We start from the raw sequence: 57,671 nt of genomic DNA on the forward strand, positions 1-57,671 counted from the left end.
CAAATGCTTGCATTTTTATGGAGCTCTACTTTGCCGATGACCTCAGCACTCTCTGCAACCCAGGCGCCCTCAGATAACCGAGGGGCAATTCCGTCAAGTTCAAATATAGCCATGACTCATTATAGGTATGAATCAGGCTATAGAGAAAGACTGCAACTCTACCAGTTTGGTTCGCGGTCTGGAGTAGAAGAAATACGGTGCACACTTAAGTCGGCACCCTCATACTCTTCTTCTTGAGACATTCGAATACCGAGCAATGCTTTCAAGGCGCCGTAGACTGCAAAACCGCCAATTAGCGCGATACCTACGCCAATAGTGCTACCAATAAGTTGTCCTAGAAAAGTAACACCGCCGATGCCACCTAGTGCTTTCGCCCCAAAAATACCTGCAGCTAAACCACCCCAAAGTCCACACAAGCCATGTAAGGGCCACACGCCGAGAACATCATCAATCTTCCAGCGGTTTTGTACTAAGGTAAACATGTAGACAAATAATGCGCCCGCTACTAAGCCAACAAACAGCGCTCCAACCGGATGCATTAAATCGGAACCAGCACAAACAGCAACTAAGCCAGCAAGAGGGCCGTTATATGTAAAGCCCGGATCATTCCGACCAACAACCCATGCAGCTAATGTGCCACCGACCATTGCCATTAAGGAATTCAAGGCAACCAAGCCACTAATCTTATCGATTGTCTGCGCGCTCATCACATTAAAACCAAACCAACCTACTGCGAGGATCCACGCTCCTAAGGCGAGGAATGGAATACTTGAAGGTGGATGCGCAGAAATTTGCCCTTCCTTGGTGTAACGACCACGACGCGCGCCCAACAGAATTACTGCAGGTAAAGCAATCCAGCCGCCAACCGCATGCACCACTACCGAACCAGCAAAGTCATGAAACTCTTCACCAGTCAAGCCTTTGATCCAAGCCTGAATACCGTAGTGTTGATTCCATGCAATCCCCTCGAAGAAGGGATAAACAAAACCCACCAAAATAAAAGTTGCAATCAATTGAGGATTAAATTTGGCGCGCTCGGCAATACCACCCGAAACAATCGCAGGAATAGCTGCGGCAAAAGTGAGTAAGAAGAAAAATTTTACTAACTCGTAACCATTTTTCTCGGCCAGCAATTCCGCCCCAGAGAAAAAGTTGACGCCATAAGCAATGCTGTAGCCAATGAAAAAATACGCAATAGTTGAAACTGCAAAGTCCACCAAGATCTTAACCAAGGCATTGACTTGGTTTTTCTTGCGAACAGTTCCCAGTTCTAGAAATGCAAAACCTGCATGCATCGCAAGAACCATAATGGCGCCCAGCAAAATAAATAAAGCATCACTACCTGTCTTCAAAATTTCCATGAAATTTCTCTCCCTTATTTTTTGCATCATTATGGGGAAACAATAATCCCAAATAAGTGCAGAATGCACCTACTTAGTGCATTAATTAGCCTAATTTATGGTTTATGATGAATTTTCATATACCCAAGGGAGAACCCATGAAAAAAGTCCTCATAGTTTTGGCTGCTTTAGCAGCATTTTCTGGCCTGGCCCAGGCCCAAGAAACCATCAAAGTGCTCAGCACCCAAGAATTGGCAAATACTTGCAAGATGCCTGCCAGCCCTGAATCTCGAAGCTTCTGTATTGGCTTTACTACTTCCGTATATGACACCTATTTAGCAACTCGTCACCCACAGCGTGCTAAGCCATTTATTTGCGTTAAGCAACCTGCTCCAGCACGCGATGAAGTGATTGGTGATTTTGTAAAGTTTGTGCAATCAAATCAACAAGTAGCCGATAAGCCAGCCGCAGGTGTGTTTTTAGGCTTTCTGGCTGCACGCTTTCCTTGCGCCAGAAAATAATTTAGATAACTTAGCGAACTCAAAATATATTTAAAGGATCAGTTGTTATGAAAAAAATTATTGCGATTACCGCAGCAACTCTCTCTATTGCAGGCTGCTCAAACATGAGCAATACTGAACAACGCACACTATCCGGCGCAGGCATTGGCGCAGCTGCTGGTGCGGTAGGCACAGCTATTTTCCACGGCAATCCAATTTGGGGGGCAGTTGGTGGGGCAGCTGTTGGCGCAGCTTCTGGCTATGTATACGATGCTTACAAAAAAGAGCAAGCATCTGAATACAATTCTGGCTATAACGCAGGCAAAAATAATCAGCCAGCTAAAGCGCCCAACTAAAACTAGCCTTACCTCAATAAATTATCCAGCTTGCATTAATTTACAAGCTGGGTTTTTATTTGGATTTGTCCTGCTAATGCCTTATGAATAGGGCATTTATTTGCAATCTCAATCAAACGATTCTTTTCTTCTACGCTAAGATTTCCAATCAACTGGATATCACGTGTAAATTTTTCAATATCATCGGCGCGTTCAATGTCGACAGTCACGATAGCATTCTCTAAGCTCATTGCTTTATGACCAGCATACATTTTTAAAGTCATACTTGTACAAGCTGCTAAAGCAGCGCCAAGGTACTCATGCGGACTGGGCCCAGTTCCACCACCTCCCTTGCTGACCTCTGCATCAGATAAAAAATGCAAATCGCCTGCACTCAGTTTTTGTTGGAGCGGGCCTTCGCCAAACCGTGACTCTACTTTTCTCATCGCTATCTCTCATTCATTCAATATGGTTGATTATTTACTTGCTCTCAAATTCATGCTGCCCTAAAAATCTCTAAAAGTAATAATGTCTTAATATACTGAATCACCTGCTACCATTCTGCTATGAACTTTACCCCCACAGAACTCGGCGCCAGCATTATTTTTGCTATTGCAGTTTTGCATACTTTTTGCACTGGTTATTTTGAGTCGCTAGCTAAAAAATCTCCCACCCATGCTGGCCTATGGCATCTGCTAGGCGAGGTCGAGATTGTCTTTGGCTTTTGGGCTGCCATTCTAATTGTCTTCATGTGCTTCATTGATGATTTGAGCACTGCAAGGGCCTTTTTAGAAAGGCGCAACTTTACAGAACCCTTATTTGTATTTGCGATCATGATTGTGGCTGGCAGTAAGCCGATTCTGTTTGTTTCAACTGAAATCTTGCACCTGCTTGCAAAGGGGCTGCAGTTTGTCTTGCGCATAAGAAGCGCCCCCGCTCTTTATTTTTTAACACTTGCAATGACACCGTTACTGGGCTCTCTGATTACTGAACCCGCTGCCATGACGTTGGCGGCATTTTTATTGCAGGACTTAGTGTATCGACACCAGTGCTCCAAGGGGCTACTCTTCGGGACCTTGGGCGTACTCTTTGTCAATATTTCAATTGGTGGCACCTTAACCAATTTTGCTGCCCCACCAGTACTGATGGTTGCTTCAACCTGGGACTGGAGCTCAGCATTCATGTTTGCTAACTTCGGCATTGAATCGTGTATTGCCATTTTTGTGAATGCGCTCGGCGCTACATTGCTCTTTAATCGCCAACTCATTGAGCCAAACGGCTCGACGAAGCAAAGTAAAATCCCATTCGCAGTGATCGTAATGCACTTATTATTTTTATTGGGTGTTGTGGTGTTTGCCCATGATCCTGTTATCTTTATGTGGCTGCTGCTCTTCTTTATTGGTTACACCACCGCTTATCCAAAACATCAAAATCCACTCATCCTGAAAGAAGCTTTGCTAGTTGGCTTCTTCTTAGCTGGATTGGTCGTTTTAGGTGCACTGCAGGGATGGTGGTTGCAACCCATTCTTGAAATGATGAGTCCTACAGCAGTCTTTTATGGCAGCCTTGCTCTGACGGCAATTACCGATAATGCCGCGCTGACATATTTGGGATCATTGGTCACAGGTACTTCTTTAGAATTTAAGCTAGCATTAGTGGGTGGAGCCGTTGCTGGTGGAGGGTTAACTGTTATTGCTAATGCGCCCAACCCCGCAGGAATTGCCATCCTGAGGCAACACTTTCCAAATGGTGCTGTATCGGCGTTCTATCTACTGATAGCGGCACTTCCACCCACTCTAGTAGCAATTCTGGCTTATCGACTGATATAAACAGTAAAATCTGAGCTTCGCCCCCCAGTTATAAACCTGAGAACGGCCTATGAAAAAGCTCTATATCAAAACCTTTGGCTGTCAAATGAACGAGTATGACTCGGGCAAGATGGCAGACCTCCTTCATGCTGATGAAGGCATGATCATGACTGACACCCCGGAAGATGCGGATGTTGTTCTTCTTAACACTTGCTCCATTCGAGAAAAAGCGGAAGATAAAGTCTTCTCCGATCTAGGACGCTTGCGTGAACTGAAGAAAACTAAACCCAATTTATTGATTGGTGTTGGTGGTTGCGTGGCTAGCCAAGAAGGTCAGCAAATTGTGAGTCGCGCACCCTATGTTGATGTTGTCTTTGGGCCACAAACATTGCACCGCCTATCAGACCTGATTGCACAGCGTCGCAAGACAGGCATCCCCCAAGTAGATATTTCTTTTCCTGAAATTGAAAAGTTTGATCACCTGCCTGCATCTCGTCAAACCCGTGGCTCTGCATATGTATCGATTATGGAAGGCTGCTCTAAATACTGTAGCTACTGTGTAGTTCCTTATACACGCGGTGAAGAGGTTTCAAGGCCATTTGAGGATGTTCTCACTGAGGTTGCAGGTCTCGCAAGTAAAGGTGTTAAAGAGATAGTCCTACTTGGTCAAAACGTGAATGCCTACCTTGGTAAAATGGACAGCACTGATGAGATCGCTGACTTTGCTTTACTCATTGAATACATCGCTGATATTCCTGGGGTTGAGCGTATTCGTTTTACTACAAGCCACCCTAAAGAATTTACCCAACGACTGATCGATGTATACGCCAAAGTACCTCAGCTAGTAAGTCACTTGCATTTGCCAGTTCAACATGGATCCGACTCAGTGCTGTCGGCCATGAAGCGGGGCTATACCGCACTTGAATACAAGAGCATTATTCGCAAAATGCGTGCTGTACGGCCTAATCTAACCTTGTCGAGCGATTTCATTGTGGGCTTTCCAGGTGAGACTGAGGCTGATTTTGAGAAGCTTCTCAAGATGGTTCAAGAACTTGAGTTTGATAATAGTTTCTGCTTCATTTTCAGCCCGCGTCCAGGAACACCAGCTGCAAATCTCAGCGATGACACTCCTTATGAGATCAAACTGAAGCGCTTGCAAACACTGTTAGCGCTAGTTGAACGTCAAGCAAATCAAATCAGCCAAAAAATGTTAGGTAGCACCGAAAGAGTGCTGATTGAGGGTTTAGCTAAGGATGGCGTCAACCTCCAAGGTCGCGCAGAGAATAATCGTGTTGTTCATTTCACAGTACCCGAGCAAGACATTGAAGCGCTAGTTGGGCAAATGGTTGATATTCGAATTACCGAAGTGCTGAACTACACCTTAAGAGGCGAATTAGTCGAAGCCCATGCACACTAAACTCACAATTGATATTCAGTACGCTAGTGCAGCGATTGAGGCTTCTGTCAGTAAGGCCGCCTCTGCTACCTTAATCAAAAAGTGGGTGAAGGCTGCAACAAGTTATGGCGGTTTATTGACACTGCGGTTTGTGAACGCTGGCGAAGGCAAGAAACTGAATTTGGCTTTTCGCAAAAAAGAGTATGCAACCAATGTTTTAACTTTCCCATATGAGCTCTCAAAAAACACTTTAGTGGCAGATATTATTTTCTGCTTACCCGTGATTCAAAAAGAGGCTAAAGAACAAAATAAAGTTATCAAAGCTCATTTGGCGCACTTAATCGTACACGGCTGTCTGCACGCCCAAGCTTACGATCATGAGGTGAAAAAGGAGGCCGAGAAAATGGAGGCCTTGGAGGTAAAAATCTTACATAAACTAGGCTTTACAAACCCCTACCTTGCCCAGTAATTCAATATCCTAAGCACATTTATTGATTTAACTTATTTCTACGCTATTCTTGCAACATGCCTGACCCCAACAAATCCCTTTTAAATCGCTTGGCTGATTTTTTAACGCCACAGCCAACGAGCCCCAACGAACGCCGCCAAGAATTAATTGCCACTTTGCGCGAAGCGCAAACCGAAGGATTAATCGATGCTGATGCCCTCTCGATGATTGAAGGCGTATTTCAGGTGGGTCAACTATGTGCAAGAGATATTTTGCTACCTCGCGCCCAAATTGACTGGATTGATATCAACCTTCCCCTTGCCGACTTAATCAAAACAGTCATTGAGGCTGCGCATTCTCGCTTTCCAGTATTTGAAGGTAGTCGCGACAACGTGATTGGTATCTTGCTAGCCAAGGACTTATTACGTCATGCCACAGAAAAAGATTTTCAAGTGCGTGACTGGCTCCGCCCAGCTGTCTTCATCCCGGAATCAAAACGCTTAAGTGTTTTATTGCGCGATTTCAAGGATAACCGCAACCATTTAGCTGTTGTAGTGGATGAATATAGCGGCATCGCAGGCATCATTACCATTGAAGATGTGCTGGAACAAATCGTTGGTGATATCGAGGATGAGCACGATATTGATGAAGAAGCTGACAACATTATCTCTCTAGATAATGGTGATATTCGAGTTAAAGGCATTACTGAACTCGAGCAATTAAATGAAACGCTGGGCACTGAATTTGCAGTAGAAGATATCGAAACTGTTGCTGGCCTGGTTGTTCAGCACTTAGGTCGCGTTCCCAAAATGGGGGAATGTATTGCAATTGATGGTATTGAGTTCGAAGTGCTACGCGCTGACCCACGGCAAGTTCATATTTTGCTTGCACGTCAAATACCTAAAGCAGCTGACTGAGAATTGCCTTGGTAGATCTGCATTCTAGCAAGACCATCCGGAGCGGCGATGCATTTGTACTCCTAACGCTTTTTATCCTAGGCGCATTCATAGCTGTAGCGGCCGAACTTTCTTATGGAGGTTGGGCTCAAATCCCGCTACTGAGTATTGTTTGGTGGCGACTTAGCCTACTAAAACATTGCCGTCTCAAAACTTATTTTTTCTCTAGCCTCGCATTTGGTCTTGGCTACTTTGTAATAGGCCTATGGTGGCTCTACATTAGCCTGCATGACGTAGGCGGCATCAATAGCCTGCTTTCCTGTATGGCAGTTTTTTTGCTGTCTGCGTATGTCTCCTTATATTTTTCGATCGCCTGTTTATCGATTCGACTGTTTAAGTCTTCTTCTATTTCAGGCCTATTGCTTGCCTCAAGCTGGGCAGTCACCGAATACCTTCGCGGAGAATTGTTCACAGGGTTTCCATGGATGGGATTTGCTGAAGCACAAGTCAATGGACCATTTGCAGCTATTGCCCCATTCTTTGGCGGACTAGCTTGCACTTTCCTAGCGGTATACGCCTCTTGGCAAATCCTTCAGCTCAAAAAACATCCAATGCTTTGCATCTCGACACTTACGGTAGTAGCACTCATTACTGCTTCTTCAGGCCTATGGACCTTTACCAAGCCAATCGGTGAGCCACTCAAGATTGAGCTGGTTCAAGGCAACTTTCCCCAAAGCATGTTCTTTAACCCTGAGGGCGTGCTAAAACAAATACATTTTTACAGCACCACCATGATGCAATCCCAAGCCGAGCTTGTTGTCGCCCCAGAGACGGCATTCTCTTGGCCCGAAAGTAATCTACCAATTGGACTAGTAGCAAATTTACAAAACTTTGCTACTACTGCTTATAGCAACTTACTCTTTGGAGTGATTGGTCGAGATCCAAATCCGCGTGATGGAAGAGAATTTTCCAATCGAGCTCTAGGTCTCTCACCATCTGCAGATTCTTATCGTTATGACAAGAATCATTTGGTTCCTTTTGGAGAATTCATTCCACCGGGGTTTCGTTGGTTTGTAAATGCCTTTAGTGTTCCACTAAGTGACTTTGCGAGAGGCGGGGATGAGCAAGAAAATCTGATCATTCACAGAAAAAAACAGGACCCAATTTATGCAGCGATCACTATTTGCTACGAAGATGTTTTTGGTGGTGAACTAGCTAGCCGTATTCGAAATAACTCCAAGCCAACCAATTTGCTAATCAATCTCACCAACCTTGCTTGGTTTGGCGATTCACAAGCGCCCACACAGCAATTACGGCTTTCTCAATTGCGCTCACTAGAAACCGGTCTACCTGCCTTACGGGCTACCAATACCGGGATTACAGCAGTCTTGGGACCCAATGGAAAAGTACTGCAAGCGCTGCCGGAATTCACTCAAGGAAGTCTCATTGCCCAGGTTCAGGCCTACGCAGGTAAAACGCCATACGTAATTTGGGGTAATTTCCCAATTTTGAGTATTTCTTGCCTTCTGTTGATCTGGGGTCTGATTCGTCACAGACGTTTTTAGTCATTTTTGACTCTACCCCCTACTAGCCATGTAAAATCAATGGCTTAGCCAGGTTAATCATGCTTACTTTTCAGCAAATCATTCTCAAACTTCAAGATTATTGGGACCAACAAGGTTGCGCCCTATTGCAACCTATCGACCTCGAGGTTGGCGCAGGTACTTCCCATACTGCGACCTTTCTGCGCGCTATCGGCCCAGAACCCTGGAAGGCGGCTTATGTTCAGCCATCCCGCCGACCGAAAGATGGTCGTTATGGTGAAAACCCAAACCGCCTACAACACTACTATCAATATCAAGTTGTTCTAAAGCCAGCCCCAGAAAATATACTCGAGCTCTATCTTGGATCATTAGCGGCATTGGGCCTAGACCTCAAAGAAAACGATGTGCGCTTTGTAGAGGATGATTGGGAGAACCCGACTTTAGGAGCCTGGGGCTTGGGCTGGGAAGTTTGGTTAAACGGCATGGAAGTCACTCAGTTCACTTATTTTCAACAAGTAGGCGGCCTAGATTGCAAACCAGTTCTTGGTGAAATTACTTACGGCATAGAACGCTTAGCAATGTACATTCAGAATTGCTCAAATGTGTATGACCTCGTTTGGGCAGATGGCATTTCTTATGGGGATGTCTATCACCAAAACGAGGTGGAGCAATCTTGCTATAACTTTGAACACTCAAATACTGACTTGCTGTTTGCAAACTTTGCAAACTATGAGAGTGAGGCAAAACGTTTGATGGAAGTACCGCTGGCCCTCCCCGCTTATGAAATGGTTCTCAAAGCAGCGCATACCTTTAACTTGCTTGATGCACGTGGCGCGATCTCCGTGACTGAACGTGCAGCTTATATTGGCCGTATTCGGAACCTTTCTCGCTCAGTAGCCCAAGCTTATTTTGAGTCTCGTGAAAAACTAGGCTTTCCAATGTGTCATCGTCAAGCAATTCACTTATGAGCACAAATACTTGGCTTTCTCAGCCTGCTACTTTATTGATTGAAGTATTTACTGAGGAATTGCCTCCAAAATCACTACGTCGCTTAGGTGAAGCTTTCAGTGATGGAATTTTTGCTGCATTAAAAGTTGCTGGCCTAGCCAGCGAATCATCGAAAGTAATCAGCTTTGCGACGCCGCGTCGCCTAGCAGTTCAAGTAAGTAATGTTCTTGATCAAGCACCAGACTATCCAATACGTGAAAAACTATTGCCGACCAGTATTGCATTTGATGCTCAAGGAAAAGCGACGCCGCCTTTACTTAAAAAATTAGCCTCGCTTGGTTATGCCGATGTTGACATTGGCACACTTGAGAAGGCGGGCGAAGGTAAAAACGAGGCTCTCTACCTAAATGTCATTGCTAAAGGTGCATCGCTAGAACAAACTGCACAAACTGCACTTGAGCAAACACTCAATAAATTGCCTATCGCTAAAATGATGCACTATCAAGTGCTTCAGAGAGATGGTCAATTAGCAGACGTTGAATTTGCCCGTCCAGCCCATCGGATTATTGCTTTACATGGTAATCAGACCCTCAATATCAGCAGCTTAGGTATTAATGCCGGCAACCAGACTGAGGGGCATCGTTTCTTGGCTCCAGGCCCTCTGACCATATCCAGTGCAGACCAATATGAAAATGATCTACAAACCAAAGCCAAGGTAATTCCAAGCTTTCATCAGCGCAGAGCCCAAATTGAGGCAGCACTCTTAAAAGCCGCTGGCACTGACTTGGTTTTAATGCCTGATAGCCTGCTAGATGAAGTGACCGCTTTAGTTGAATGGCCAGCTATCCACGAATGCCACTTTGATCAAGAATTTTTAGAGGTTCCCCAAGAATGCTTGATTTTGACAATGCAAACCAATCAAAAGTACTTTGCGTTGACAGACAAACAAGGCAGGTTGCGCAATCGCTTTTTGATTGTTTCTAATATTGAAACGGCCAAGCCAGAGGCCATCATCTCCGGTAATGAGCGGGTTGTCCGTCCTCGACTTTCAGATGCCCGCTTCTTCTTCCAGCAAGATCAAAAGCGCCCCCTAGCTTCACGCGTTGCTGATCTTGGCAAGGTGGTTTACCACAATCAATTGGGTAGTCAGCTTGAGCGCACTAAGCGCGTTCAAAGCCTCGCATCTAATATTGCAAAAAAACTCAATGCGGATGAAAAGCTGGCAAGTCGTGCAGCAGAAATTGCAAAGACTGACTTACTAAGCGATATGGTTGGCGAGTTCCCTGAGTTACAAGGCATCATGGGAAGATACTACGCAACGCACGATGGAGAAAATTCTGAAGTAGCTGCAGCATGCAGTGAACACTATATGCCACGCTTTGCGGGTGACACATTGCCCCAGACCCAGACCGGCACAATCTTGGCTATTGCTGACAAGCTTGAAACCCTTGTGGGCATTTGGGGCGTTGGGCTTGCGCCTACGGGCGATAAAGATCCCTATGCATTACGTCGCCATGCCTTAGGCATCTGTCGTTTGCTCTTAGAAAAGAATCTCTCTCTAAGCTTGCCTGCGTTAATTGAATTGGCTCGAGCACAGTTCCTGCAAAAAGATGTACAGGAGAAAGCAAATGCCGCAGCGATCTATGAATTCATTATTGATCGCTTACGCGCTTATCTACGCGACCAGTCAGTTTCTGGAAAACCATTCACTAGCGCTGAAATCGATGCCGTTCTCAGCCAAGAGCCAGCACAGATTAATGATTTAATCGAACGCTTAACTGCTTTGCGCGAATTTAACGCTCTTCCTGAAGCAGCTCAGCTAGCTGCCGCAAATAAACGCATTAGCAATATTCTAAAAAAGACAACGACTGATATTCCGGCAAAATGTTCTAGCAAGTTATTGCAAATTCCGGCTGAAGCCACCCTCAATAAGACCTTAGAGGAAATCACCCCTGCGCTAAATGAAGCCTATAAACAAAGACAGTATGTTGATCTCTTGAAGGCACTTGTTGCCTTAAGCGCACCGATTGACCAGTTCTTTGCTGATGTAATGGTGATGGATCCAAACCCCGAGTTACGCGATAACCGCCTTGCTCTCCTGCAACAACTTCACCAGAAAATGAATCTCGTTGCCGACCTCGGCAAATTAGCATGAGCATCAGCTCTTCTAAACTCATCATTCTCGATCGTGATGGCGTGATCAACGAAGATCGTGATGATTATGTGAAATCTGTTGATGAATGGGTTCCGCTACCGGGCAGCTTGGAAGCAATAGCGCTACTGAATCAAGCGGGCTACCAAATTGCAATTGCAACCAATCAATCAGGCTTATCTAGGGGATATTTTTCAATCAATGATTTGCATGCTATGCATAACAAGATGGATAAGCTGCTTCAACCCCTGGGTGGTCATATTGATAGCATCTTTTTTTGTCCACACCTTGATTCTCATGGCTGTGATTGCCGTAAGCCTGCGCCCGGACTCATGAAAGAAATTGCTTTGCGTTATAAAAAATCTGGAAATACACAAGCCCTCTTGGGTGTACCCATCGTCGGCGACTCCTTACGCGATCTAGAGGCTGGAATTGCCCTCGGGGCCACGCCCCATCTAGTTTTGACTGGTAAAGGTCAAAAGACTTTTGATAAGGGTAATTTACCGGAAGGCACACAAATTCACAGAGATTTGATGGCGTTTGCAAACTCGCTTCTAGTGGACAAGATCTAAGGAAAACATGATTTATCTTCGCTCCACCCTATTTACCTTATTTCTGTTGATCTTTACTCCAATTTGGTCAGTGCTCTGCATGCTGGCATTCCCTTTTCTCACCCCAGAAAACCGTTATAGTTTTATCGGCCTTTGGAACAAAGTGGTTATTTGGCTTGTATGGCACCTGTGCGGTATTCGTTATGAAATTCGCGGCATGAAACATATGCATGCAGTGCTTGATCAACCTGTCATCATTCTGAGTAAGCATCAATCTGCCTATGAAACGATTGCTTATATTGCACTCCTTCCAAAACAGCTCTGCTTTGTCTTTAAACGTGAGCTACTGTGGATTCCTTTTTTTGGCTGGGCTTTAGCCTTGCTGAAAATGATTCATATTAATCGAGCGAATAAGCAAACAGCTGCACTCTCAGTCGCTAGCCAGGGTCGTAAACGCCTTAGCGAAGGCAAATGGATCATGCTATTCCCGGAAGGCACCAGAACTCCACGGGGCTCAACTAAGCCCTATCGTAAAGGCGGAGCCCGTCTCGCAAGCGCTACGGGTGCATTGGTCATTCCAATTGCTCATAACGCAGGCAATTTCTGGCCTAAGAACAGCTTTTTAAAGCAGCCTGGCACTGTGATTTTTTCGATTGGGCCAGCCATTCTTTCTGAAGGTAAATCAGGGGAAGATCTACAGCAAGAAGTAGAAGGCTGGATCGAATCTGAGATGCGCGTGATTGATCCAGGCGCCTATAAATAAAAAGTGTTAAGCAGCTAAAACTTTAGCCCACTCAATATAGCGATCAACTGATATATCTTGAGCCCGCGCCTTAAGTTCAAGTTCAGTCAAATTTAGCCTCTCTGCAAAAACTTGTAAGTTGGTGCGTAACATTTTTCTTCTTTGGGAGAAGGCAGCTGCCACCAGCTGCTCTAGGGCGCGCCACTGAGCATTACTCAGGCTGAAGTTCTTGCGTGGAATCATGCGCACTACAGCAGAGTTCACCTTTGGCTGTGGATCAAAAGCCTCGGGAGGCACTTCAAGCACAAGCTCCATATCGTAACGCGCTTGAAGCATTACTGATAATCTACTGAAATCAGTGCTTCCTGCTTTTGCCACCATTCGCTCAACGACTTCAGCTTGCAGCATAAATATCTGCTCATCAATTTCTGTAGCCGCCGCAACAAGATGGAATAGGAGTGGCGAAGAAATGTTATAAGGTAAATTGCCCACCACTTTACAAAAACCTTTTTTGCCAGAGCGGTCTCGAGCCCATTCTAAGAAATCGAATTTAAGGGCATCACCCTCAATGACTTTCAAGTTCTCAAGGTTTTGCTGATTCCAATAAGCAACCAAATCACGATCAATTTCGAGCAGGTCAAGTTGATCAAGATTTCTGAGTAAAGGTCTGGTTAAAGCACCAAGACCTGGTCCAATCTCGATGACATGCATATCAGGGCCGGGATTAATTAAGGCTATGATGGAATAAATAATCCCATCGTCCTGCAAAAAATTTTGGCCAAAACGTTTACGTGCGCGATGCATTACTTAGCTTGAGTTCTTGTATTTAAAGCAAGCTCATAAGCCAAACGCAAGGCTTCCAACATGCTGCCAGAATCAGCAATTCCTTTTCCGGCAATATCCAAAGCAGTGCCATGATCAACCGAGGTGCGAATAATTGGCAAACCTAAAGTGACGTTCACGCCACCACCAAATGTCACAAATTTGAATGGCGCTAATCCTTGATCGTGATACATGGCTATAAATGCATCAACCTCCTCAAGCGAATGGGCATCAAACATAGTATCCCCGGGATATGGCCCAGAAACTGCTATCCCCTGCTGTTTAGCTGACTCAATCGCAGGCGCAATCACCTCAATCTCTTCGCCCCCCAAATACCCAGCCTCTCCAGCATGGGGATTAAGGCCAGCAACACGTATTCTCGGCCTAGTTATGCCGAATTTTTCTTTTAGGTCTTGGTTTACTATCTGAATCGTTTCAAGCAAGAGTTCATAACTTAAGTAGGCTGAAACATCTTTCAATGGCATGTGTGTACTTGCCAAAGCAACCCTTAAATCCTTCCGAGATTTAATACCTAAGAAACCAAGTGGCAAGGGGGCACATAGCATCATGACAACATGGTTTCTGCTGCAACGTTGTGCTAAATATTCTGTATGGCCAGTAAAAGGAATGCCCGCAATATTCATTACACTCTTTTGAACGGGCGCAGTAACCATTCCATCAAAATCCCCACGAATACAAGCGTCGGTTGCTTGATCTAAAAGATTAAAGACATATTGAGCATTTGCTGGATTAAGTACCCCCGGCAAGGCAGGCGATACAAGCGGGACTGAATCTATTTTCAAGCGATCGAATAAATTTGCTGTTTTACCTGAAGAATCTTTAAATAAGCTGGCATCGCCCAATAAGGTAATCTGCGAATGAGCTTGTTCGCCCAAAAAATCTTTTGCGGCAGCAAGAGAAACTTCAGGCCCCACACCGGCTGGATCGCCAGTGGTGATTACTAATTTAACGAGGTGCGGCGCTGGCTGCATCATCCACATTCAAGATTTTGACTGTTGCAGTATCTCGTAGCTCACGCAGCCAATCCTGATAGGCTTGTTCAAATTTTCTTTCGCGGATAGCTGCACGAGCAAACTCGCGCTGCTTTTCTACCGTCAGTTGCGCTTCACGACGCTCAAGCACCTGAATTAAGTGCCAACCAAATTCAGATTTAACTGGATTGCTCACTTCTCCAATTTGGAGTCGATTCATTGCCTGCTCAAATTCAGGCACCAAATCACCAGGCCCCATCCAGCCTAGATTCCCACCATTTGGGGCTGACCCGTCTTCAGAGAATTTTTTAGCTAAGTCACCAAAATCTGCTGTCTTAGCGCGCACTTGATCGCGATATCCCTGTAAACGTCTCTCAGCGTCTTGATCAGTCAGACCCGGTCTATTTTTCAACAAAATATGGCGCGCCATTGTCTGTGTAATGGGAATATTTTGAGGCGCTGTTGACGCAGGCTCTTGCGTTGTAGACTGCTGCTGTGCGGGAGCCGCACTGATTGCGCGACGATCCAATACTTTTAGAACGTGATATCCCGCAGGGCTCTTAACAACAGCGTTAGCAACTTGGCCGCTACCAGTATTTCGGATAGCCTCATAGAATAATTGTGGCAGGCGATCTGGAGTGCGATACCCCAATTCTTGAAATTTAATTTTGGGGTTTTCTTTTGCAGCAGCAGCGCCGAGTTGTAAAAAATCCGCATCACCTCTTGCATCACGTAACAGAGCTTCTGCTTGCTTCTTTGCCTCAGCCTGTGACCCAGCTCCAGCATCCGCTGGAATAAAAATCTGCGCAACAGCAATCTCTTCAGGTCCACCCTTCACTGGAGGAGCAGAACGTTGGGCGTCACCAGCCATAGCACGCATGCGATCAGAAATGAAATTGTCTATTTCCGCATCAGAAATCTTGATTTTCGTCTCTACAGAACGCTCGCGAAAGCGACTAACAACAATGTCATCTCGCAAGGTCTCTTTGTAGCGCTCAAATGACATTCCAGTGGTAATTACTTTTGCTTTGAACTCAGCGTAACTTAATTTATTTTTAGCAGCAATATCCCCAATAATTTTGTCCAACTCTTTATTGGTTACCACCATGCCTTCTTGCTCGGCATTTTGTAATTGAATTTTTTCAATAATTAAACGATCTAAAATTAGTTTTCGTAAGTTAGCGCCCTCTGGTAGTTTGACCCCCTGCTTTTGAAGGGTCGTAATTCGGTCATCAATTTCTTTGCGGGTTACATAACCCGTGTTCACCACTGCAGCGACGCCATCGATATTCCGAATCTTGCTATCTGCTGTAATGCCGCCTTTGGAAGGGTCTTGAGAACTTGCAATGCCTGCAAAAGAAGTTGCCCCCAAAACAAGGGCAGTAGTTAGGATCTGTTTCAGGCGATTCCTACGAAGCATCATTGATAGTTCTCATATATTGAAGGTGGAATAATCTTTGAAGTCGGCATATATCCAGGCACATTTAACTTCATGATATCAACTGGGTTGCTACCAGCGCTAGCAAAACCCCTAAATTCTATTTGGAAGAGTACTTGAGTGGTAGTAATCACTGAGGTATTTAGCATCTGAGAGTACGCACCGCGGAAGGTCCAGCAATCTCGTGTCCACTCCAAACCAACCAGAGTATTCAAGGTTCTAGTAGTCAACGCATCGTAGCCCCAGCGCCCCAATACCGATACTTCTCGGGTCAGAGGCCATTGACCAGAGATATTGTACTGATCGGTTGTGGTCGCAGAGGGGACATAGGCCTGATTATTTTGTAAGGATGCCTCAACCGGAGGTGACCAGACGTTACGCCAGCCAAAATTGAGGCTTCGGCCGGGGGTGGGACGCCAACTGCCGCCTACAGTTGTCTGAACAAAGCGATTGAGCTGTGTGTTGTACTGACCAAACACATCAGCACTGAAATTTCCAAGTAAACGGACAGAACCAGAGCCCAAAGTATCAGAATAGGTCGTAGGGTTTACGACGTTGCCATTTAAACCAACTTTTTGGCCGGTGAATTGCTGTTGTTGTGCCAGCGTTATATTAGCTCGCTCAGCACCAGTATTTGCCTCAATCATCCTACTAGTCATACCTATCGTTGCTGCATTTCTATCGGCAATACGGTCATTACCAATGTATGTGTTTTCAGCAAAGATTTGGGATACGCCGAAGCCCGCATCCGCCGTATCGAAAATTGGGGTCTGAGCCTGACTTTGATATGGCGTATACACATAAAAAGCTCTTGGCTCCATAGTAAGCAACATATCACGCCCAAAGAAACCTTTGAGCTCAGCCGCATCTCGTTCGAATGCCAAACCAGAATCCAAACTAAATGTTGGAATAGTGAAACCCTGCGCTGGTAATGCGCCAACATTATTAAATGGAGTGGCGTTGTAGTTATTGGATTGAAAACTCACCTTAGGGGTGATGTAATAACCAGGTGTCACCTGCGGAAGAGACATGGCACCCTTGACTACTGTTCTATCCGCTTGGCTATATACGCCAGGGGCAGTAGCGGCTAGATGCCCTTGAATGTTGTATGCAAATCGCGTGAAATCTGTAGAAAATGAAGTAGCAGGGCCTGTGGGTAAGGTGACATATTTGCCGCTCGCATCTGAGGCTGTTGGAGTCAAGCGATTGTTATAGGCTGCAGTAATATTCGGCAAAACGTTATAAGGCGCCTGCACTGTGACAGCAGGATCAGGCTGAAGGGTTTGAAACGTTAACGCTCTTGCTGATACATTCCAATTACTTAAACTTCCCGTAAGGCCCTTGGTAGTTCCAACTTCTTGTCGAAACTGATTGGTTACCGCTCCTGCAATACTTTGCGAGAATTGTGTCGGATATAGATTATCTGAAACCCTAGCAACGTTTGCATATCCTGACCATGCGCCGGGCAAAGGAGCGCCACCAGGCCCAACTCCGCCACTGAAAATTTGACGCTGCTGCCAATCGTACTTCCATCGATCCGTTCCAGTCTGTTTATCGTACGGCAGAAACTCGCCCATCACTGTTCCAGAATCTTTACTGTCTAAAAAACGGTATTGGGCTCCCAACATCGTGCCACGATGATTCATATAACGAGGTAACAACAACAAGTCACGATTAGGCGCAATATTCACATAATATGGCTGCGTAATATCTAGACCATTGTTTGAGTTGTACCCTGCAACTGGAGCTAAAAGGCCTGTGCGGCGCTGGCCGCCCGTTGGCGCAGTGAAATAAGGAACATAAGCAATCGGCACATCAAAGAATCGCATAACGCCATGCGTACCGGCCATCTCCTTCTGCTCGTTATCAATTTCTAAAGTGCTCGCCGTAAAATACCAATCCATGTTTTCCGGAGTGCAAGTGGTGTAGGTTGCCTTATCAAAGACAAAAACATCTGGGCTCTCAACTGTTAATTTTTTTGCCTTGCCGCTTCCGCGACTATCTCGCAGATCATAAGTGGGAGTCTCCATCGCGCCTTCACGCGCATCAACTTTAAATTGCCCTTTAGGGCCCTTGAAAGTAACGTTCCCTTTTGAGAGCTCAGCATTACCAAGCAAATCTGCAATATCAGTATCTGGGTTGTAAGTGATTTCATCGGCCTTGAGGACTGCGCCATTACGACGAATTTGCGCGCGACCTTTTAAATGCATATCACGCTCTACAACGCCATCGATTGAATCACTAGATGTAAAGGTCAGCGCTTTACCATCCTCAATTGGCTTACCTACACGCAGCTGATCATCCAACTTTAAAATAGTGACATTGCCACGATCTGGTAACAAAACAGTATTGGTGTTGGACTGTGAAAGTGGGGGCAATGGAGCGGGTGCCTGCGCCTGAATTGGGAGCGCGAATTGAAGCAATATCACCCCCATGATTACGCGCGGGGTTATAGCCAAAAAAAGAGGGGCGCAAAGGCCGGCGCGACGGCGATAATGACTCATGGATCCAGACCAGCCTTATTATACGAATCGACCATGACTGACTCTCGCTTAAACACCCTCCGCAGTTGGCTAAAAGCCCTGCAGCCTAGCTGGCAATTAGATCTCCACACCTTGACCCCGGCCTCAGCAGATGCCAGCTTTAGACGCTATTTCCGTATTGAGTCCAAAAACCCCGATTTTGGGACCCTGATTGTGATGGATGCGCCGCCCCAATATGAGCCTTTAGATGCTTTTATCAAAGTCGATTTATTGCTGTCTGATGCAGGTCTAAACGTTCCAAAAATACTCGAAAAAAATATTGTCGAGGGCTTTCTTTTATTAAATGATTTGGGTACTAAAACCTATCTTGCAGAGCTAACTCCCGAAAGCGCAGATCATCTGTACCAAGATGCAACTCATGCCTTAGTGCAGATGCAATTGGCGAGTAAACCTAATGTACTACCAAGCTACGATGAAGTGTTACTAAAACGCGAGTTAGATTTATTTCCTGAATGGTATTTGAAGAAACATCTCCATATTCAATTAAACGCTCAACAGCAAGCCCAACTCAATCAGTCTTTTGAATTCATTATTGAAAATAACCTCACGCAAGCAAAAGTTTATGTTCATCGCGATTACCATTCGCGCAATTTAATGGTGGGCGAAAAAAATAATCCTGGTGTGATTGACTTTCAAGATGCAGTTTATGGTCCCATTACTTACGATGCCGCCTCTTTGTGGCGCGATGCATATATAGCCTGGCCTGAAGAGCGTGTGATTGACTGGGTGATTAAATTCTGGGAAGAGGGTCGTAAGGCCGGTCTTCCAATGCCAGACGACTTTGGTCAGTTCTATCGTGATTTCGAGTGGATGGGACTACAGCGTCACTTGAAGGTTCTAGGCATTTTTGCAAGACTTTTTCACCGCGACGGCAAAGATGGTTACCTGAAAGATATCCCTTTAGTATTGAAATATGCCATTGCCACTGCCAATCGATACATTGAATTGAAGCCACTAGCGCGCATTTTGGAGTCAACCCGCCCAAATGAAGAATGACTAGGAAAGTACGATAGACATGAATAGCTCTCTTCCTTGTTTTCTTCTTGCTGCTGGCAGGGGTGAGCGTATGCGACCACTCACTGATAGCTTGCCCAAACCCATGCTAACAATTCAAAATAAATCCTTATTAGCATGGCACCTTGAGGCTATCTCTAAAACAGAGATTCAAAATGTTGTTATCAACCATGCATGGCTCGGCGAAAAGATCGAAGAGAGCCTGGGGAATGGTCATCACTTTGGCTTAAACATCCAGTACTCACCTGAAATCACTGCTCTTGAAACTGCCGGCGGCATTCGCAAGGCACTCCCCTTACTTACGCCCGATGACTATTTTTTAGTCATGAATGGGGATGTATTCAGCCCAAATCTGCCAATCGCAAAGATCTTAGAAATTGTCTCTAGACTCCGCAGCAAACCCAATAGACCTTTGGCCTACCTTTTAATGGTTCCAAACCCTGCTCAACACCCAGAAGGTGACTTTTTTCTCAAAGACTCCGTAGTTAGCAATCATGGGTCGGCGGAAGCAGAGAAGCTCACTTTTTCAGGGATCGGTATTTACCATAAAGACCTTTTTAAAGACCTAGAAATAGATGTACCAGCCAAACTAGCGCCTCTGCTGAGGGTGGCAATGGAGCAAAATAAAGTGTTTGGTGAAAAATATATCGGTCCATGGCACGATGTAGGGACCCCACAACGATTGCAAGAGCTCAATGTAGCTTATGAATAAGACTATCTACCAAGAACGCAGAAATGCACTGGCGAAACTCATCTATACCAAAACTGGTGGTGGTATTGCTGTCATCTCAACTGCGCCTGAATTAGCCCGCAATCGTGATAGCGAATTTCCCTATCGCCATGACAGCGATTTCTTTTACTTGACTGGCTTTGAGGAGCCGGGGGCAAGCTTGGTAATTGAGGTCAAGGGTGGCGATAAGACTCATCAAGTTCAATCCCATTTATTTTGCAGACCCAAAGATCCTGAGCGTGAAATTTGGGATGGCATTCGTCTCGGACCGGAGGCAGCGCCAACAACGCTTGGAATTGAATACGCACACAGCAATCAAGAACTCGATCATAAACTCGGTGAATTACTCGCTAATCAAGATGCGATTTATATTCGTCTAGCTGAAAGCGCTGAAGCGGATCGTCGTTTACGTCACTGGATGAAGCAAGTTCGTGGACAAGGACGCTCTGGCATTAATCCACCTTCTGAATTCCATGATGTAGAAGCACTTATTCACGAGATGCGTCTCTTTAAGGATGAGCATGAGATCGACATCATGCGCCGTGCTGCAGCCATTTCTGCGCGTGCTCATATTCGAGCTATGCAAATATGCAGACCGGGTATGCGCGAGTACCAACTTGAAGCAGAATTACTCCATGAGTTTCGCAATAGCGGTGCCCAAAGTGTTGCCTATAACAGTATCGTTGCTGGTGGCGCAAACTCTTGCATCTTGCACTACCGGGCCGGCTCAACTGAGTTACGCAATGGTGAACTCTGCTTAATTGATGCAGGCTGCGAACTAGATGGATATGCATCGGATATCACCCGCACTTTTCCCGTCAATGGAAAATTTACAGGTCCTCAGCGAGCCCTCTATGACATTACGCTCGCCGCACAAGAAGCGGCAATTGCCATGGCTAGGCCAGGCAACACGTTTATGCAACCTCATGAAGCGGCACTCACTGTGCTGACTCAAGGACTGCTGGATGAAAATCTTCTGAAGCTTTCAGAATTGGGTTCGCTTGAGAATGCCATTGAGACTGGTGCGTATCGTCGTTTCTATATGCACCGCACTTCCCATTGGCTAGGCATGGATGTGCATGATGTTGGCTCTTATCGTGAGCACACTGAAAATTCCCTTCAAGAAGAAAAACCTTGGCGCATCCTCAAAAGAGATATGGTCATCACCATTGAACCCGGTCTTTACATAAGACCTGCCGATGATATAGATGCAGCCTTTTGGAATATTGGCATCCGGATTGAGGATGATGCAGTCATTAATGATTCTGGCTGTGAACTGATTTCTCGTGGAGTTCCTGTGAATGCCGATGAAATCGAAGCAATCATGAAGAACGCCTAAATCTAATGATGAACGCATCTAGTTGTGACATCTTGATTCATGGAGGCGGGCCAGTTGGACTTGCTTGCGCCGCTTGGACTTTACAAAAATTTCCAGATGCAAAACTTATTCTCATTGATCGAAACCCAAAAGAAGATGTTGATCTAATGGCGGCCGATAGTCGCGGTATCGCTCTTTCACATGGCAGCAAGCTACTACTCGACACAATTCATGCATGGCCTACTGAATATACTGATATTCACCGCGTACATGTTTCACAAGCAGGTCGCTTTGGTCGTGCAGTCATGACGCGCGAAGAGCTCAATCAAGATGCTTTGGGTCACATCATCCGCTATCGTGATATTCACATCACACTACGCCAGACATTAAGAAAAATACAAAGTACCAGTCCTCATTTTGAGTGGCAGCACCTTAGCAAAGAAGATACCCAGGTAAATATCAATGCTGGATGCATTGTGCATGCAGAGGGTGGATTGTTTAAGAAGCAAGATTGGGTTGAGTCGGGCCGAGACTATGGACAATCCGCCCTAGTGGGTTTGGTTGAAGTAGAAAATGCGGCGCTCTATCAGGCCTGGGAGCGCTTTACCTCTGAAGGTCCACTAGCAGTACTTCCCAGTCACTATGGTCCCAATATTTTGAATCTTGTATGGTGTGGATCGCCAGAGTCCTCACGGCATCGCTTGCAATTAGGTGATGATGACTTTCTGGAATCATTACAAAAAGAATTTGGTTCACGCATTGGGCGCTTTCTAAAAATTCAAGATCGTCGCCTATATGAACTTGGCCTGAACTACCGCAAAGAAATCATCAAAGAAAACGCAGTGTGGATTGGCAACGCTGCACAAACTTTGCACCCCGTTGCGGGACAGGGATTGAATTTGGGATTACGTGATGCTTTTTTGCTTGCTGAAAAATTAGTTGGGGTATTTTCAGGATCAACAGAAAGCCATACTCCAGCAGCTGTTCACAACGCATTAGTAAGTTATGCGGCAAGTCGCAAAGCAGATCGCACCACAACTATTGGACTAACAGACTTCATGGCCAGAGTGTTTACCTCCCATTTGGTCCCTGTTGTTATGGCTCGAGGTTTGGCTTTATCAGCCCTACAGTGGCTTCCACCAGTGAAGACTGCCTTAGCTCGCCAGATGATGTTTGGCAGGCGCTAAAGGGCTCAGATAGCCTCCTAGCGTTAAGCAAACCTAAATTGATCTGCATTAGTTAATCTGCCTAATTTTTAGGCAGATTAAGGCCTCTTTGTGCTAAAGTGTCATGCTTTCCGCAAGACGCTGCTCACACCAAGCCCAATAAATGAAGATCGGCCCCCACCTCCTCGCTAACAGACTATTTGTTGCTCCTATGGCCGGGGTTACTGATCGTCCATTTCGACAGCTTTGCAAGCAATTAGGTGCAGGTTATGCCGTCTCAGAAATGGTGGCTTCCAATGCCTTGCTTTGGAAAAGTGAAAAGACGCAGCGTCGCGCCAACCATGTCGGCGAATTCAAACCCATTGCCGTGCAAATTGCAGGCGCAGACCCCGCTATGATGGCTGCAGCAGCAAAAATTAATGTGGATCATGGCGCGCAGATTATTGATATCAATATGGGCTGCCCAGCCAAAAAAGTTTGCAATGTAGCCGCAGGTTCAGCCTTATTACGTGATGAACCCTTAGTGCAGCAAATTTTGGAAGCCGTGGTTAAAGCTGTTGGTATTGGACCAGATGCCGTACCAGTTACTTTAAAAATTCGTACGGGCTGGGATCGAGAGCATAAAAATGCAATCGAGATTGCACGTCTGGCAGAGCGATCTGGAATTTCTATGCTGACTGTTCATGGTCGGACTAGAGCAGATCTGTATCACGGCGAAGCAGAATATGAAACGATTACTGCTGTAAAAAATAGTGTAGCTATTCCAGTCGTTGCCAATGGGGATATTCACAGCCCAGAAAAAGCAGAAGCCGTTCTCAAGATCACTGGTGCAGATGCCATCATGATTGGACGCGCCGCCCAAGGTCGCCCCTGGATCTTCCGTGAAATCAATCATTACTTAGAGACTGGTGGTAAGTTACCAACTCCTGAAATTAATGAGATTCAGGCGATTATGAATGCGCACCTGCTTGATCACTATGAGTTTTATGGTGATCACATTGGCTTACGCACAGCGCGTAAGCACATTGGCTGGTATTGCAAAGGTTTGCGTGATTCGCATGCATTTCGCCAGCGTATGAATACTGCCGATGATTGCAGAACTCAATTACAGATGGTCAATGATTATTTTGATGAGATGAAATCCCATTCGGATCGTTTACTTTTTTTAGAAGCGGCTTAACCACAGCCTAGTTATTTTCGTTTTTAGTATTTATTTAATATATGACCAATAAACACCCTATTACAGAATGCATTGAAACACAGTTACAAAGCTATTTGAGTGATCTCAAGGGTACGCCCCCGACTGATATCTACCAAATGGTTCTGGCTGTAGTTGAAAAGCCGATGCTAGAGCTCGTGATGCAGCATGCAAAACAAAACCAATCTTTGGCTGCGCAATACCTTGGCATCAACCGCAATACCTTACATAAAAAGCTCGTTGAACACCAGCTGCTGAAATAAATAAAACTTTGCTACACAATTTACTATTAAGACCCATCTGAAAATATGATCCGTACAGCCCTCCTTTCCGTTTCTGATAAAAATGGCATCGTGCCTTTTGCTAAAGCTCTCCATGAGCAGGGCATTCAGTTAATTTCTACCGGCGGAACAGCAAAACTGTTGGCTGAAAATAATCTGCCAGTAGTAGAGGTATCTTCTTTGACTAAGTTTCCGGAGATGTTGGATGGACGCGTTAAGACGCTGCACCCAATGGTGCATGGTGGACTACTGGCACGCAGAGACTTTCCTGATCACATGGCAGCCCTTAAAGAGCACGGTATCGATACCATTGATATGTTGGTCATTAATCTGTACCCATTCAATGAAACTGTTGCCAACGAAGCATGTTTATTTGAAGATGCAGTAGAAAACATTGATATCGGTGGACCAGCCATGTTGCGTGCTGCAGCAAAAAATCATCAAGATGTAACCGTCCTAATCTCTCCTGATGATTACGCTTCCGTCTTGGCTGAGATGAAAGCCAATCAGAATGTGGTTTCTTATAAAACGAATTTAGCTTTAGCCAAGAAAGTATTTGCACACACCGCACAATACGATGGTGCAATTGCTAACTATCTTTCTGCGTTGGGTGATGATTTAGATCACAAAGGACGGTCTGCTTATCCGGAAACACTACACCTTGCCTTTGAGAAGGTTCAAGAGATGCGTTACGGCGAGAACCCACACCAATCTGCAGCTTTCTATAAAGATATTCACCCAGTGGATGGCGCGCTTGCCAACTACAAGCAATTGCAAGGCAAAGAGCTTTCATATAACAACATTGCTGACGCTGACTCAGCCTGGGAGTGCGTTAAAAGCTTCACAGGCAATACTGGTGGCGCGGCAGCCTGCGTCATCATCAAGCATGCCAATCCTTGTGGCGTAGCCGTTGGTGCCACTCCACTCGAAGCTTACCAAAAGGCCTTCAAAACTGATCCAAGTTCAGCCTTTGGTGGAATCATTGCATTTAATGTACCGTGTGATGGCATTACTGCTGAAGCCATCTCCAAGCAATTTGTAGAAGTGCTTATTGCCCCTTGTTTTAGCGATGAGGCAAAGGCAATCTTTGCTGTAAAACACAATGTACGTCTACTAGAGATCCCGCTAGGCACCGCATTCAATCACTTTGATTTCAAACGCGTTGGTGGGGGCTTATTAGTGCAATCTCCAGATGCTAAAAATGTTCTTCAAAATGAAATGCGCGTTGTGAGTCAAAGACAGCCTACTCCAAGTGAGCTGAACGATATGATGTTCGCTTGGCGCGTTGCTAAGTTCGTCAAATCCAATGCGATCGTATATTGCGCCAATGGCATGACCCTTGGAATTGGCGCCGGCCAAATGAGTCGCGTTGACTCTGCACGCATAGCAAGCATTAAAGCGGAAAACGCAGGTCTAAGCCTTAAGGGCTCAGCAGTAGCGAGCGATGCCTTCTTCCCATTTCGCGATGGCTTAGATGTTGTAGTGAATGGTGGTGCAAGCTGCGCTATTCAGCCAGGCGGCAGTATGCGCGATGATGAAATTATTGCCGCAGCCAATGAGCACGGTATCGCTATGATCTTTACTGGCACACGTCACTTCCGTCACTAAGCAAGCAAAGATTAGGAAGAATTTAGCTCCCATGCGCTGGATAGGAATCGACCCTGGTTTACGCACTACTGGCTTTGGCGTGATTGATGTTGATGGTCAAAAACTCACTTATGTAGCTTCAGGCACAATTGAGAGCGGCGATCCAGCCAAAGGATTGCCGGAGCGACTTGGGGTACTCTTTGCTGGCGTTAAAGAAGTATTGGATACCTACAAACCTCAATCTGCTGCGATTGAAGAAGTTTTCTTGAATGTCAATCCGCGATCAACTCTGATGCTTGGTCAGGCTAGGGGTGCCGTGATTGCAGCGCTAGTATCTGCAAAACTGCCTGTTGCTGAATACAGCGCCTTAAGAGTAAAGCAATCCATTGTGGGGACGGGCCGGGCTGCCAAACCACAAGTTCAAGAGATGGTGAAGCGCTTACTCAAACTCAATCGCGCCCCAGGGCCAGATGCTTCTGATGCCTTAGGAGTTGCAATCTGCGCTGCGCATCATGCACAAATTCCGCCCGCAATTACTGCAGCTTTGACCCCTAAAAAACGTAGTAAATAAAAATTGTCTAAATACATTACAGGTTAGTATCTTTATATGATTGGTCGCATTCAAGGAATCCTCGTTTCAGTTCATCCGCCCCGCCTATTGGTTGACTGCCAGGGTATTGGCTATGAAGTAGATGTGCCGATGAGCACCTTGTATCAATTACCCCAAGCAGGTCAAAAAATTACGCTTCTTACCCACTTTCAGGTGCGTGAAGATGCACAACAACTTTTTGGCTTCGCCACTGAAACCGAGCGGGAAGCATTTAGGCAGCTTATTAAAATTAGCGGTGTTGGTTCAAGAACCGCATTAGCAGTTCTATCTGGCATGAGTGTTAATGAGCTAGCTCAAGCAATTGCCCTTCAAGAGGCGGGGCGCCTCACTCAAGTACCCGGTATTGGTAAAAAAACTGCTGAGCGTCTGTGTCTTGAGCTCAAAGGAAAACTAGCCCCGGACCTTGGCATTACTGCTGGCAAACCTCAGGCATTGGATGCCAATAGCGAAGTCTTGCAAGCGCTCCTAGCTTTAGGCTACTCAGAAAAAGAAGCGCTCTTGGCACTTAAGCAGATCCCCCCAGACACCTCAGTTTCCGACGGCATTCGGATCGGCTTAAAATATTTATCTAAGACCTGACAAGCTAAACCCCACTAAACTGGCAGCATGGCAATTCATACAGACGACCTCAGCTCTATTCCCGAAGATCTCCCAGAGGGCAGTGATCGTATTGTGAGCGGTGCCGCGGGAAACACTGAGGCCGTTTTTGAAAGAGCGCTTCGTCCAAAACAACTTGATGAGTATGTTGGTCAAACCAAAGCTCGCGCCCAGCTAGAAATATTTATTAGCGCTACGAGAGCGCGTCAAGAAGCATTGGATCATGTCCTCTTATTTGGGCCTCCAGGTCTTGGCAAAACTACCCTAGCCCACATCATTGCTAGAGAGCTTGGCGTCAACTTACGTCAAACCAGTGGTCCCGTATTGGATAGACCGGGAGACCTTGCAGCTTTGCTCACCAATTTAGAGGCAAATGATGTGCTCTTCATTGATGAGATTCATCGCCTCTCCCCAATCGTCGAAGAAATCCTTTACCCTGCGTTAGAAGATTACAGTCTAGACATCATGATTGGTGAAGGCCCTGCCGCACGCAGTGTCAAAATTGATCTGAAGCCTTTTACTTTAATTGGTGCAACGACCCGTGCTGGCATGCTCACCAACCCATTACGCGACCGCTTTGGTATTGTGGCAAGGCTTGAGTTCTACACCACTGAAGAACTCACCAAGATCATTAATCGCTCAGCGAGCCTGCTCAAAGCAGACATTGATCCAGAGGGCTCGGTAGAAATCGCCAAGCGTGCACGCGGCACTCCACGTATTGCAAATCGTTTACTACGCCGTGTCAGAGACTATGCAGAAGTAAAAGGTACAGGAACGATTACGAAGGCAATGGCTGATGCTGCATTGAAGATGCTAGATGTTGATCCAAGCGGCTTTGATGTGATGGACAGAAAATTGCTTGAAGCCATCTTGCACAAATTTGATGGTGGTCCCGTTGGGATTGATAACTTGGCTGCTGCGATTGGTGAAGAGCGGGACACCATTGAAGATGTGCTAGAGCCCTATCTGATTCAGCAAGGCTACTTACAGAGAACCTCGCGTGGCCGAGTAGCGACACGTCAGGCCTATGAGCACTTTGGCTTAACGCCGCCCAGCGGCAGCGCTAGCCTAGATATTTAAGCTAGTGTCACTTTCGCAAACTTGCGTTTGCCTACCTGCACAACATAAGTTCCAGCCTCAATCTTTAACTGCTTATCAGCAACCGTTGCGCCGTCAATCTTCACCCCACCTTGCTCAATATTACGATTGGCTTCTGAAGTAGATGGCGCCAGTCCTGCAGCCTTTAATAGATTTGCAATCGCCATAGGGGTGCCAGTGAGATTTACTTCCGGAATATCGTCAGGTAAACCGCCCTTAGCGCGATGATTAAAGTCTTCTAATGCCTTTTCTGCCGCAGCCTGAGAATGAAAACGCGCCACGATTTCTTGTGCGAGAAGCACTTTGCAGTCTTTTGGATTACGACCAGTAGCAACTTCTTGTTTCATCAAATCAATTTCTGACATTGGTCTAAACGACAATAATGTGAAGTAATCCCACATCAAGTCATCAGAGATACTCAGGAGTTTTCCGAACATCTCTCCAGCAGGTTCGCTAATGCCAATGTAATTACCTTTAGACTTACTCATCTTCTCAACGCCATCCAGCCCAACCAAGAGAGGCATCGTCAAAATACACTGAGGCTCTTGTCCATATTCACGCTGGAGTTCACGTCCAACCAAGAGATTAAATTTTTGGTCAGTACCGCCAAGCTCTAAATCACTCTTGAGTGCGACAGAGTCGTAACCCTGTATTAATGGATACAAAAATTCATGAATAGAAATAGGTACACCGTTGCGATAGCGCTTAGTAAAGTCATCACGCTCTAGCATGCGAGCAACTGTATGTTTGGCAGCCAACTGGATCATGCCGCGTGCGCCTAATGGATCACACCATTCACTGTTGTAACGTACCTCTGTCTTCGCAGGATCAAGCACCATGCTTGCCTGACGATAGTAAGTTTCTGCATTGACCGCGATCTCTTCCGCAGACAATGGTGGGCGAGTAGCATTACGTCCAGATGGATCGCCAATCATACTGGTGAAGTCACCAATCAAGAAAATGACTGTATGCCCTAAATCTTGTAGTTGACGTAATTTATTTAAAACAACCGTATGGCCCAAATGAATATCTGGCGCAGTAGGATCTAACCCCAACTTAATTCTGAGTGGGATCTTGGTAGCCTGGCTACGAGCCAACTTCTGGACCCAATCGGCCTCAACCAATAGCTCATCACAGCCACGCTTGGTGACTTCAAGGGCCTCAAAGACTTCAGGGGTCAAAGGATATTTTTGTTCTGGTTTAGCCGTCATACTGATTCGGATGCTGATACAGTGATTTAGTATTTAAATTGTTAAGCATAATTGTCGCATTCCTGAGAACTAGATGAACAAACTGCATTCCCTCTACATTGGCCTCATGTCTGGAACCAGCCTAGATGGGATCGATGCCGTTCTAGCCAAGATCGAATCCAACGGAGAAACGAGCATCCAAGCAGCCTTCATTACCCCTTTTAGTCCAGAGTTACGTAAAACCCTGTTTGAGCTTCAAAGCCCCGGTAGCAATGAGCTCCACCGGGAGAAGCAAGCAGGGAACGCCTTAGCCATGGCCTATGCAGAGGCAGTGAACCAGCTATTAAAAAAAGTGGATTTGCAGGCCTCAGATATTGCTGCAATTGGTGCCCATGGACAAACGATTCGCCACCAACCTCACCTTGGGGATATGGCCTATACCCATCAGACTCTCAATCCAGCGCTCTTGGCAGAAAAGTCTGGCATTGATGTCATTGCTGACTTTAGAAGTCGCGACCTCGCAGCAGGTGGTCATGGCGCGCCTTTGGTCCCAGCCTTTCATGCGCAGCAATTTTCTTCAGCAGAAAATTTAGCAGTACTCAATATCGGCGGCATCGCCAATCTCACGCTACTTCCAAAGAATGGCGAAGTGACTGGCTTTGATTGTGGCCCAGGAAATATGTTGATGGATGCTTGGATACGTGAGCATCAAGGAAATGCATTTGATGAAAATGGTAACTGGGCACTGCAAGGCGAAGCAAATGAAATATTACTTACAAAGATGTTGGCTGACCCTTTCTTTGGAAAATCTCCGCCCAAGAGCACTGGGCGAGACGATTTTCATCTTGACTGGCTACATGGGAAAATTGGCCGAGATAATCATCATGCTGAAGATGTACAAGCAACACTTTTACACCTAACAGCTCACTCGGCACTAGAGGCTTTAGTCCGTCATGCCCCGCAAACCCAGAAGCTAATTGTCTGCGGAGGCGGCGCCAGAAATAACGCCTTAATAAATTTACTTAAAATTAAAGCGCAGCACTTCTTTACAGTGCCTTTAGAAATTGTCACAAGTGATGCTGTTGGGATTGACCCACAACTCGTTGAAGGTCTTGCTTTTGCATGGCTTGCGTGGGCCCATAAAGAAAAACGGCCAGCAAATTTGCCAGCCGTTACAGGAGCGAAGGGCCCTAGAATTCTAGGTGCTTGCTATCCTGCGTAATTTATTAATTACTTAGGCAGAGAAAGAGGATCCGCAGCCGCAAGTGGTTTGAGCATTTGGATTCTTAATCACAAACTGCGAACCGTTGATATCTTCTTTGTAATCAATCTCAGCGCCAACTAAATATTGGAAGCTCATGGAGTCAACCAAAAGAGTTACGCCATTTTTTTCAAACAAGGTGTCGTCTTCATTCACAGCGTCATCAAATGTGAAGCCGTATTGAAAACCAGAGCAACCGCCACCTTGAACAAACACGCGCAGTTTTAATTCAGGGTTGCCTTCTTCAGCAATCAAGTCTGCCACTTTTGCAGCGGCACTATCCGTGAACACCAAAGGGGTTGGTGGCTCTGATAGATCTTGTACGGGTTGCGTAGCTAATTCAGTCATGATTTACTCCTAATTCAAAATGCGATTTCCTATTTTAGGCTTTTAATGCCTAGCTTGCTGAAGGGTCTTTATGGTGAAACCGCAATCTGGGTCAAACCCGTTGTCTCAGGCAAGCCAAACATGAGGTTCATGCACTGCACGCCCTGGCCAGAAGCACCTTTCACTAAATTGTCTTCCACCACCAAAATCACCAAAGTATCACCGCCACCAGGACGATGAATAGCGATCCGAATGCCATTGCTACCACGTACAGAACGTGTTTCTGGATGGCTGCCAGCGGGCATGACATCCACAAAAGGCTCATCTTTATAGAAGGTTTCATAGAGATTTTGGTAGTCCACGCCCTTGCCTGCCTCAGTCAAACGTACATACAAAGTTGAATGAATACCCCTGATCATTGGGGTTAGGTGTGGCACAAATGTCAGACCAATTTCGTCATGGCCAGCAATTGCCTTTAAGCCCTGCACAATCTCCGGAAGGTGACGATGGCCTTTAACGCCATAGGCCTTAAAGTTATCGCTTGATTCTGAAAGCAGCGTACCAATCTCCGCCTTACGTCCAGCACCAGAAGTGCCTGATTTGGAATCAGAGATGATGTGGGTGCCATCGATCAAGTGCTTTCCGCCTGTAGATTTCGGTGAGAGTAGTGGTGCAAGACCAAGCTGCACTGAGGTTGGGTAGCAACCAGCTAATCCCACCACACGTGCTTTTTTAATTGCTTCACGATTAATTTCAGCCAAACCATAAACGGCTTCAGCCAAAATATCTGGGCAGCTATGTTCCATGCCATACCAGTTGGCAAACTCTTTGACATCCTTCAATCTAAAGTCTGCAGCAAGGTCCAAGATCTTGACATTGTTAGCCAGCAATTCTTTTGCTTGCGCCATGGCAACACCATGTGGTGTCGCAAAGAACACAACATCACACTCGTTTAATTTAGCTTCGTCTGGAGTTGTAAATTTCAGATCAACCCGCCCACGCAAAGATGGAAACATATCAGCAACTGGCATACCAGCTTCTGTGCGAGATGTAATAGCCACAATTTTTACCTCAGGATGTTGCGCCAATAAACGCAATAACTCCACTCCGGTATATCCAGTGCCACCAACGATGCCAACTTTAATCATGCCATTCTCCAAAATACCGACTGATGAGTTTTATTGCTTTAAAACCTAGATTGTAGAAACAAAAAGGGCCGCTTGCGCGACCCTTTCGATAAAACTTAAGCGACTGAAAGAATTAGCGCTTGCTGAACTGCTTACGACGACGTGCGCCATGCAGACCAACTTTTTTACGCTCAACCTCACGAGCATCGCGGGTTACCAAACCTGCTTTAGACAGAGTTGGCTTCAAAGCGTTGTCGTAGTCGATCAATGCACGAGTCACACCGTGACGAACCGCACCAGCTTGGCCAGTTTCACCGCCACCAGATACGTTCACTTTAATATCAAAGGTTGTTAGGTGTGCTGTAAGAGCCAAAGGCTGACGAGCAATCATCCGTGATGTTTCACGAGCAAAATACGCATCGATAGGCTTACCATTAACAATGATTTCGCCTTTGCCAGATTTAATAAATACACGCGCCACAGAACTCTTGCGACGACCAGTACCGTAATTCCAATTTCCGTAATTAATAGCCATTTGGTTTCCTTAAATCTCTAGCGCTTTTGGCTGTTGAGCCGCATGCGGATGAGTAGCGTCGCCATAAACTTTCAATTTCTTGATCATGGCATAGCCTAGTGGGCCTTTTGGCAACATACCTTTCACAGCCTTCTCCAAAGCACGGCCTGGGAAACGGTCTTGCATCTTATCGAAGTTGGTCGAGCTAATACCGCCTGGGTATCCGCTGTGACGGTAATAGATCTTGTTCAAGCCTTTTGTGCCTGTGACACGCAGCTTAGAAGAATTAATGACAACAATAAAGTCGCCAGTATCAACGTGTGGGGTGTATTCAGGCTTGTGTTTGCCGCGTAGACGGTGTGCCACTTCACTGGCGACACGACCGAGGACTTTGTCCGTAGCGTCAATCACGAACCATTCATGCACTACCTCATGGGATTTTGCAGAAAAAGTTTTCATGATTTCTCAAATTGTTATAGTCAAAAAATTACTCCAACCAAACTACGTCCACCTTGGCCCTGCTTATGTTTGCAAGCTCGCAGATTCTGCAATCTAATTGGTAAAACAATTACCGCTGACTGGTTCGGTAATTCAGTAAAGCCTTGAATTGTAACCCAAAAAAAACCCAGGAACTAGTCCTGGGTTGGAATCCACCGATGTTTGGGTGGAGGAGACACTGGGAGGAAAGTCAAAGTCTTCTATAAGACTGACTACCAATATGGTTATTGTATAGATAATTATGGTGCGATGCAAGAAAATTGACCGAAATCAATTTTTTGATGCTTTTAAACCAAAATAGCTGCCTACCAGAGGTCTATTAATATTGGTAAACTATTGATAATATTGATTAATTTAGTAAGTTAGGAATCACTAATATGGAATGTCGAGTATCTTGGCTAGGTAACAGCGGGATGGCTTTTTCTGCAGAAACCGGCAGTGGTCACTTGTTAAATATGGATGGCGCCCCTGAGGCGGGAGGCAGAAATCTAGCTCCTCGGCCAATGGAGCTGCTTTTGGCTGGTACAGGGGGTTGCTCTGCGTTTGATGTGGTTTTAATCCTACAAAGAGCTCGTCAGGCTATTAGCGCCTGCGATGTCACCCTTCAGGCTGAACGGGCTACAGAAGACCCCAAAGTCTTCACTAAGATCAATTTGCACTTCATAGTTAAAGGCAAGGATCTTGACCAGGCCAAAGTGGATCGAGCCGTCAAACTGTCGCATGAAAAATATTGCTCTGCCACCGCGATGTTGGCAAAAACAGCTGAATTAACTTACAGCATCGAAGTCATTTCAGAATAAGTGCAGAGTCAATCGATAAGCCGGATTCTGTCGCCTAGACTTTCATCTAGGGGCAATCATTCCTCTAGGCCGGCAGTTACCTGACGGCTCAAGCTCCCTACCCGCAGACTCAGCGGGACGCCTCATCGCCTGCTTACTTGGGATTGCTCCGGGTGGAGGTTACCGCGTTTCACCGTAACTAAATACGCTCGTCTCTGTGGCCCTATTCCTCACGTCACCGTGGATGGCCGTTAGCCATCACCCTTCCCTATGGAGTCCGGACTTTCCTCCCCCTCAATAAAGAAGCGGCGATTGCCCAATTGACTCTGCGCCTGCAGTCTAACGCAGTCAGAGCAAATTGGCTTGCAAAAAGAATGGTGGTGGAATTAGGCTAACGACCAAGCAATGGTTTCGCCAGCGCGCAGCGGAACAATAGTTTCAGCACCTAACGGCAACTCAGCAGGAATACTGTGCGCTTGTTTGGTGAGTGTAATTTTTTTGCTATTACGGGGCAAAGTATAAAAATCGGGGCCAAAAAAGCTTGCAAAGCCTTCTAATTTATCCAACTTGCCAACACTCTCGAATGCTTCAGCGTATAAGCCGAGGGCATTGAATGCGCTATAGCAACCAGCACAACCACAGGCTGCTTCTTTGGCACCCTTAGCATGTGGAGCACTATCGGTACCCAAGAAGAAACGCGGGCTAGCACTAGTAGCGGCATCTAATAATGCTACACGATGCTCTTCACGCTTAAGCACTGGCAAACAATAATTGTGAGGACGAATGCCGCCAGCAAAAATCGCATTGCGATTCATGAGTAAATGCTGTGGAGTAATTGTAGCTGCCAAAGTATTACCAGGAACTGAAGCATCGCGCACATAATGCGCAGCTTGTTTAGTTGTAATGTGTTCAAACACTATTTTGAGTGCCGGAAAATCTTTGCGCAATGGTTCAAGCACTGTGTCAATGAAGACTGCTTCACGGTCGAAGATATCGATCTCGGAACTCGTCACTTCACCGTGGACTAAAAGCGGCATACCCACTGCTTGCATTGCCTCCAAAACTTTATAGCAGCGCTTGATATCGCTAACCCCCGCATCACTATTGGTGGTAGCGCCTGCAGGATACAACTTAAAACCAGCAATACCTTCTACTCTAGCTTTGCGCACTTCGTCAGGCGAAGTATTATCCGTGAGATACAAAGTCATCAACGGAGTAAAGCTGCTAACGCCTAAAGATTTCAGACTAGATTCAATCCGATCGCGATAAGCATTAGCCAAGTCTACGGTAGTGACGGGTGGCTTTAAATTCGGCATGATGATCGCGCGCGCAAACTGGCGCGCAGTATCAACCAAAACATCTTTCATGACTTCACCATCACGAATGTGCAAATGCCAATCGTCAGGCTGAATCAGTTGAATTTGAGTAGGGCTGTTAGGCATATGATGTATTAAGCAAAATGATACGGAAATCATTGACATTCGTTAGCGTAGGGCCAGTTTCCACTAAAGCATCTAATTCTGCAAAAAAACCATAACAATCATGACTGGCTAAAAATGGTTCCGGCGCAATCCCTTTGGCCATACTCCCCGCGCGAACATCGCCTGTAAACCAAGCACCAGCATTCTTTTCGCTACCGTCAATACCATCGGTGTCGGCAGCTAAAGCCGCCAAATTAGGCAGATCTTTTGAGGCCGCAAAGAGTGAGAGTAGGTATTCGCTACAACGCCCACCCCGACCTTTAACGCCCGCAGGAATAGTGACAGTACATTCGCCTCCAGAAATAATCGCAATAGGCTTATCAGTCAACTTAGATAAATGCTCTCTAGCCAATTGCGCCTGACTGATGCCAACTGCTTGAGCTTCACCGGTAATCGTATCCCCCAGAACAATGGGTTCATAACCTTGGCTACGAACATAATCAGCCGCAGCCTCTAAACTTTTATAAGCTGTTGCAATGACATGGTTTGCCACTTGGGCATTTACCAAATCAGCCTCTTTTAAGGTCTCTGGCTTTTCTCCTGCAAGGCCTTGTTGCAGATGATTTAATACTGAAACAGGAATGTCGTCTTTACCTAAGTGATATTTTTCAAAGATAGCAAAGGCATCTTGGTAAGTTGAGTAATCAGCCGCACAAGGACCACTAGCAATATCGGCAGGTGAATCGCCTGTCACATCAGAGATCAGTAGTGCCTCTACCCGTGCACCACGCTCAATAGCAACTCTTGCCAAATTACCACCCAAAATTGCAGATAAATGTTTGCGGACAATATTCATCTCCTCTATTGGAGCGCCGCTGCGCAAAAGCGCCTCAGTAGTCTGGCGCATATCCTCAATGGAGATACCTTCTTGCGGCAGCGTTAGCAGACTTGAACCCCCACCGGAAACTAAAGCAATCAATACATCGCCCAGCTCAAGTTGCTTGGCTAATGCGTATATCGCCTTGGCGCCATCCATGCCCGCTTGATCGGGCACCGGATGACCCGCTTCAATAATTTGAATGTGTTTAGTAGATGATGCATGTCCATAACGAGTCAACACTACCCCTTCTAGATTTACTTGGGGCCAGTGCGCTTGCGCATAGATCTCTAAAGCGCTAGCCATTGATGCGCTCGCCTTACCAGCACCGACTACTAAGCATCGCCCTCTAGGCTCTTGGCCAGCAGGAAATATCTTGGCTAAATATTGCGGAACAATGACTTGGGGGTCAGCTACAGCTACAGCAGCTGCAAAGGCATTTTTTAAGATATTTTGCTGTCTCATCAGACTATTCTAATCAAGAGCAGCACGTTCTTGCATTTGCCACATCTCAGCGTACCTACCTTGAGCCGCTAGCAATTGAAGATGGGTACCCCGCTCCACGATTTGCCCATGATCCATCACCAAGATTTGATCTGCGTGAATAATGGTCGACAGCCTATGCGCAATGATGAGGGTAGTGCGGTTTTTAGCCAAACTCAGTAATTCTTCCTGAAATGCTCTTTCTGTTTTGGAGTCCAAAGCAGAGGTGGCCTCATCAAATATCAACATTGCAGGCCTCTTCAGGAGCGTTCTAGCAATTGCTACGCGCTGCTTCTCACCACCAGAGAGCTTTAAACCTCTTTCGCCCACTTGAGTATCGTAACCATCTGGCAAACGCTTAATAAAGCGATCAATTTGTGCAGCTCTAGCAGCCTCTTGCACCTCTTCAATCGAGGCAGAAGGATCGCCATAAGCAATGTTATAGCCAATAGTGTCATTAAATAGAACTGTGTCTTGCGGAACGATACCAATCGCTTTACGCAAGCTAGCTTGCGTTACATCTTGGATATTTTGATGATCAATGAAGATTTTTCCAGACTGCACATCATAAAAACGGAATAACAGTCTTGCCAAAGTGCTCTTGCCAGCGCCGCTTTGACCCACTACCGCAGTAATAGTACCTGCTGGTATGCTGAAACTCACATTATTCAGAATTTCACGTTTTGCTTCATAGTGAAACGAGACGTTCTCGAAACATACATCTGGTCCATGATCTTGGTACTCAATTCGCAATGGCTTAGCATTTGGTGAGTCTGCAATTTCTTTATCGGTATTGAGCAAAGAAAACATCCGATCCATATCAGTCAATGCCTGCTTGATCTCTCGGTAAATCACGCCCAAGAAGTTCAAAGGTATGTATAACTGAATCATCAAAGTATTTACCAAGACCAAGTCGCCCAGGGTCATTGCTCCATTAACGACGCTAATCGTGGCACGCCACAGAATCAACATCAGTCCAACAGCAATAATGATTTGCTGTCCTAAATTTAGAACTGCCAAAGTCTTCTGAGACTTTACTGCCGCCGTTTGATAGCGTAATAAATTCTCGTCGTAACGACTGGCTTCAAAAGCTTCGTTTCCAAAATACTTTACGGTCTCAAAGTTTAATAAGGAATCAATTGCCTTTTGATTGGCCTTTGAATCCATATCGTTCATGGTGCGACGAAAATGGGCGCGCCATTCAGTGACGACGATAGTAAAAATAATATAGAGCACTAGCGCGATTAAGGTAATCGCTGCAAACCAAATATCGTAGGAGTAAGCAAGGTAGCCCAGCACCAAACAGAATTCAATGAGTGTCGGCAGGATGCTATAGAGCGAGTAAGAAATGAGTGACTGAATACCACGTGTTCCGCGCTCGATATCGCGACTTACCCCACCGGTCTGTCTAGCTAGATGAAAGCTCAGCGCTAATGAATGTAGATGTTCAAATACTTGAAGCGCGACTTTGCGTACTGCATTCTGAGTTACTTTGGCAAATAGCGCCTCACGTAGTTCCGTAAATAAAGAAGCGGAAATTCTTAATAAGCCATAAGCAAGGATGATGCCAAGGGGAACAACCAATAGAGCTTGGGGGGAGTCCGCTTTGATATCTAAAGAGTCAATTAACTCTTTCATCAAAATAGGGATACCAAGATTGGCGACTTTTGCGGCGATAAGGCAACTTAGTGCAACGATGACCCGCAAGCGATATTCCAAGAGATAAGGAAGTAGATCACTTATGACTCGCCAATCACCCCTTTGTGGTGTTTTTGAATCTAAGCTATTGTGATGGCCCGATGAATGTCTCATCGCCCTATCTTATTCCTTATTACCTGAGAATAATTTCAGAATAGCCTCGCCATTGCTGGGAGAAAAACATTTCTGAGCAGCCTCTTCAAATGGTAGCCATTGATATGCCACATGCTCTCTAGGAGCAAGCTGAATTTGAATATTTTCTGGAGCCTGAAGAGCAAACCAATGTTCGATATTACGGGTAACGCCAGGCGAATAACGAAAGCGCCACTCTGGATAAATCGTGTACTCAATCTGATGATGCATATTGACAAGAGAGCCGGCAGGCAGTTTTTCTACGGCTATACCAGTTTCTTCAAAGACCTCGCGGGTTGCGGCGGAGGCGAGATCTTCCTCTGGCGCATCTAAGCTACCAGTAACCGATTGCCAAAACCCCAAGCGATCTGCACGCTCTATTAATAAAACATCCCTATTCGATTTGTAGATAACAACTAAAACCGAGATCGGGATTTTCAAAATGGGGCTAGGTATTAATTGGCTTATTTATGCAGCTGGCACCGCTTGACGCAAACGGATATGCAATTCACGCAGTTGACGCTCATCTACAGCACTAGGAGCTTGTGTTAACAAGCACTGTGCACGCTGTGTCTTAGGAAAGGCAATCACGTCACGAATTGATTCAGCACCAGTCATCATCGTCACGATACGATCTAAACCGAACGCAATACCGCCGTGAGGGGGAGCGCCGTATTGAAGCGCATCCAATAAGAACCCAAACTTGGCCTGCGCCTCTTCGGCACCAATCTTCAGGGCGCGGAATACCTGACTCTGAACAGCTTCTTGGTGAATACGTACCGAGCCACCACCAATTTCGCTACCATTTAGAACCATGTCATAGGCTTTGGCCAAGCACTTACCAGGATCAGATTCCAGATACTTCATATGCTCATCTTTGGGGCTTGTAAACGGATGATGGCAAGCAACCCAACGCGCTTCACCTTCGTCGTAATCAAACATTGGGAAATCAATTACCCACAATGGTTTCCAGCCTTCAGTAAGGAGACCATGCTCCCTCCCCCAAGCTGAGTGGCCAATACGCAGACGTAAGTTACCAATCGCATCATTCACTACTTTTTCTTTATCAGCACCGAAGAAAATAATGTCGCCATCTTTGGCAGCGGTACGTTTCAAAATGCCCTCAATCGCTGCATCATGCAAATTCTTCACAATCGGAGACTGCAAACCATTGCGACCTTCAGCAATGGAGTTCACCTTAATCCAGGCTAAACCTTTGGCACCATAAATGCTGACAAATTGGGTGTAGTCATCAATTTCGCTACGACTAATCTCGGCGCCGCCAGGTACGCATAAACCCACTACACGGCCACCCTCTTGGTTGGCCGCTCCTGAGAAGACCTTGAAATCAACGTCTTTCATCAAATCGGTCAACTCAGTGAACTCGAAATTCACACGCAAGTCTGGCTTGTCAGAGCCAAAACGTGCCATTCCTTCTGAATAAGGCATGGTTGGGAATGGGTTAGGCAATTCCACATTCATCGTTTTCTTAAAAATATGACGAATCATGTTTTCAAAGAGTTCACGAATTTCTAATTCGCTTAAGAATGCAGTTTCACAGTCAATCTGCGTGAATTCAGGTTGACGATCCGCGCGCAAATCTTCGTCACGGAAGCATTTGGTAATTTGATAATAGCGGTCAAAGCCAGCCACCATCAACAACTGCTTAAATAACTGCGGAGATTGTGGCAAGGCAAAGAATTGACCATCATGCACTCGCGAAGGAACCAAGTAATCACGTGCACCTTCTGGTGTACTCTTAGTCAACATCGGGGTTTCAATATCGATAAAGCCCGCATCATCTAAGTAACGACGGCACTCCATTGCAACGTTGTAACGCAAACGTAAATTCTTTTGCATCTGAGGACGACGCAAGTCTAATACGCGATGAGTAAGGCGAGTAGTCTCGGATAAATTTTCATCATCGATCTGGAATGGCGGGGTCACGGATGCATTCAAAATCACAAGTTCATGACACAGTATTTCTACTTTTCCACTAATGAGTTCGTTATTTTCAGTGCCAGCAGGACGCGCACGCACGAGTCCTTTAATCTGAATGCAGAACTCGCTGCGTACTTGCTCGGCTAAAGCAAACATCTCAGGGCGATCTGGATCGCAGACTACCTGCACAAAACCTTCGCGGTCGCGTAAGTCAATAAAGATCACGCCCCCGTGGTCACGACGGCGATTAACCCATCCAGCAAGGGTGACTTCTTTACCAATCAGTGAATCGGTTACCTGTCCGCAGGTATGGCTTCGCATCAACATAACAATTTCCTATAAATCAAAAATGGTGTGGTGACTGGGGTGTAGTCAATCCACTAGAACTATTGGGTGGCACAGAGCCCATTGAAACAATATGCTTCAAAGCCTCTTCTACACTCATCTCAAGTTCGATCGTTTGTACACGCGGCACGATCATGAAAAAACCAGAGGTGGGATTCGGGGTGGTTGGCAGGAATACGTTGACATAATCCTCGCCCAATTTAGCGGTCACTTCTCTTGCGGGTACACCGGTTTGAAATGCAATCGCCCAAGAATCAGCATGGGGGTAACGAATTAACAAAGCCTTACTAAAGGCTTGGCCACTTCCAGAAAATAAGGTTGACGAAACTTGTTGAACGCTGGAGTAGATCGAACGCACAATTGGAATGCGATTAACAAGCTTATCCCAGATCTTCAACCACCATTGGCCTGCAAAACTAATCGCAAGCAATCCGGTAAACATAATGACTGCAATAACAATCAATATTCCCACGCCTGGAAGATCGCGAAAATGCTGCATATCCAATGCGGCATCGCTTGGAAGAACCACAATGATGGCGTGCATCACTGAACCAAATACACCGTCAAGCAAACCTAATCCCCAGCCAATCACCCAAACGGTGACTGCTAGTGGTGCCCAAACAAGGATGCCTGCGATAAAGTATTTTTTCATGTGTTCTGCCTAGCCCGCTATTTTAGCGGTTTAGAGTGTAAAGAGCGAAAGACTAATAAATGCCTAAGCCGATGATCAAAATTCCGACTAAAAAACCACCGGCAAAGAGCAAAGCCCCCACGATTAGGCGATGAGTGCGCCTTTCCTCGAGCAAAAGAGCCTTTAAAACCTCTAACTCACCGTTTTGGTCTTTTGTCTGATTTCTGCCTTGGGTCAAACTATCGGCAATTAAGCGAGGCAAAGTTGGCAGAATCTTGGCCCAAGCGGGTGCCTCTTCCTTTAAGCCATCTATTAGCCCACGCCAGCCCAATTGCTGGCTGATCCATTTTTCTAGAATCGGCTTAGCAGTTTTCCATAGATCTAGATCGGGATCCAATTGACGTGCTAGACCCTCAACATTCAAAAGGGTTTTTTGCAACAGCGTTAACTGGGGCTGAATTTCTACCTTAAAGCGGCGCGATGTTTGGAATAAACGCATTAATACAAGGCCAAGAGAAATTTCTTTAAGTGGCCGATCAAAGTAAGGCTCGCACACTGAACGCACTGCGCCCTCTAATTCTTCAACGCGTGTATTAGCGGGCACCCATCCAGATTCAATATGTAGCTCTGCAACGCGACGGTAGTCACGATTAAAGAAGGCTAAGAAATTTAATGCCAGGTAATTCTTATCAGACTCACTCAGTGCACCAACAATACCAAAGTCTAAAGAGATAAAACGTCCAAAAGTTTCTGGCTCCAAGCTAATCATAATATTTCCGGGATGCATGTCTGCATGGAAAAATCCATATTCAAACACTTGCGTGAAAAATATCTCCACGCCATCGGCGGCTAATTTTTTAAAGTCCACCCCAGCCGCTCGTAACTCTACAGTTCTTCCAATAGAGATGCCATACATTCTCTCCATCACCATGACGTTGGTATGACACAAGTCCCAATACATCTCAGGGATCATCAACTGACGCGAGTCCGCAAACTGTCTGCGCAACTGACTCGCATTAGCAGCTTCACGCATTAAATCTAATTCATCATGCAAGTAAGTATCGAACTCAGCAACGTTCTCGCGGGGCTTTAAGCGACGACCGTCTTCAGAACTCTTTTCAATAATCCTAGCCAAGTCATACATTAAGGCCAAGTCACCCTCAATCACCGGCAAAATACCAGGACGCAGAACTTTGATTGCAACAGCCTTACGATCCCACTCAGGATGTTTTTGGGTGGCGCGCAAGATCCCAAAGTGCACTTGCGCAACTGAGGCACTTGCTACTGGTGTGGCGTCAAAACTAATAAAAACTTCCTCAATCGGCCGGCCAAGCGCTTCCTCAATTAAGCGACGCGATTCTTCATTGGAAAATGGGGGGACTTGATCTTGTAGCCTTGCTAATTCATTAGCAATATCTTCCGGCAATAAATCTCGACGTGTTGACAGCACTTGTCCAAATTTTACAAAGATCGGTCCAAGCGCTTCGAGCGTCAAACGAATACGCTCACCCCTAGGCAAGTTGCCACCCGGCGAGGTCCAACAGACAACCGTGAGTATGCCTCTACCAATTCCTGGTTTAAGAATATCGCGCAAGAGCGGCAATAGACCATAACGCCAAGCGGTAAAGAAAATAAAACAAAGACGAGCAATTCGACGCACGATTTATTTAGCCTTTTGCTCTAAGAGTTGAATACGTTTTTCCATGCGATCTACAAATTCACGCAAGTCACTTAATTCGGCTTTGTAAGTAATAAAGTCTCGTTTGTTCAAAAGCACTTTTCTCTCTTCACTGACATACTCCACAACATTGTCCAGCAAATCAGAGGCAGCAGAACGAGATGCAGCAACCCATTTCTTACCTTGCTTGACGGCAAAGTTCGCAGGCGCATCACCAACTAATTGAGCCAAATCTTCCTCATACTCCCAGCGGAGTTGGCCAGCTAAACGCCCTATTAATTGAGCTAAGTCTGCATCGCCGCCAATCTTTACGGCTTTAAAAGCTTGCTCACGCAAACTGCCTGAGCTCACTACTAAATCACTTAAGGCCTTGCTTGAAACTTCTAAGGTTAAGGAAGGGCTATCAATCTCTTCCAAGGCATTTAATAAGCCAGTTGCAGCAATTTCAAAGCAAAAATTACCCAAAGGTAACTTCAGCAAAATTGTTTTACCAGCATGTTTAGCTAATTCAGATAATCCCCAAGACTCACTACTCAATACATGATTCATCCCGCGACAGGCAGCGCCGGCAGCAATCATATGGGCAGAAGATAAATGCGTGTTCATGAGTGTAAAAAACCCGCACTAGTGCGGGTTTTCCAATGGAAAGTACCTAGAGCTTAAACCAACTGGGAGATACCCGCTAGTACCCAGCCCCCAGGACCCTCAACAGGCTTGCTTAGATTCCAGATTTCGGAGAAATCACTTGCCGGAGCGCCTTGCTGCTCACGAATCATGCCACTGAACTGAACGCTGCAGAAATAATGCGCGTCAGCGGTCTCAATACCAATGAGTCGGGCATTAATAGTAACCACATCCGTTTGATTAGTGCTGTCTGTGCGACCCGCTAAATCTTGCTGGATTGTGGAGAACATCTCGGGCGTTGTAAATTCACGCAAAGAGGCAAGATCACCCTGATCCCAAGCTTTCTGCAAAGTTGCAAAGTATTGCTTCGCATTCTCTAAAAAAGCATGCTCATCAAAACCCGGTGGCAATGTCGATTGAAACGCTTGTGGCTCAGTACTCATACCGCCAAATGCATTTGCAGCTGGAGTGAAGGCGGGCTCTTGTCTGGGAGCTTGCTCAACACTGGTTCGCTGCATCCCAGTAGGAAAATTAGCAGTGGTGCCAGGGCTAGACATTGCAGGGAGTAATTTGCGAATGACGAACATAATCACAAACCCTGCCAAGGCTGCAATCAACAAGCCAGTAATCAATGAGGATGCCGCTTCCCCCATGCCAAAATGAGACAAGAGATAGCCGATACCCAAGCCAGCGGCTAAGCCACCCAAGAGGCCACCCATGCCGCCAAAGCGACTAGGTGCAGGTGCTTGCGGGGCTGTGGCTGGAGCAGTTGGCTGAGCCTGTTGCGCTGGCTTTTGAGCCGGAGTAGCTTGTCGTTGCATTGGTGCACTAGGCGCGCGCCCCATGCTTTTACCGCCACCCAAACGAGCAGCATCAACTTGACCAACGGATGCGAATATCAAAGTAAGGCTTAATAGAACTGCTTTGAAAAAATGTTGATTCATTTATGTTTACCCCTTCTTATAACTGCTGAACTTCTTTAGTTTTTAAGAGCTTAAAAACTATACAACTATTAGTATTTAATACCAATATGTAAGGCAACGATACCCCCAGTCATCCTGTGGGTTTCTACCTCATCAAAACCAACGCCTAACATCATTTCTTTGAGGGTTTGGGCATCAGGGTGCATCCGAATCGATTCTGCTAAGTAGCGATAGCTTTCCGAATCTTGTGCAATCTTCTCACCAAGCCAAGGTAAAACCTTGAATGAATAAGTGTCATATACGGGCTGTAAGAAGGCATCCGGCTTTGAAAATTCCAATACAAGGACCCTTCCACCCGGCTTAATCACGCGACGCATTTCACCTAGAGCAATATCCTTATGGGTCATATTGCGCAAGCCGAATGCCACTGTAACGACATCAAAATGATTATTCGGAAACGGGATCTTCTCGGCATCAAATTGCACACAAGGTAAAGCCATGCCGCGATCTAATAAACGATCACGACCAACCCCCAACATGGAGGCATTGATATCGCTTAACCAAACTTGTGCATCAGGATTACAACCCCAATCAGCCGCTTTTGCAAATGCTGCCGCAAGATCGCCAGTGCCTCCTGCAATATCTAAGACCTTTTGTCCAGGGCGGACATTTGCGCGAGCAATCGTCATTTTTTTCCACATGCGATGCAGGCCAAATGACATTAGGTCATTCATCACATCGTATTTACTGGCTACCGAATGGAAAACCTCAGCAACCTTGCCAGCTTTTTCAGTCTCATCAACACTTTGATAACCGAAGTGGGTTTTACTCATCAATGACTTCCACAAGAATGGCCAGCCTGAATCATCGGTGCATCACGATCAAGGCCTGCTGCTGCTAATTTTCCCAAATGCTCATTCCACAACTGTTCCTGGTTCTCGCACAAGAATTGCAAATAATCCCAAGAATATAGGCCTGAATCATGCCCATCCGAAAAGCTCGGCTTTAATGCGTAATGCCCAACGGGCTCAATATTGGCAATCAAAACATCTCGTTTACCGGTTTGCAATGTTTCCTGTCCCGGTCCATGGCCTTGAACCTCAGCAGACGGTGACAACACTCTTAACAATTCGAATGGGAGGCGATAGGTATTGCCGTTTTCATAAGAGAGTTCAAGCACTTTAGACTGCTGGTGCACGACGATATTACTAGGAATCATTAAACTAATACCCTTTCAATGCCGCCTTGATTTGCCTTGGCGACATAATCTTGCATCCAGTTTTCACCAAGTAATTTCTGAGCCATTTCAACCACGATGTAATCCGCAGTGGTATCACTATCGGCATCAAAGCGAGTTAAGCCTTGTAAGCAAGATGGGCAACTTGTTAATACTTTGACGTCGCCAGTGAAATTATCTTTACGCAAATCATTTGCAGCCTTTTCCATTTCAATCTGCTTGCGGAAACGCACTTGAGTAGAAATATCAGGACGGGTAACGGCCAATGTTCCGGACTCACCACAGCAACGATCATTCTTCGCAATCGCTTTACCATCTTCCAATTGAATCAGCTCGTTTACAGTCTTTAAAGGATCTTGTAATTTCATTGGTGAGTGACAGGGGTCGTGATACATATACTTCACGCCCTTTACTCCAGAGAGCTTGACTCCTTTTTCTGCCAGGAACTCGTGGATATCGATAATGCGGCAACCAGGGAAAATCTGTTCAAATTGATAGCCAGCCAATTGGTCATAACAAGTGCCACAAGAAACTACTACAGTCTTGATGTCCAGGTAGTTCAGTGTATTGGCAACGCGGTGAAATAACACGCGATTGTCAGTAATCATCTTCTCAGCTTTATCGAAGTCACCATTACCACGCTGTGGATAGCCGCAGCACAAGTAACCCGGTGGCAATACTGTTTGCACACCAACATTCCAAAGCATGGCTTGAGTTGCCAAGCCCACCTGTGAGAACAGACGCTCAGAACCGCAACCAGGGAAATAAAAAACTGCCTCAGTATCTGCAGAAGTTGTTTTTGGATCACGAATAATGGGCACATAATTCGCGTCCTCGATATCCAATAAGGCGCGAGCAGTTTTCTTGGGCAAATTGCCAGGCATTTTCTTGTTTACAAAGAAAATCACCTGCTCTTTGATGCTCGGCTTGCCAACAGTTGCTGGTGGATGCGCTGTTTGCTGTTTAGCAAACTTGCGCAATACATCATTACCTAAGCGCTGTAACTTGTAACCCCAACCAATCATGGTCTTGCGGGCTAAATGAATCGTTTCTGGGCTGGTCGCATTCAAGAAGAACATCGACGCCGCTGTACCAGGATTAAAACGTTGCTGACCCATCTTGCGTAGGAGATTGCGCATATTCATTGTCACATCACCAAAGTCAATCTTGACTGGACAAGGCGTTAAACACTTATGGCAAACCGTGCAATGCGCTGCTACGTCATCAAACATTTCCCAGTGGCGAATCGAAACTCCGCGGCGGGTTTGCTCTTCGTATAAGAAAGCCTCGATTAATAAGGAAGTGGCCAGGATTTTGTCCCGTGGGCTATACAAAAGATTTGCACGTGGGACGTGGGTAGAGCAAACAGGTTTGCACTTGCCACAACGCAAGCAATCTTTCACGCTATCCGCAATTGCACCGATATCACTTTGCTGCATGATGATCGACTCATGGCCCATTAAGCCAAAGCTCGGCGTATAGGCCATACTCAGATCCGCGTGTGGCATCAGCTTGCCCTTATTAAAGCGACCCTCTGGGTCCACACGATTCTTATAGCTACGGAAGTCTTTTAATTCAGACTCTGTTAAATACTCAAGCTTAGTAATTCCAATACCGTGCTCACCAGAAATTACTCCATCTAAGGAACGCGCCAATTTCATGATGCGATCTACTGCACGATGGGCATCCTGCAACATCTCATAGTCGTCAGAGTTAACTGGAATATTGGTATGTACATTGCCGTCACCAGCATGCATATGCAAGGCCACGAATACGCGTTTGCGTAAAATATTTTTATGGATTGCTTCTAGCTCAGCGAGAATCGGCTCAAATGCTAAGCCGCCAAAAATGATACGCAGCTCAGTGCGCACTTCTTCTTTCCACGAGGCACGCAAGCTATAGTTTTGCAGTTGCGGGAAATAAGTATCCATCTGCGTAAGCCAATCAGCCCAGCGACTTCGCACCTGAGTAATCCGCTCCAGGGCCTGCTGAACTCGATCTCCCAAAATCTCTGCTGTGGGAATCTCATATTCCGCATCACTTTTGCCCAGTGGCAAAGCACTCTTTTTCAAGAAGGATTCAAGGCCGTCCAGTACTTGTAATTTATTTTTGAGAGACAACTCAATATTGATGCGCTCAATGCCATCGGTGTACTCGCCCATGCGCGGGAGAGGAATTACGACGTCTTCGTTGATCTTAAATGCATTGGTATGGCGCGCAATTGCTGCTGTACGAGCGCGATCTAACCAGAATTTCTTACGAGCTTCTGCACTAACCGCCACAAAGCCTTCGCCAACGCGTAAGTTCGCCATACGAACCACTTCGCTGGTCGCAGCTGCAACAGCCTCTTCATCGTCACCAGCAATATCGCCAATCAAGACCATCTTAGGCAAGCTATTGCGCTTAGATTTTGTTGAGTAACCAACTGCCCGCAAGTAACGATCATCCAAGTGTTCAAGGCCGGCCAAAATCGGGCCACCCTGCTTACTTAAGCCGTCAAGATAAGCCTTGATTTCAACAATGCTAGGAATTGCTTCTCGCGCTTGCCCAAAGAACTCAAGGCATACAGTGCGCATATACTTTGGCATGCGATGCAGTATCCAAGTTGCGCTGGTAATTAATCCATCACAACCTTCTTTTTGTACGCCAGGCAAACCAGACAAAAACTTATCTGTAACGTCTTTACCCAAACCTTCTTTACGGAAACGCTTACCTTCAACTTCTAGTAATTCTGTTTTCAGAATGCGCTGGCCTGGCTCACTATTGCCATCAGACCAGGTTAACTGGAAACGAACGATTGCAACATCATGAATCTTGCCAAGATTGTGCTCAAGACGCTCCACATCTAACCAGTTACCTTGAGGGTCCACCATGCGCCAGCTAGCCAAATTATCGAGTGCAGTGCCCCATAAAACAGCTTTTTTGCCACCAGCATTCATGGCAATATTGCCGCCGATACAACTTGCGTCAGCGGATGTAGGATCAACCGCAAACACTAGTCCAGCATGCTCAGCAGCATCGGATACACGACGGGTTACAACTCCAGCACCTGTGAAGATCGTGGACACCTCATGCTCAAGGCCAGGTAGCCGCTTGGATTTAACCCCGCCGATATCTTCTAATTTTTCAGTATTAATTACCGCAGACATGGCATACAGAGGAATAGCGCCACCGGTATAACCAGTACCACCTCCACGAGGAATAATCGTCAGACCTAATTCAACACACGCTTTTACTAGGCCCGGAATTTCAGATTCGTAATCGGGCTTTAAAACAACGAGTGGAAACTCAACACGCCAGTCAGTTGCATCAGTGACGTGTGCAGCACGTGATACACCATCGAAACAGATATTGTCGCTAGCGGTATGGCGGCCCAATTCTTTGCGAGCGCGCTTACGAATTTGCTCCACTTCTTTGAAGCCGTTTTCAAAACTGTCGATGGCACGGTAAGCAGCATTCAACAAAATCTCTACTTGATCGGCTGAGTCACCACTATTTCGTTTTTTGACTTCGCCCAAGCGATGCCATAAAGCATCAATCAATTGTTTGCGACGAACAGGGCTATCTAATAAATCATCCTGCAAAAAAGGGTTGCGTTGAACCACCCAAATATCGCCCAAGATTTCAAATAACATCCGCGCCGAGCGGCCAGTGCGCCGCACCCCACGCAAATCATTGAGAACGCGCCAAGACTCCTCGCCCAATAAGCGAATAACAATCTCTCGATCAGAAAAGGAGGTGTAGTTGTAAGGAATTTCGCGCAGCCGGGGGGAACCCGCCTCAGCGTCCAACAACTGGTTCAAAGCTAGTGGAGCATTCATAGCAACATATTTGATAAATAAGCATTTTAATTGAGCGAACCTGATAGTGGCAGGAAAAGGTGAAAGCTGCTCCCCGAAGGGATAAACCCTTGCAAATCTAAGGGCTTAGGGGTCATCCGTGGTACGCTCATTGGATGGCAACGAACTATTTAAAGAAAATTTTATCGGCTCGCGTCTATGACGTAGCCAGGGAAACCGAGCTCCAGCTCGCCCCCGAACTAACAAAACGTTTGGGCAACCAGGTCTTCCTAAAAAGGGAAGATAACCAACCGGTTTTCTCCTTCAAACTCCGAGGCGCCTATAACAAGATGGCCCATTTACCCCCAGAAGCCCTAAAACGCGGTGTGATTGCTGCTTCTGCTGGCAACCATGCTCAAGGGGTAGCCCTTTCAGCCGCCAAAATGAAGTGTAAGGCTGTCATTGTGATGCCGATTACGACGCCAAGCGTCAAAATTAATGCAGTTAAAGCCAGGGGTGGTGCTTGGGTAGAAATCATCCTCCATGGCGAGTCCTATAGCGACGCCTTCAAACATTCAGAGATTCTAGGCAAAAAACGGGGTCTGACTTTTGTTCATCCATTTGATGATCCCGATGTAATAGCGGGACAAGGAACAATCGCCCAAGAAATTTTTGCACAATACCAAGAATCAATCGACGCAGTATTTGTAGCAATTGGTGGTGGCGGTTTAATTGCTGGCATCGGCGAATATGTCAAAGCGGTGAGCCCAAAAACCAAAGTCATTGGCGTTCAAGCTTCTGACTCTGACGCTATGAATCAATCCCTCAAAGCGGGTAAACGCATTGAGATGAAAGATGTTGGCTTATTCTCTGACGGCACCGCAGTCAAACTCGTTGGTAAAGAAACTTTCCGCATCTGCAAAAAAGTGGTTGATGAAATCATCACCGTTGATACCGATGAAATCTGTGCGGCCATTAATGATGTCTTTACTGACACCCGCAGCATCCTGGAGCCAGCTGGCGCCCTAGCCATTGCAGGCATGAAAAAGTATGTTGAAAAGAAGCGCATCAAGAAGAAAACCCTTGTAGCAGTTGCTTGCGGTGCCAATATGAATTTTAGCCGTTTACGCTTTGTAGCAGAACGCGCAGACGTGGGCGAATTCCGTGAAGCGGTCTTTGCAGTAACGATTCCCGAGGAGCGCGGCTCTTTCAAGCGCTTCTGTGAATTACTTGGCAAGCGTAATGTGACTGAATTTAACTATCGCATTGGCGATCAAAGTGAAGCCCACATCTTCGTTGGCATCAGCACCCAAAAGGCTGGAGATAGCGAAGCAATTGCAAAACATTTTCGTAAAGCCAAGTTTGCAACGATAGACCTCACGCATGATGAATTGGCCAAGTCTCACTTGCGCCATATGGTTGGCGGCCACTCTGCGCTCGCTAAAGATGAATTGCTCTACCGCTTTGAATTCCCAGAGCGTCCAGGTGCGCTCATGAAATTCCTCACCAGCATGGCGCCCAACTGGAACATCAGCCTGTTTCACTACCGCAATCATGGTGCGGACTATGGTCGCATCCTAGTTGGTATTCAAGTTCCCGAGAATGAGCAGAAAAAATTTCAGACCTTTTTAGCAAAATTGGGCTACCCGCATTGGGATGAAAGTCATAACCCAGCATATCGCCTTTTCCTCAAATAATGTTAGATACCTAAAACGCAATTTATCAATGTCATACACGCTCACCGGAAAACTTGTCGTAGCGATTTCATCGCGCGCCCTGTTTGATTTCGAGGAAGAAAATCGCATCTTCGAATCGACGGATGACAGCGCTTACATGAAATTACAGCTTGAGCGTCTTAGTGAGGCCGCTCAAAGAGGCGTGGCATTCCCACTGGTAAAGAAACTCTTAGCCTTTAATGAGGAAGGTGAGCAACGTGTTGAGGTGGTGATTCTTTCTCGCAATGACCCAGTTAGCGGCTTACGTGTATTTCGCTCCGCTGAGCACCATGGATTACATCTCGAGCGCGGTGTATTCACTAGAGGCCGCCCTCCTTATCATTATCTGCGCTCACTGCATGCAAATCTTTTCTTGTCTGCCAATGAAGATGATGTGAGGGCCACGATTGATGCAGGCTTTCCAGCAGCACGCGTCTATCCAGAATCCAGTAAAACTGCCGAGTCCCACCCAAATGAAATCCGCATTGCATTTGACGGAGACGCAGTGCTTTTCTCCGATGAAGCTGAACAAGTGTTCCAGAAAAAAGGGTTAGAGGCTTTTGTGGATCATGAAAGCAGGAAAGTGGATATCCCACTACCTCCAGGCCCCTTTAAACCCTTACTCGAAGCGTTACACAGATTACAGCGCTCTACCAGCGAGAACGGTATGCGCATTCGCACTGCACTAGTAACCGCACGCTCTGCTCCTGCTCACGAACGTGCCATTCGCACCTTAATGGCATGGGGTATTGATGTTGATGAGGCTATGTTCTTGGGCGGCTTATCGAAGAGCGAGTTCTTAAGAGAATTCGAGCCAGACTTTTTCTTTGATGATCAAACTGGTCACTGCCAATCTGCTGCATCGGTTGCGCCTACCGGTCATGTTGTATCTGGTGTATCCAATAAACCAAAAAGCAAATAACAAAGCAAGCTACCGCAATGGCTACACTTCCACTTGGACAATCAACTCAATACCCAGATCAATACGATCCCAGTTTGCTATTTCCCATCCCGAGATCTGAGAACCGCAAGAAGCTAGGCCTCAAAGAGAATCAAGCTTTACCGTTTGTTGGCGTTGATATTTGGAATGCCTTTGAGCTGAGCTGGCTAAATAAAAAAGGTAAGCCACAAATTGCCTTGGCGGAGTTTCAGATCCCCGCAGATTCTCCCAATATGATTGAGTCCAAATCCTTCAAGCTCTATCTGAATAGCCTCAACAGTGCGCACTTTGAGGATGAGAATGAAGTTAAAGAACGACTCATCAATGATTTATCGAAAGTCGCCGGCAGCAAGATCACCACTCGGATGAATCCAACTGAAACCATTGCTAAAAAAGGAATGCAGGAGATGGGGGGCATTTTGATGGATCGTCTTGATATTGAGATTGACCCAAGTTTGCCGGCAGATCCAAGACTATTAGGTGTCAACGAATCTTTTGGCCCCATCGAACAATGCCTAGTTTCACACCTGCTCAAATCGAATTGCCCCGTGACGGGCCAGCCAGACTGGGCAAGCGTACAAATCCGTTATCAAGGCAGGCCAATTCTCGAGGAAGGCTTGCTGCGCTACCTCATTGGCTTTAGACAACTCGGTGAGTTTCACGAACATTGCGTCGAGACCATCTTTGCCGACATCAAGCGTGAGTGCAAACCTGAAAAGTTATCGGTATATGCCCGCTATACAAGACGAGGTGGCTTAGATATCAACCCTTTTCGCACCGATCACAATTCTCCTTGGCCCGAGAACGTTCGGCACGCAAGACAGTAGGCAAATAAAAACCCCTTGTAGGAAATCCTAGAAGGGGTTTTTGCTATTACGGCAATTGCCGCGCTAGTTGGCATTACTCAAAATGGAATATCGTCATCCATTGCACCAAGCGATGCGGCATTTGATGATGCTGGAGCAGACTGCTCAGCCGGCTTTGAGCGACTATAGCTCTCACCACCATCACCACTTGCGCCTACTGGCTTACCACCAAGCATTTGCATAGTTTCTGCAACGATCTCAGTGGAATACTTTTCTTGCCCACTAGCATCAGTCCATTTACGAGTACGCAAACGGCCTTCAACATAAACCTGTGAACCTTTTTTAAGGTACTGACCCGCAATTTCTGCAAGCTTGCCAAAGAATGCAACACGATGCCATTCTGTGGTTTCTTTCATTTCGCCAGTTTGCTTATCTTTGTAGCGATCAGATGTTGCTACTGAAATGTTTGTAACGGCGTCGCCGCTTGGCATATAACGCGTTTCTGGATCGCGTCCTACGTTACCTACGATGATGACTTTATTTACCGAAGCCATGTTGTCTCCCGAAGAAAAATACTGCTGTTATTGCTGCTAAAAAATAAACTGCTCGCTTTAATTGATGAAGCTGCGGTTATGTCTTTGTGGCTAGGTCCTTTGAATCTGTTGCTCGCGTTGGCATTTCACCCATCGACCAAGCAATTATAAGCCAGCACACTAAGAGTGCCGCACCCATCATAAAGACCGATAAATCACCATGGCTATCCATCAAATAGCCGCCAATAGCAGCCCCTGAAAAGAGGCCAATTGACTGAGTTGTGTTGTAAACACCTAATGCAGTACCTTTAGATTCTTTTGCAAATCGCGACACCAAAGAGGGTTGCAAAGCTTCTAACAGGTTAAATCCTACAAAGTAAATCAATAGCGCAAGAGCAATCATCATTACCGATGTAGCTTGAGTAAATAACGATTCAGCAATAAATAATAGAACGATAGCCGCCAGCAATACAGAACGTAAGCGCTGTTTCTTCTCGCCGTAAATGATTGCAGGGGCCATCAATACAAATGAGATAAGTACAACTGGAAGATAAATTTCCCAATGAGATGAGAGTGGCAATCCTGCCTGAACTAATAAACGCGGAACTACCAAGAACATTGCTACTTGAGTAGCGTGCAATACAAAAACTCCGAGATTCAAGCGCATCAACTCTGGACGAAAGAAAACCTCTTTCAATGAGGCTTGCTGGACCTTGGCTTCAGGCTTGCTGGTTGGTAATACATAGTAGGTCACAAACATCGCAAGTACACCCAAAATCGCGAGGACGATAAATATTCCACTAAGGCTGATAACTTTATAAATTGGTGCAGCGATTACCAGCGACAGTGCGAATGAGAGGGCAATGCTGCCTCCTACTAAGGCCATGGCTCGGGTGCGCACCTGTTCGCGGGTTAAATCTGCCACCCAGGCAGAAATTGCTGCTGATACAGCCCCAGCACCCATGACCCCGCGCCCAATGGCGATCCATAGCAGGTCATCTTTGGCTGCGCAAATCAAAGCCCCTGCCACAAATAAGGAAAGCCCCCATAAAACAACCGGCTTACGCCCAATTCGATCGGATAGGCGGCCCAAGGGGATATAGAAACAGGCTTGAATAATATTGAAGATCCCAAGGGTCAAACCCACCCAAAGGGCATGCTCCCCGCCCGGCAAGCCGCGCGCATGAATACTAAAGACCGGCAAAAGCAAAAATAAGCCCAGCATGCGGAGGCCAAAGATGCCTGCTAAGGCCAGAGTGGAGCGAAGTTCAGAAGAATTCATGGGAAAGAGCTATATTAACAAGTTACACAAAAAAATCATGAATAACGAAATCAAGATCCGCGGTGCCCGCACCCACAACCTCAAAAACATCAATCTAGACATTCCTAGAGAGAAACTAGTCGTCTTGACTGGCTTATCTGGTTCAGGCAAGAGCTCCTTGGCTTTTGATACCCTGTATGCCGAAGGTCAACGTCGTTATGTGGAGTCACTCTCAGCATATGCCCGCCAGTTTTTACAGCTGATGGAAAAACCAGACGTCGATACGATCGAAGGTCTATCACCTGCTATTTCCATTGAGCAAAAAGCAACCAGTCACAACCCACGTTCAACCGTCGGCACTGTGACTGAAATTCACGATTACTTACGTCTGTTATTTGCGCGCGCAGGCACACCCCATTGCCCAGACCACGATCTTCCACTAGAAGCCCAAAGCGTTTCACAAATGGTCGACACCGTGCTGGCAATGCCAGAAGATACCAAGTTGATGATTCTTGCTCCCGTAGTGAGCGAGCGCAAAGGTGAATTCGTCGACCTCTTCCAGGACCTGCAGGCACAAGGCTTTGTACGCTTCCGAGTGCGTTCCGGCGGCGGCACAGCAAATGCTGCTAAAGCAGAAATTTTTGAAGTAGATCAACTGCCAACACTAAAGAAAAACGATAAGCACTCGATTGAGGTAGTGGTAGACCGTATTAAAGTGCGGCCAGATATTCAGCAGCGTCTCGCAGAATCATTCGAGACAGCACTGCGTCTCGCGGATGGCAAAGCCATGATTGTGGATATGGATAGTGGCAAGGAGATGATCTTCTCAAGCAAATTCGCTTGCCCTGTTTGCTCTTATTCCCTGCAAGAACTAGAGCCACGTCTTTTCTCTTTCAATAATCCAATGGGCGCTTGTCCATCCTGCGATGGCCTTGGACATCAATCCTTCTTTGATCCTAAGCGCATCGTTGCACACCCTGATTTATCACTCGCTTCTGGCGCCATTAAGGGCTGGGATCGCCGTAATCAGTTCTACTTCAAACTGCTGCAAACACTTGCAAAACATGGTGGCTTTGATGTTGAGAAGCCATTTGAAACGCTTTCCAAGAAACAACAACACCTCATCTTGCTTGGTTCTGGTGATGTCACTATTCCCTTTGAGTACATCAATGAGCGTGGCAAAAACAGTATTCGTGAACATGCTTTTGAAGGCATCGTCGCCAACTTTGAACGTCGTTATCGTGAAACTGACTCTATGACGGTACGCGAAGAGCTATCACGCTATCAAAATGTACAAACCTGTCCTGAGTGCAGCGGTAGTCGTTTGCGTAAGGAGGCTCGCTTTGTCAAAGTAGGCGAGAAGAAACAATCACGCGCTATTTATGAAATCAGCGCTCTGCCGCTGAAAGAAGCCAAAGAATATTTTGAAACGCTCGAACTCAAAGGTGCCAAACGCGAAATCGCTGACAAGATTGTTAAAGAAATTGGCGCACGTCTGCGCTTCTTAAATGACGTAGGCCTTGACTACCTCTCGCTCGAACGCAGTGCCGATACTCTTTCTGGCGGCGAAGCACAGCGTATTCGCCTGGCCAGCCAAATTGGCTCAGGCTTAACTGGAGTCATGTACGTTCTCGATGAACCTTCGATTGGCCTGCATCAGCGCGACAACGATCGCTTAATTGGAACCCTGAAACACTTGCGTGATTTAGGCAATAGCGTCTTAGTGGTTGAGCATGACGAGGACATGATTCGCGCTTCAGATTGGGTGATCGATATTGGCCCAGGTGCAGGTGTTCATGGAGGCGAGATCGTTGCTCAAGGAACCCCTGCTGAAGTTGAGGCTAATCTAAACTCACTTACCGGGGCCTATCTTGCGGGTCGTGAAGCGATTGCAGTCCCAGAAAAACGCATTCCAGCAAATGACCGATTCCTAGAAATCATTGGTGCACGTGGCAATAACTTGCAATCAGTGCATGCCAAGATTCCAGTGGGATTACTCACTTGCGTGACTGGAGTTTCAGGCTCTGGCAAATCTACACTCATCAACGATACCTTGCACCATGCGGTAGCTCAACACCTCTATGGCTCTAATGCAGAGCCTGCAGCGCATGATTCAATGAAAGGTTTAGAGCATTTTGACAAAGTCATTAGCGTTGATCAATCACCGATTGGCAGAACCCCGCGCTCTAATCCGGCTACCTATACAGGCCTATTTACTCCTATTCGTGAGCTCTTTGCTGGTGTTCCCGCTTCACGTGAGCGTGGCTATGAGGCTGGCCGCTTCTCTTTTAACGTCAAAGGTGGACGTTGCGATTCTTGTGAGGGTGATGGCGTTCTCAAAGTAGAAATGCACTTCTTGCCTGACGTTTATGTGCCTTGCGATATTTGTCATGGCAAACGTTACAACCGTGAGACTCTGGACATTCGATACAAAGGCAAGAATATTCATGAAGTACTCTCGATGACTATCGAGCAAGCCCATGAATTTTTTGAAGCGGTTCCAGTTGTTAAACGCAAACTAAAAACGCTCTTAGATGTTGGTCTTGGTTATGTGAAGCTTGGGCAAAGCGCTACCACTTTGTCTGGCGGCGAGGCTCAACGCGTCAAGCTTTCTCTTGAGCTATCAAAACGAGATACGGGCAGAACCCTATACATTTTGGATGAGCCGACCACTGGCTTACATTTCCATGACATTCAACTGTTATTGACGGTGATTCAAACATTGAAGAAACAAGGTAATACTATCGTCATCATTGAGCACAACTTAGATGTCATTAAGACTGCGGACTGGATTATTGATCTAGGCCCTAAAGGAGGCGCCGGTGGTGGACAAATTATTGCCACTGGAACACCGGAAGATGTCGCAAAAAATGAAGCTAGCTTTACTGGCCACTACT

General features: G+C 46.1%; 53 protein-coding genes and 1 other RNA gene (2 of these 54 running past the window's edge). 27 read left to right on the forward strand and 27 right to left on the reverse strand.

Annotation, left to right across the window (positions count from 1 at the left end):
• Positions 1–113: the beginning of a gamma carbonic anhydrase family protein gene (locus C2740_RS08165; RefSeq protein WP_215293080.1), read on the reverse strand. The gene continues 412 nt to the left of window position 1, outside the view; only the first 113 of its 525 coding nucleotides appear in the window; its start codon is at positions 111–113; the stop codon falls past the left edge of the window.
• Positions 114–158: 45 nt separating this feature from the next.
• Positions 159–1,361, reverse strand: a complete 1,203-nt coding sequence (locus C2740_RS08170; RefSeq protein WP_215293082.1) for an ammonium transporter — start codon at positions 1,359–1,361, stop codon at positions 159–161.
• A gap of 137 nt (positions 1,362–1,498) precedes the next feature.
• Here C2740_RS08170 and C2740_RS08175 point away from each other — a divergent pair, with 137 nt between their 5' ends.
• Both C2740_RS08175 and C2740_RS08180 read left to right on the forward strand, forming a co-directional pair.
• A complete protein-coding gene (locus tag C2740_RS08175) occupies positions 1,499–1,861 on the forward strand; it encodes a Rap1a/Tai family immunity protein (RefSeq protein WP_215293084.1) in 363 nt (120 codons plus the stop codon).
• A gap of 47 nt (positions 1,862–1,908) precedes the next feature.
• Positions 1,909–2,196 carry a glycine zipper domain-containing protein gene (locus C2740_RS08180; RefSeq protein ID WP_251369630.1) on the forward strand — a complete coding sequence of 96 codons (288 nt, stop codon included), beginning with the start codon at positions 1,909–1,911 and terminating at the stop codon, positions 2,194–2,196.
• Between the two features lie 35 nt (positions 2,197–2,231).
• Here C2740_RS08180 and C2740_RS08185 read toward each other — a convergent pair whose 3' ends face one another.
• Positions 2,232–2,621 carry an OsmC family protein gene (locus tag C2740_RS08185; RefSeq protein ID WP_215293085.1) on the reverse strand — a complete coding sequence of 130 codons (390 nt, stop codon included), beginning with the start codon at positions 2,619–2,621 and terminating at the stop codon, positions 2,232–2,234.
• Positions 2,622–2,741: 120 nt separating this feature from the next.
• Between C2740_RS08185 and C2740_RS08190 the strand changes: the two genes are divergently transcribed.
• From C2740_RS08190 to C2740_RS08230, 9 genes are read left to right on the forward strand one after another with little or no spacing between them, the layout of a single operon-like run.
• Complete coding sequence (locus tag C2740_RS08190) at positions 2,742–4,004, forward strand: putative Na+/H+ antiporter (protein WP_215293087.1); 1,263 nt, start codon at positions 2,742–2,744, stop codon at positions 4,002–4,004.
• Positions 4,005–4,053: 49 nt separating this feature from the next.
• The gene (miaB, locus tag C2740_RS08195; RefSeq protein ID WP_215293089.1) at positions 4,054–5,400 is read left to right on the forward strand and encodes a tRNA (N6-isopentenyl adenosine(37)-C2)-methylthiotransferase MiaB; all 1,347 of its coding nucleotides are present in this window, start codon (positions 4,054–4,056) and stop codon (positions 5,398–5,400) included.
• Complete coding sequence (gene ybeY, locus C2740_RS08200; protein WP_215293098.1) at positions 5,390–5,848, forward strand: rRNA maturation RNase YbeY; 459 nt, start codon at positions 5,390–5,392, stop codon at positions 5,846–5,848. The genes miaB and ybeY overlap by 11 nt, the downstream gene beginning before the upstream one ends.
• A gap of 56 nt (positions 5,849–5,904) precedes the next feature.
• Positions 5,905–6,744 (forward strand): HlyC/CorC family transporter, encoded by an 840-nt coding sequence (locus tag C2740_RS08205; RefSeq protein ID WP_215293115.1) that lies wholly within the window; start codon positions 5,905–5,907, stop codon positions 6,742–6,744.
• Between the two features lie 8 nt (positions 6,745–6,752).
• Positions 6,753–8,288, forward strand: a complete 1,536-nt coding sequence (lnt, locus tag C2740_RS08210; RefSeq protein ID WP_251369631.1) for an apolipoprotein N-acyltransferase — start codon at positions 6,753–6,755, stop codon at positions 8,286–8,288.
• Between the two features lie 59 nt (positions 8,289–8,347).
• Positions 8,348–9,235 (forward strand): glycine--tRNA ligase subunit alpha, encoded by an 888-nt coding sequence (gene glyQ, locus C2740_RS08215; protein ID WP_215293117.1) that lies wholly within the window; start codon positions 8,348–8,350, stop codon positions 9,233–9,235.
• Positions 9,232–11,370, forward strand: a complete 2,139-nt coding sequence (gene glyS / locus C2740_RS08220) for a glycine--tRNA ligase subunit beta (protein WP_215293119.1) — start codon at positions 9,232–9,234, stop codon at positions 11,368–11,370. The genes glyQ and glyS overlap by 4 nt, the downstream gene beginning before the upstream one ends.
• Positions 11,367–11,939: a D-glycero-beta-D-manno-heptose 1,7-bisphosphate 7-phosphatase gene (gene gmhB, locus C2740_RS08225; RefSeq protein WP_215293121.1), complete on the forward strand. Its 573-nt coding sequence runs from the start codon at positions 11,367–11,369 to the stop codon at positions 11,937–11,939. The genes glyS and gmhB overlap by 4 nt, the downstream gene beginning before the upstream one ends.
• Positions 11,940–11,946: 7 nt before the next feature.
• A complete protein-coding gene (locus tag C2740_RS08230; RefSeq protein ID WP_215293123.1) occupies positions 11,947–12,681 on the forward strand; it encodes a 1-acyl-sn-glycerol-3-phosphate acyltransferase in 735 nt (244 codons plus the stop codon).
• A gap of 6 nt (positions 12,682–12,687) precedes the next feature.
• On the opposite strand, the gene rsmA is transcribed toward C2740_RS08230, so the two are convergent.
• The 4 genes from rsmA to C2740_RS08250 are packed head-to-tail and all read right to left on the reverse strand — an operon-like array spanning position 12,688 to position 18,416.
• Positions 12,688–13,464: a 16S rRNA (adenine(1518)-N(6)/adenine(1519)-N(6))-dimethyltransferase RsmA gene (rsmA, locus tag C2740_RS08235; RefSeq protein ID WP_215293125.1), complete on the reverse strand. Its 777-nt coding sequence runs from the start codon at positions 13,462–13,464 to the stop codon at positions 12,688–12,690.
• Positions 13,464–14,477 carry a 4-hydroxythreonine-4-phosphate dehydrogenase PdxA gene (pdxA, locus tag C2740_RS08240; protein WP_215294364.1) on the reverse strand — a complete coding sequence of 338 codons (1,014 nt, stop codon included), beginning with the start codon at positions 14,475–14,477 and terminating at the stop codon, positions 13,464–13,466. The genes rsmA and pdxA overlap by 1 nt, the downstream gene beginning before the upstream one ends.
• Positions 14,449–15,897 carry a peptidylprolyl isomerase gene (locus C2740_RS08245; RefSeq protein WP_251369632.1) on the reverse strand — a complete coding sequence of 483 codons (1,449 nt, stop codon included), beginning with the start codon at positions 15,895–15,897 and terminating at the stop codon, positions 14,449–14,451. Before C2740_RS08245 ends, pdxA begins: the two co-directional genes overlap by 29 nt.
• Positions 15,894–18,416, reverse strand: coding sequence for an LPS-assembly protein LptD (locus C2740_RS08250; RefSeq protein WP_215293134.1), 2,523 nt, complete (start codon positions 18,414–18,416; stop codon positions 15,894–15,896). Before C2740_RS08250 ends, C2740_RS08245 begins: the two co-directional genes overlap by 4 nt.
• A 33-nt stretch (positions 18,417–18,449) precedes the next feature.
• Between C2740_RS08250 and C2740_RS08255 the strand changes: the two genes are divergently transcribed.
• The 10 genes from C2740_RS08255 to ruvB all read left to right on the forward strand — a co-directional run bounded on the left by C2740_RS08255 (position 18,450) and on the right by ruvB (position 28,036).
• A complete protein-coding gene (locus C2740_RS08255) occupies positions 18,450–19,451 on the forward strand; it encodes an aminoglycoside phosphotransferase family protein (protein WP_215293136.1) in 1,002 nt (333 codons plus the stop codon).
• A gap of 19 nt (positions 19,452–19,470) precedes the next feature.
• Complete coding sequence (gene murU / locus C2740_RS08260; RefSeq protein ID WP_215293138.1) at positions 19,471–20,181, forward strand: N-acetylmuramate alpha-1-phosphate uridylyltransferase MurU; 711 nt, start codon at positions 19,471–19,473, stop codon at positions 20,179–20,181.
• Positions 20,174–21,538 (forward strand): aminopeptidase P N-terminal domain-containing protein, encoded by a 1,365-nt coding sequence (locus tag C2740_RS08265; RefSeq protein WP_215293140.1) that lies wholly within the window; start codon positions 20,174–20,176, stop codon positions 21,536–21,538. Before murU ends, C2740_RS08265 begins: the two co-directional genes overlap by 8 nt.
• A 5-nt stretch (positions 21,539–21,543) precedes the next feature.
• Positions 21,544–22,704 (forward strand): FAD-dependent monooxygenase, encoded by a 1,161-nt coding sequence (locus C2740_RS08270; protein ID WP_251369633.1) that lies wholly within the window; start codon positions 21,544–21,546, stop codon positions 22,702–22,704.
• 142 nt (positions 22,705–22,846) lie between these two features.
• The gene (dusB, locus tag C2740_RS08275) at positions 22,847–23,863 is read left to right on the forward strand and encodes a tRNA dihydrouridine synthase DusB (RefSeq protein ID WP_215293142.1); all 1,017 of its coding nucleotides are present in this window, start codon (positions 22,847–22,849) and stop codon (positions 23,861–23,863) included.
• Between the two features lie 41 nt (positions 23,864–23,904).
• Positions 23,905–24,144: a helix-turn-helix domain-containing protein gene (locus C2740_RS08280; protein WP_215293144.1), complete on the forward strand. Its 240-nt coding sequence runs from the start codon at positions 23,905–23,907 to the stop codon at positions 24,142–24,144.
• A gap of 45 nt (positions 24,145–24,189) precedes the next feature.
• Positions 24,190–25,770, forward strand: coding sequence for a bifunctional phosphoribosylaminoimidazolecarboxamide formyltransferase/IMP cyclohydrolase (gene purH / locus C2740_RS08285; RefSeq protein WP_215293146.1), 1,581 nt, complete (start codon positions 24,190–24,192; stop codon positions 25,768–25,770).
• A 31-nt stretch (positions 25,771–25,801) separates the two neighbouring features.
• Positions 25,802–26,320, forward strand: coding sequence for a crossover junction endodeoxyribonuclease RuvC (ruvC, locus tag C2740_RS08290; protein WP_215293148.1), 519 nt, complete (start codon positions 25,802–25,804; stop codon positions 26,318–26,320).
• Between the two features lie 36 nt (positions 26,321–26,356).
• Positions 26,357–26,938 carry a Holliday junction branch migration protein RuvA gene (gene ruvA, locus C2740_RS08295; RefSeq protein ID WP_215293150.1) on the forward strand — a complete coding sequence of 194 codons (582 nt, stop codon included), beginning with the start codon at positions 26,357–26,359 and terminating at the stop codon, positions 26,936–26,938.
• 27 nt (positions 26,939–26,965) lie between these two features.
• The gene (gene ruvB, locus C2740_RS08300; RefSeq protein WP_215293152.1) at positions 26,966–28,036 is read left to right on the forward strand and encodes a Holliday junction branch migration DNA helicase RuvB; all 1,071 of its coding nucleotides are present in this window, start codon (positions 26,966–26,968) and stop codon (positions 28,034–28,036) included.
• On the opposite strand, the gene tyrS is transcribed toward ruvB, so the two are convergent.
• Positions 28,033–29,265 carry a tyrosine--tRNA ligase gene (gene tyrS, locus C2740_RS08305; protein ID WP_215293154.1) on the reverse strand — a complete coding sequence of 411 codons (1,233 nt, stop codon included), beginning with the start codon at positions 29,263–29,265 and terminating at the stop codon, positions 28,033–28,035. The two genes, ruvB and tyrS, sit on opposite strands and share 4 nt — an antisense overlap.
• Before the next feature lie 73 nt (positions 29,266–29,338).
• On the opposite strand from tyrS, the gene C2740_RS08310 reads away from it, so the two are divergent.
• Entirely contained in the window at positions 29,339–30,466 is a 1,128-nt protein-coding gene (locus C2740_RS08310) for an anhydro-N-acetylmuramic acid kinase (RefSeq protein ID WP_215293156.1), read from the forward strand.
• A 12-nt stretch (positions 30,467–30,478) separates the two neighbouring features.
• On the opposite strand, the gene erpA is transcribed toward C2740_RS08310, so the two are convergent.
• The 4 genes from erpA to rplM form a co-directional block, all read right to left on the reverse strand.
• Positions 30,479–30,853, reverse strand: coding sequence for an iron-sulfur cluster insertion protein ErpA (gene erpA / locus C2740_RS08315; protein WP_215293158.1), 375 nt, complete (start codon positions 30,851–30,853; stop codon positions 30,479–30,481).
• A gap of 68 nt (positions 30,854–30,921) precedes the next feature.
• Positions 30,922–31,980 (reverse strand): N-acetyl-gamma-glutamyl-phosphate reductase, encoded by a 1,059-nt coding sequence (gene argC, locus C2740_RS08320; RefSeq protein ID WP_215293160.1) that lies wholly within the window; start codon positions 31,978–31,980, stop codon positions 30,922–30,924.
• 112 nt (positions 31,981–32,092) lie between these two features.
• Positions 32,093–32,494 (reverse strand): 30S ribosomal protein S9, encoded by a 402-nt coding sequence (gene rpsI / locus C2740_RS08325; RefSeq protein WP_071466175.1) that lies wholly within the window; start codon positions 32,492–32,494, stop codon positions 32,093–32,095.
• Positions 32,495–32,503: 9 nt separating this feature from the next.
• Positions 32,504–32,932, reverse strand: a complete 429-nt coding sequence (gene rplM / locus C2740_RS08330; protein ID WP_215293162.1) for a 50S ribosomal protein L13 — start codon at positions 32,930–32,932, stop codon at positions 32,504–32,506.
• A gap of 416 nt (positions 32,933–33,348) precedes the next feature.
• On the opposite strand from rplM, the gene C2740_RS08335 reads away from it, so the two are divergent.
• A complete protein-coding gene (locus tag C2740_RS08335) occupies positions 33,349–33,771 on the forward strand; it encodes an OsmC family protein (protein ID WP_215293164.1) in 423 nt (140 codons plus the stop codon).
• On the opposite strand, the gene rnpB is transcribed toward C2740_RS08335, so the two are convergent.
• The 13 genes from rnpB to C2740_RS08400 all read right to left on the reverse strand — a co-directional run bounded on the left by rnpB (position 33,772) and on the right by C2740_RS08400 (position 49,561).
• Positions 33,772–34,078: RNase P RNA component class A (rnpB, locus tag C2740_RS08340), an RNA gene on the reverse strand. It abuts the gene before it with no gap.
• A 58-nt stretch (positions 34,079–34,136) separates the two neighbouring features.
• A complete protein-coding gene (gene pyrC, locus C2740_RS08345) occupies positions 34,137–35,192 on the reverse strand; it encodes a dihydroorotase (protein WP_215293166.1) in 1,056 nt (351 codons plus the stop codon).
• On the reverse strand, positions 35,185–36,513 hold the full coding sequence (locus C2740_RS08350; RefSeq protein ID WP_215293168.1) for a glycerate kinase: 1,329 nt from the start codon (positions 36,511–36,513) through the stop codon (positions 35,185–35,187). The genes pyrC and C2740_RS08350 overlap by 8 nt, the downstream gene beginning before the upstream one ends.
• Before the next feature lie 9 nt (positions 36,514–36,522).
• On the reverse strand, positions 36,523–38,343 hold the full coding sequence (locus C2740_RS08355) for an ABC transporter ATP-binding protein/permease (RefSeq protein ID WP_215293170.1): 1,821 nt from the start codon (positions 38,341–38,343) through the stop codon (positions 36,523–36,525).
• Between the two features lie 9 nt (positions 38,344–38,352).
• Positions 38,353–38,802, reverse strand: a complete 450-nt coding sequence (gene nudB / locus C2740_RS08360) for a dihydroneopterin triphosphate diphosphatase (RefSeq protein ID WP_215293172.1) — start codon at positions 38,800–38,802, stop codon at positions 38,353–38,355.
• Between the two features lie 27 nt (positions 38,803–38,829).
• A complete protein-coding gene (gene aspS, locus C2740_RS08365) occupies positions 38,830–40,629 on the reverse strand; it encodes an aspartate--tRNA ligase (protein WP_215293174.1) in 1,800 nt (599 codons plus the stop codon).
• A 16-nt stretch (positions 40,630–40,645) separates the two neighbouring features.
• Positions 40,646–41,299, reverse strand: coding sequence for a DUF502 domain-containing protein (locus tag C2740_RS08370; protein WP_215293176.1), 654 nt, complete (start codon positions 41,297–41,299; stop codon positions 40,646–40,648).
• A 52-nt stretch (positions 41,300–41,351) separates the two neighbouring features.
• Positions 41,352–42,938 (reverse strand): ubiquinone biosynthesis regulatory protein kinase UbiB, encoded by a 1,587-nt coding sequence (gene ubiB / locus C2740_RS08375; protein ID WP_215293178.1) that lies wholly within the window; start codon positions 42,936–42,938, stop codon positions 41,352–41,354.
• A gap of 3 nt (positions 42,939–42,941) precedes the next feature.
• A complete protein-coding gene (locus C2740_RS08380; protein ID WP_215293180.1) occupies positions 42,942–43,562 on the reverse strand; it encodes an SCP2 domain-containing protein in 621 nt (206 codons plus the stop codon).
• A gap of 53 nt (positions 43,563–43,615) precedes the next feature.
• Complete coding sequence (locus C2740_RS08385) at positions 43,616–44,524, reverse strand: Tim44 domain-containing protein (protein WP_215293182.1); 909 nt, start codon at positions 44,522–44,524, stop codon at positions 43,616–43,618.
• 68 nt (positions 44,525–44,592) lie between these two features.
• Positions 44,593–45,336, reverse strand: a complete 744-nt coding sequence (gene ubiE, locus C2740_RS08390; protein ID WP_215293184.1) for a bifunctional demethylmenaquinone methyltransferase/2-methoxy-6-polyprenyl-1,4-benzoquinol methylase UbiE — start codon at positions 45,334–45,336, stop codon at positions 44,593–44,595.
• Complete coding sequence (locus C2740_RS08395) at positions 45,336–45,722, reverse strand: gamma-butyrobetaine hydroxylase-like domain-containing protein (RefSeq protein WP_215293186.1); 387 nt, start codon at positions 45,720–45,722, stop codon at positions 45,336–45,338. The genes ubiE and C2740_RS08395 overlap by 1 nt, the downstream gene beginning before the upstream one ends.
• Positions 45,722–49,561, reverse strand: coding sequence for an FAD/FMN-binding oxidoreductase (locus C2740_RS08400; protein ID WP_215293187.1), 3,840 nt, complete (start codon positions 49,559–49,561; stop codon positions 45,722–45,724). Before C2740_RS08400 ends, C2740_RS08395 begins: the two co-directional genes overlap by 1 nt.
• A 134-nt stretch (positions 49,562–49,695) precedes the next feature.
• On the opposite strand from C2740_RS08400, the gene ilvA reads away from it, so the two are divergent.
• From ilvA to queF, 3 genes are read left to right on the forward strand one after another with little or no spacing between them, the layout of a single operon-like run.
• Positions 49,696–51,216 carry a threonine ammonia-lyase, biosynthetic gene (gene ilvA, locus C2740_RS08405; protein WP_215293189.1) on the forward strand — a complete coding sequence of 507 codons (1,521 nt, stop codon included), beginning with the start codon at positions 49,696–49,698 and terminating at the stop codon, positions 51,214–51,216.
• Between the two features lie 28 nt (positions 51,217–51,244).
• Complete coding sequence (locus C2740_RS08410) at positions 51,245–52,156, forward strand: 5'-nucleotidase (RefSeq protein WP_215293191.1); 912 nt, start codon at positions 51,245–51,247, stop codon at positions 52,154–52,156.
• Positions 52,157–52,173: 17 nt separating this feature from the next.
• Complete coding sequence (gene queF / locus C2740_RS08415; protein WP_215293193.1) at positions 52,174–53,001, forward strand: NADPH-dependent 7-cyano-7-deazaguanine reductase QueF; 828 nt, start codon at positions 52,174–52,176, stop codon at positions 52,999–53,001.
• A gap of 77 nt (positions 53,002–53,078) precedes the next feature.
• On the opposite strand, the gene ssb is transcribed toward queF, so the two are convergent.
• The gene (gene ssb, locus C2740_RS08420) at positions 53,079–53,534 is read right to left on the reverse strand and encodes a single-stranded DNA-binding protein (protein WP_215293195.1); all 456 of its coding nucleotides are present in this window, start codon (positions 53,532–53,534) and stop codon (positions 53,079–53,081) included.
• A 76-nt stretch (positions 53,535–53,610) separates the two neighbouring features.
• Positions 53,611–54,795, reverse strand: coding sequence for an MFS transporter (locus C2740_RS08425; protein ID WP_215293197.1), 1,185 nt, complete (start codon positions 54,793–54,795; stop codon positions 53,611–53,613).
• Positions 54,796–54,832: 37 nt separating this feature from the next.
• Here C2740_RS08425 and uvrA point away from each other — a divergent pair, with 37 nt between their 5' ends.
• Positions 54,833–57,671, forward strand: partial view of an excinuclease ABC subunit UvrA gene (gene uvrA, locus C2740_RS08430; RefSeq protein ID WP_215293199.1) — the 5' portion only. It continues 50 nt past the right edge of the window; only the first 2,839 of its 2,889 coding nucleotides appear in the window; the start codon lies at positions 54,833–54,835; its stop codon lies off the right edge, out of view.

Source organism: Polynucleobacter sp. MG-5-Ahmo-C2 (assembly GCF_018687735.1).
GTDB lineage: Bacteria > Pseudomonadota > Gammaproteobacteria > Burkholderiales > Burkholderiaceae > Polynucleobacter.

Coding starts and splice junctions, on each gene's coding strand:
- ssb (WP_215293195.1), bottom strand. CDS start 53,534: ATGGCTTCGGTAAATAAAGTCATCATCGTAGGTAACGTAGGACGCGAT.
- C2740_RS08175 (WP_215293084.1), top strand. CDS start 1,499: ATGAAAAAAGTCCTCATAGTTTTGGCTGCTTTAGCAGCATTTTCTGGC.
- C2740_RS08250 (WP_215293134.1), bottom strand. CDS start 18,416: ATGAGTCATTATCGCCGTCGCGCCGGCCTTTGCGCCCCTCTTTTTTTG.
- purH (WP_215293146.1), top strand. CDS start 24,190: ATGATCCGTACAGCCCTCCTTTCCGTTTCTGATAAAAATGGCATCGTG.
- pyrC (WP_215293166.1), bottom strand. CDS start 35,192: ATGCCTAACAGCCCTACTCAAATTCAACTGATTCAGCCTGACGATTGG.
- ruvA (WP_215293150.1), top strand. CDS start 26,357: ATGATTGGTCGCATTCAAGGAATCCTCGTTTCAGTTCATCCGCCCCGC.
- queF (WP_215293193.1), top strand. CDS start 52,174: ATGGCTACACTTCCACTTGGACAATCAACTCAATACCCAGATCAATAC.
- C2740_RS08180 (WP_251369630.1), top strand. CDS start 1,909: ATGAAAAAAATTATTGCGATTACCGCAGCAACTCTCTCTATTGCAGGC.
- argC (WP_215293160.1), bottom strand. CDS start 31,980: ATGATTAAAGTTGGCATCGTTGGTGGCACTGGATATACCGGAGTGGAG.
- aspS (WP_215293174.1), bottom strand. CDS start 40,629: ATGTTGATGCGAAGCCATACCTGCGGACAGGTAACCGATTCACTGATT.
- C2740_RS08170 (WP_215293082.1), bottom strand. CDS start 1,361: ATGGAAATTTTGAAGACAGGTAGTGATGCTTTATTTATTTTGCTGGGC.
- C2740_RS08310 (WP_215293156.1), top strand. CDS start 29,339: ATGAACAAACTGCATTCCCTCTACATTGGCCTCATGTCTGGAACCAGC.
- C2740_RS08255 (WP_215293136.1), top strand. CDS start 18,450: ATGACTGACTCTCGCTTAAACACCCTCCGCAGTTGGCTAAAAGCCCTG.
- C2740_RS08395 (WP_215293186.1), bottom strand. CDS start 45,722: ATGATTCCTAGTAATATCGTCGTGCACCAGCAGTCTAAAGTGCTTGAA.
- C2740_RS08410 (WP_215293191.1), top strand. CDS start 51,245: ATGTCATACACGCTCACCGGAAAACTTGTCGTAGCGATTTCATCGCGC.
- glyQ (WP_215293117.1), top strand. CDS start 8,348: ATGCTTACTTTTCAGCAAATCATTCTCAAACTTCAAGATTATTGGGAC.
- C2740_RS08280 (WP_215293144.1), top strand. CDS start 23,905: ATGACCAATAAACACCCTATTACAGAATGCATTGAAACACAGTTACAA.
- tyrS (WP_215293154.1), bottom strand. CDS start 29,265: ATGACGGCTAAACCAGAACAAAAATATCCTTTGACCCCTGAAGTCTTT.
- ilvA (WP_215293189.1), top strand. CDS start 49,696: ATGGCAACGAACTATTTAAAGAAAATTTTATCGGCTCGCGTCTATGAC.
- miaB (WP_215293089.1), top strand. CDS start 4,054: ATGAAAAAGCTCTATATCAAAACCTTTGGCTGTCAAATGAACGAGTAT.
- glyS (WP_215293119.1), top strand. CDS start 9,232: ATGAGCACAAATACTTGGCTTTCTCAGCCTGCTACTTTATTGATTGAA.
- C2740_RS08425 (WP_215293197.1), bottom strand. CDS start 54,795: ATGAATTCTTCTGAACTTCGCTCCACTCTGGCCTTAGCAGGCATCTTT.
- pdxA (WP_215294364.1), bottom strand. CDS start 14,477: ATGATGCAGCCAGCGCCGCACCTCGTTAAATTAGTAATCACCACTGGC.
- murU (WP_215293138.1), top strand. CDS start 19,471: ATGAATAGCTCTCTTCCTTGTTTTCTTCTTGCTGCTGGCAGGGGTGAG.
- ubiE (WP_215293184.1), bottom strand. CDS start 45,336: ATGAGTAAAACCCACTTCGGTTATCAAAGTGTTGATGAGACTGAAAAA.
- C2740_RS08350 (WP_215293168.1), bottom strand. CDS start 36,513: ATGAGACAGCAAAATATCTTAAAAAATGCCTTTGCAGCTGCTGTAGCT.
- rplM (WP_215293162.1), bottom strand. CDS start 32,932: ATGAAAACTTTTTCTGCAAAATCCCATGAGGTAGTGCATGAATGGTTC.
- C2740_RS08380 (WP_215293180.1), bottom strand. CDS start 43,562: ATGAACACGCATTTATCTTCTGCCCATATGATTGCTGCCGGCGCTGCC.
- C2740_RS08335 (WP_215293164.1), top strand. CDS start 33,349: ATGGAATGTCGAGTATCTTGGCTAGGTAACAGCGGGATGGCTTTTTCT.
- dusB (WP_215293142.1), top strand. CDS start 22,847: ATGAAGATCGGCCCCCACCTCCTCGCTAACAGACTATTTGTTGCTCCT.
- C2740_RS08370 (WP_215293176.1), bottom strand. CDS start 41,299: ATGAAAAAATACTTTATCGCAGGCATCCTTGTTTGGGCACCACTAGCA.
- ruvC (WP_215293148.1), top strand. CDS start 25,802: ATGCGCTGGATAGGAATCGACCCTGGTTTACGCACTACTGGCTTTGGC.
- C2740_RS08185 (WP_215293085.1), bottom strand. CDS start 2,621: ATGAGAAAAGTAGAGTCACGGTTTGGCGAAGGCCCGCTCCAACAAAAA.
- C2740_RS08355 (WP_215293170.1), bottom strand. CDS start 38,343: ATGAGACATTCATCGGGCCATCACAATAGCTTAGATTCAAAAACACCA.
- C2740_RS08245 (WP_251369632.1), bottom strand. CDS start 15,897: ATGATGCTTCGTAGGAATCGCCTGAAACAGATCCTAACTACTGCCCTT.
- C2740_RS08190 (WP_215293087.1), top strand. CDS start 2,742: ATGAACTTTACCCCCACAGAACTCGGCGCCAGCATTATTTTTGCTATT.
- C2740_RS08385 (WP_215293182.1), bottom strand. CDS start 44,524: ATGAATCAACATTTTTTCAAAGCAGTTCTATTAAGCCTTACTTTGATA.
- C2740_RS08205 (WP_215293115.1), top strand. CDS start 5,905: ATGCCTGACCCCAACAAATCCCTTTTAAATCGCTTGGCTGATTTTTTA.
- C2740_RS08270 (WP_251369633.1), top strand. CDS start 21,544: ATGATGAACGCATCTAGTTGTGACATCTTGATTCATGGAGGCGGGCCA.
- erpA (WP_215293158.1), bottom strand. CDS start 30,853: ATGACTGAATTAGCTACGCAACCCGTACAAGATCTATCAGAGCCACCA.
- rpsI (WP_071466175.1), bottom strand. CDS start 32,494: ATGGCTATTAATTACGGAAATTGGAATTACGGTACTGGTCGTCGCAAG.
- gmhB (WP_215293121.1), top strand. CDS start 11,367: ATGAGCATCAGCTCTTCTAAACTCATCATTCTCGATCGTGATGGCGTG.
- C2740_RS08265 (WP_215293140.1), top strand. CDS start 20,174: ATGAATAAGACTATCTACCAAGAACGCAGAAATGCACTGGCGAAACTC.
- C2740_RS08400 (WP_215293187.1), bottom strand. CDS start 49,561: ATGAATGCTCCACTAGCTTTGAACCAGTTGTTGGACGCTGAGGCGGGT.
- rsmA (WP_215293125.1), bottom strand. CDS start 13,464: ATGCATCGCGCACGTAAACGTTTTGGCCAAAATTTTTTGCAGGACGAT.
- ybeY (WP_215293098.1), top strand. CDS start 5,390: ATGCACACTAAACTCACAATTGATATTCAGTACGCTAGTGCAGCGATT.
- C2740_RS08230 (WP_215293123.1), top strand. CDS start 11,947: ATGATTTATCTTCGCTCCACCCTATTTACCTTATTTCTGTTGATCTTT.
- ruvB (WP_215293152.1), top strand. CDS start 26,966: ATGGCAATTCATACAGACGACCTCAGCTCTATTCCCGAAGATCTCCCA.